We start from the raw sequence: 57671 nt of genomic DNA, 5'->3' as shown, positions 1-57671 counted from the left end.
CACCACCGCTAACCATAACGGTCAGCTCAGTAACCAGGTAGGGATTCATGCTTTTTGGGAAAGCCGCTTGCCCGAACTTTTCTCTACCCGATATAATTTTGTTGTTGGCAAAGCTGTTTACATCGAAAATCCATTAAAAGAAGCCTGGAAAGTGCTTAAGCATACCAATAGTTTGGTGGATACCGTTTTAAGTTTTGAAGCTGAATTAAATATTTCATTTCCTCCAACTCAAAAGTATAGTTTTTCGGAGCGCAACAATGCCGTACTGAAACAATACTCTAAAGAATATTCAAAAGCTTATCATGATAGGATGAATAATATGGTAGAAGAGCAAATGCGTGCAGCCATATTAACGATAGGTTCTTTTTGGTATTCGGCCTGGGTGGATGCCGGACAGCCTGAGCTTAAAAACCTGGTTAAAACAGCCTTATTACCTGATGAGTTAAAGAAAGAAAAAGAGACTGAAAAAAAGTACCAAAATGGTACACTCATCGGCCGTGAAATTTAACTAGGCCTTAGTATCTTCTTTCTCTATAATTTCTTCAATCTTTTTTGGTTGCATGCGGCTTCTGATTGCAGCCCAGATAGCAGGCACAAATGTAACTACTGCAATAAAAATGATTACAAGTTCAAAATTATTTTTAATTACCGGAATCTGGCCCAACAAATAACCACCAATTAACAATGCAAATATCCAGGCTACACCACCAATAATGTTATAATAGGTAAAGCGACCAAAAGGCATTTTAGCGATACCGGCAACAAAAGGCGCTATGGTTCTGAAAATCGGCAAAAAGCGACTTAACATAATGGCTTTACCACCATGTTTTTCGAAAAACTCATGCGATTGGTGATAATATTTAAGTTTCAGGATTTTATTTTTTTCTTTAAATACCCCTGCTCCCAAAACACTACCCAATTTATAGTTTACGGTATTCCCCAAAATTGCAGCAACAATTAAAATAACCAGCATAATCCAGATGTTTAAACCTGTTTCGTGCTCACCTGCAATAAGTGCACCCATGGCAAACAATAACGAATCGCCTGGTAAAAATGGGGTGACCACAAAACCAGTCTCTGCAAAAATAATCAGGAATAAAATGAGGTAAGTCCAGGTACGATATTCGTTAACGATTTCGGCTAAATGAACATCAATGTGTAGAATAAAATCTAAAAGCTGTTGTAGTAATTCCAATTTATCTGATTTTGGGCAAAAGTATGAATAGTAAAGGGATTAAATGCTAGTAAATTGCAATAAATAATTAGTTGGCAGAAACCAGGCGCATTTGAAGTTCTCCTTTTTTAGATCCGTCAATTAAAACTGTATATACCAATCCTTTGGTAATGGCCAATGATTTTTGGGTAGTGGTACTGGTTGCCAATGAATCTAAAGTATTTAAAGGTGGTTGGGTCGATATTGGGGTTTGAAGCGCGAAAGAAATCTTGGTTCCCTTGGTCACTATAACACTATGACTTATTCTATCGCCATATTTCATGGTAAATTGAGGGAACGCGCCTCCATCATCTTTAATAATTACATCCGAAGTTAAAGTATAACCCAGGTTTAAAAAAGTTAATTTAGCCACTGTTAAATCCTGTTTAACATCATCCCTATAAACGGTTAATACCGGTGGATCAGTGGTTGTTTTACGCGTATAGTAAATTGAATAATTCAAGCCTATATCAAACTTCTGGCTTGTACTGGCCACATCAGTCCCTGTATTTATATTTCTGGAGGTAATGGTATAGGTAGAATCTCCTGCAACCACAATATAATTGCTATTGGAACCATAGGTTGTAGAAGCACCAGATTGAATTCCTTTTAAATAAAAGTTTTGTGTAGTATCAGTTACTGCCGTCTGAAAATACCTGATTTTGGCATCACCCTTGATAAAATTATCGTTTTTAATGCAGGAAAAGAGCATTAAAGCTGGTAAAAACATAAAGAGTATTCTGGAAAATCTAAAACTGATATTTTTCATATAAATCGCTGATGCTAATAAAACGTAAAGATAACAGAAACGATATGATTTTGTTAAAATTAATTATCAGTGATGACATGTGCCTCTAATGCCGCTGCAGTTGTGCCACTAAACCAAATGGTGTATATTTTCCCAGCCTCTAAAGCTGCCCCATCAATGGTTTTAATACTTCCTGAGCCTACCACGTTATATCTTAAATTCATTCCGGCATCTATGGTAAAATAATTAGATGCTTCTTTAAAAAGTAAGCCGTTAACAAATTGCGTTCCACCCTGTACCATAACATTTATACCGGTTGCAAAGTTAGGTGTAAGGTTAATCAGTTTAATTTTGGCCTTTGATACTTCTGTATTGCTCAGGTTATCTTCATAATTTACAATTTCCAGTTCGCCCTTTTTATTGGTAACCAGAAAAGTTGTGTAGGTAATGGATGGGGTAAAGTTTAAAGAAGTATCGGTAGTGGTATTATCGGTGCCAGCATAAGAAATGCTTCTGCTACCCGAAGATACTTTTAGATATTCGCTGGTTTCGCCAAAAGCCAACGCAACGGTGGTGAGTTTTTCGTTATCCAGATAAACGTCCTGGTGCACCTCTGCCAATGATGCATTAACCATTTTTACTTTAGACTGCCCTTTAACAATTTGGTCAGGATCGTTCTTTTTACAGGAGCTAAAACCAATTGCAGATAAGGAAATGAGTAAAATCAGTGATTTCGAGAGATTAGTATAGATTTTCATAGGGTGGTTAGTTGGTTGAAAACAAAAATGGCTTGGTCAAAAACCAAGCCATTTCCTATGAAAACTAAAATAATAGTAGATTTTAATAGCTGTTATTTAACATCACCGGCATTACCAACATTAAAACATCTTCGTTTTCATCATTGGTTTGTGGAATTAACAGACCGGCCCTGTTTGGTGTTGAAAGTTCTAAAGTAACTTCATCACCGCTTAAATTACTTAACATTTCGATTAAAAAACGTGCATTAAAGCCTATTTCAAGGTCTTCACCATCATATTGACAGCTTAAACGCTCATGTGCTTCATTTGCGAAATCTAAATCTTCAGAAGAAATATTTAATTCGCTGCCACTAATTTTTAACCTCACCTGGTGTGTCGTTTTATTGGCAAAAATTACAACCCTGCGAAGTGTATTTAAAAACAAACCCCTATCGATAATTAATTTGTTAGGATTGTTTGTTGGAATTACTGCCTCATAATCTGGATAGCGTTCGTCTATTAAACGACACACCAAATTAATATTTTCGAACTTAAAGAAAGCACTTGTTGCATTATAATCTACAGATACGTTGATATCGGTAGAGGGCAAAGCTGCTTTTAAAAGGGTTAAAGCTTTTTTAGGAAGAATAAATGAAGTTGCTTTATCTGCTTTGCTATCCATACGGCGGTACCTCACTAATTTATGGGCATCAGTAGCCACAAATGTGATGTGCTGAGGAGATAACTGACAAAAAACACCCGTCATTGCCGGACGAAGTTCATCGTTACTTACTGCAAAAATGGTTTTGGTAATGGCTTCGGTTAAAACCGATGCAGGTAAGTTTACCGAAGAAGCGTTTTCTACAACAGGAATCTTTGGAAAATCGTCACCATTTTCGCCACTCAATTTATATTTACCGTCTCCCGCACTAATCTCGATGGCAAAAGTGCTGTCATCAATATTAAATGCAATCGGCTGATCTGGTAAGGTTTTAAGCGTATCTAATAAAATTTTTGATGGAACTGCCACTTTACCTTCTTCCTTTGATTCTACAGCCAGTGCAGTTGTCATACTGGTTTGCAGATCGGTAGCCGAGATAGTTAAGTTTCCATCTTTAATTTCGAAAAGAAAATTTTCTAATATAGGTAAAACAGTACTGCTGCTTGAGGCACCATTTACAGTTTGTAAGTGTTTTAATAGAGTTGATGTGGATACAATAAATCTCATGATATCATTTAGTCTTCTTCAAAAATAGAAAAATTATTTAGCGTACTTGTATTTGCGGTAATAATGTTGAAAAATTGCAAAGAATATTAACAATAACAAGGGCGCTACTACATTTACGAACTGCCATTTGGTTTTTTCGAGCTTAATTTTAGCTTTATCCAACAACCTGATCCTGACTTCTTTATTCCGCAGTGCAATCAGGTTATCTTCATCGGTAAAATAATCAACAACATTCAATAATAAGGCTTTATTTCCATAAGTACGTTGCGAATAACGATCAAAACCCAGCGGAAAAGGTGAACCATCTTTTTCAGAAACCTGATTTTTAAAGATATCACCATCTCCAATAATAATCATTTTACCTGGTTTACTGGTAGTTTCTGTGGTAAAAGGAGCTGTAATGCCCGCCGGCAAGGGCCTGCCGGCAAATACAGAAGGAAAATTTCCTTCTAACATCACCCCAACATGCTGCGGAACACTTTGAAATGCCCGTGGATCCAGTTGTTCTGCCACCATAGCCAGGCTAAATGGTTTTGGCGTATTATACACCTTATTAAATGGAGAGGTGCTTAAGATATAAGATTTGCTTACACCTTTTGCTCCAATGGTATCTACTGTACTCGGAAATTCTGATTTGATACCATCTAACTTTTTAACAACACTATGAACGGTATCGGGCAATAAAATCGGGTAATAAATCCAGGGTACCAGCTGCATTTGTCCCTGCCCGCCAACGGCTCCGGTTGAAATGGGAATTTCTGCACTGTTTGCCGGATCGGCAATGATATTGTAATTAATCCTGGCGCCATACATAAAAAGCATGTCATCAAGGTTCAGGTTATTGTTGGTAGCCATTTCACCTCCCCTACCCCTTAAACTATCCAATTCGGCAGTAACCTGGTCAATACTCCAGAGGATGCTTCCACCCTTCATTACAAAATAATTGATTTTGTATTTTTCGGTTTCGGTAAAAGGCTTTTTCGGTTTAGCAATTACCATCATGTTAAGCTTATCTAAGCCCTCTTTGGTAATGGTGTTTAAATCAACCCTGCCAGTAATATAATTATTGGCCAATGTGGTTCTGGCATCATACAACTGTAAATCAGACAATTCTCCATTAGATTCTGTAAAGCCAATTCTTGGATTATAACCATTGATCAGCTTTTTAAGGCTTGAAGTTAACGTATATTCAAGGTTTTCGATAGATCGGTTAATATTTTCTTCATAACCTCCTACAACATTAAAATTCTGGAGTAATTTAACCGGCATCTGTTTGCCATTGCTTTCTATCATCGCCATTGGCACCACCAGTTTCTCGGTTGAACCACTTTCTGTTTTTAAGGTCGTCCTGGTTGCCTCGATTCCATTTTGTGCCAGGTTGTATATTACCGTATCCTGTTCCTGCGTACTTAGGCCAGCTAACGGATCAACAAAAACCAGTTTAAAATCTGCTTTTGAGTAGGCTTTGTAATCAGACAGGATATCACTTACAGCGGCTTGCAGACGTTTAAAAGCTGGTGGCAATTCACCATTTAAAAACACGGTGATAATTACTGGTTGTTCATTTTTTACGAGCAATAATTTTGTTTTTTCATTCAGCGTAAAACGTTTGTCGGCCGTAAAATCGAAACGGTGAAAAACATAAGACCCAGCCACATTTAAAACAATTAATACAGCGATTATAATACCAAAATTAATCCATTTATTTTTCAGTTTCATTATCGTTTCCCTCCTATGATTAATTTGGTTACCAACAGAAACAAAACAGAGAATGTGATAAAATAAATCAGGTCCCTGGTATCTAAAACACCACGACTGATGGACGTATAATGCTGATTGATGCCAAAATTGGATATGGTAGCTTCAATAGGCTGAAAAGCAGTAATCTGACTGGTATAATCGAAACCTAAAAAGGAAAATGCACATAAAGCAGCGCAGATAACGAAGGCAATTACCTGATTTTTAGTCAGCGCTGAAGAAAATATGCCTATAGAAGTAAAGGCTGCTCCCAATAAAAATAAACCGATGTAAGAACCAATAACTGAGCCTGAATCAATATTTCCTTCGGGAAAACCCAGTTTTGAAATGCTGTAATAATAAACCAATGTAGGAATTAAAGCAAACAATACCAGCACCAAACTGGCGAGGTATTTAGCCACAACAATCTGCCAGATCCGGATTGGGCGTGTAACCAGCAACTCATAAGTCCCTTCTCTCCTTTCTTCGGCAAAAGAGCGCATGGTAATGGCTGGAATAAGAAACATGAAAAGATAGGGCACCAAACTAAAGAAACCGCTTAATTCGGCATAACCATAATCAAGTATCGAGGTATCGGGGAAGAACCAAAGTAACAGCCCTGAAACCAATAAAAAAATGCCGATGGTAATATAAGCAACCATCGAACTTAAGAAACTGAATAACTCGCGTTTAAAAACTGCGTACATGTGCTATTAAAACGCCGAAGTTAACCATTTATTCCTGCAAATTAAATACCGGCTTTACAAACGAGGAAAACAGCTTAAATTTTATGAGGTACAGTAGATGGTTAATTAAACAGCGTAGTTTTTGTTTTTTATGACCACCTGAGTTTTCCATGTTACGATAAATTTAGAATTGAATTTTTCAAATACACCTGAGCGTTATAATCTGTCATTCTGAGGGATAATTTATGGTATAAAAATCAATATTAGTGACAGATGGGTAAAAAGGTAAATGGCTTCGTGGTATCGTCATTTCGACCGCAGTAGAGAAATCTTTTAAACTTGATTTGATAACTTGTTACAAAGATTTCTCTCCCGAATGTTCGGGATTACACTCCAGTCTGAATGACGACCACTATTTAGAATCTGTCATTGATAGAGGTTAGCATTTTTCTAATACATTGGAGGTTTAATGACAGTGCGTAGAATCGTCATTGCCAGCTCGACTGGCAATCGTAATGCCTTAGTAGGGATTGCAGGTTGCATTAAGATTCCCACCTGCGCGGGAATGACGACCACTATTTAGAATCTGTCGTTGATAGAGGTTAGCATTTTTCTAATACATTGGAGGTTTAATGACAGTGCGTAGAATCGTCATTGCCAGCTCGACTGGCAATCGTAATGCCTTGGTAGGGGTTGCAGGTTGCATTAAGATTCCCGCCTGCGCCTATCGTATGGACACAATTAATTATAAAGATTCTTTTCCCGCTCTATGCCGCGGCGGCAAGGTAGTTTTTCACAGTTAATGTTGTTTTTAATGGTGTTCAAGAATGCTGCGCATTTTGGGGCGCCAAAGTACCCAAAGCGCTTTGTCAATCTGGCAATCTGGCTTCTTACCATCCCACGCTCATCAAAAAAACAGCGGCAATTGTTTTGCTCGTTTCTGCTCAATGAAAGTTTGAGTGATATTTTCACAAAACCACTGCGTTTCAGGTTTGGTAGTGCAAGTTGTCCTATTGTGCAACTGTTTTTTTTGATCCTTCCGCCACTTGGGATTGACGGGCGTGCTTCGGTAAGGGCTGTGTTATTTCAAAGCAAGCTAGCATAACGCCACAAAAATTTAAAAAAGATGTGTCCACACCATAGGCCTGCGCGGGAATGACGACCACTATTTAGAATCTGTCATTGATAGAGGTTAGATTTTTCAAATACATTGGAGGTTTAATGACAGTGCGTAGAATCCTCATTGCCAGCTCGACTGGCAATCGTAATGCCTTAGTAGCGATTGCAGGTTGCATTAAGATTCCCGCCTGCGCGGGAATGACGACCATTCTTTAGAATCTGTCATTGATAGAGGTTGGCATTTTTCAAATACATCGGAGTGTTGATGACAGTGCGTAGAATCGTCATTGCCAGCTCGACTGGCAATCGAAATGCCTTAGCAGGGATTGCAGGTTGCATTAAGATTAGCTTCGCTGAGCACTTCGTGGTTCCCGCCTGCGCCTATCGTGTGGACACAAATATTAGATTAGTTTTATTTGCTCCTATGCCGCAAGGCATCAAACTTTTGAGGCATCAAAAGTATGCAAAAATGCTTTATCAATCCAGCAAGGGGCCTTTTACACAATCCCCATACATATCAAAAAAACAGTGACACTTTGTTTTGTTTGTTAGGGCTGGGTGAAAAGTTTTTGCAAACATGAAACACAAAACCACTGCGTTTTAGGTTTGATAGTGCCATTTGTACTACTGTACGCCTGTTTTTTTGATTTTCCTGGCCCTGGGGATTGACGGGCGTGCTTCGGTAAGGGCTGTGTTATTTCAAAGCAAGCTAGCATAGTGCCTTATATAGTGCCTAAAAGATGTGTCCACACGATAGGACTGCGCGGGAATGACGATTAATTTTTATAATCTGTTATTGATAGCTTGTTGAAGGACTAAGTGAAGTATTTTAGTATGTTTCGACGACTTTTCCAGATTCTTAGGGAAGCTCAACATGACAAAATCTAAGGAGAAATTGCTTTTTGATACAACCTCTCCTTTGATTTAATAGATTTTAGAAAGAAAAACCTACTCCAACTGATAATACCCGATTGGTTACTTTCGATGCACTTGCATCCGAATAATCAAGATTACTTAAACCTAAACCATAACCTGCATGAATGTTAAAGCCATTATTTAACTGATAACCGGCTAAAAAATTAACACCAAAATCTCCACGTTTCATGCTTCCGTCTTTACCAAATTTAATGTCTTCGTTTGATGAATCACTAACTGAAGTCCCACCGTATGTTAAAGTTGCTGCTGTTTTTGTTTTTCCGCTGATGGCCATGGCATAATAAGGACCAGCACCAATAAAAAACTTTCCGCTGCCGGTGTTAAAATTAACGACTGCATTTACCGGAAGTTCGATGTACATTGTACTCAATTTAGCATTGCCAGTTAATGTGTAGGAGTTTCCTAATTCTGCATGATATTCAGAAAGATCTGCCTTGCCACCTTTACCAATTAGCGATAAGCCAGGCTGAATAGAGAACATATCAGAAACTGCAATATCAACCGTACCTCCTACATAAAAAGAAGTATTTGTTTTCCAGTTGTCGCCTTGATTTTCTGTACCTGAAGTTCCAAAAGTAGGAAAGGTAACCCCTGCTTTTACACCGATTTTGATGTTGTTAGTTTGAGCTGAAGCTGCAAAACCTAAGCCTGCAACTGTTAATAAAGATAATACTAATTTTTTCATCTGATTTTTTTGAGAATTGTTTTTTAGTTTCCGTGTTTTCACCTCTTTGGAAGGAAAACGCTACAATAATAAAAAAACTAATTTAATAGTTAAAGAATAAGCCCTGATTTATTTTATTAACTACGATACCCTGAATAGCTTATAAACAACAAAGCCCCGAAGTAATTCGCGGCTTTGAAAATAAATTGTAGTTTCTTACTATAATCCAAAACCAAAAGCTACGCGTAAACCAACTATACCAGAAGATACACCTTTCTGAGAATAGCCTTCGTAGCGAACGCCAAAATCTAAGTTATTTTTAGGACTCACTGAAAATGAAGCACCTAGGGTTGGCGCATAAATAAATGCAGTACCCGCCCCTTCGTTAGTACCGAAACCAGCACCTAATTCTGCAGCACCGTAGAAATTACCGCCAAAATAATATTTGGCTCCAACCTTAACAGGAATTAAGCCGCCACTAACATCAACATCCTTTTTAGTAGAAAATGATGATAAATATCCTGCTGAACCTGTCAAGTTTAAATCTTTTGCTACGGGATGTTCATATTGTAATGAACCACCAGCTACCAACAAACCTAGGTCACTTGAACCTTTTTCAGTAGGTAAGCCTATTTCTGCGCCTATTGTGATTTTTTTTACTGCGCCTTCTGTTTGAGCTGAAGCTGCAAAGCCTAAGCCTGCAACCATTAATAAAGATAGTAATACTTTTTTCATGGGATTATTATTTATTGTTCGTTAATTATTTCGGTTTTTAGACAAGCATTATGCCAAAAATGTTACAAACAAAATTAAAAACACAAAAAATGGCACTTAATAAGTTGATTTAATGCAAATTAAGCAAATAAAGATTTTATTCCGGAAAGGTGTATCCGACTTTAAAAGGCGATAAAATTGTATGTTTTTAATGAAAATTTCAAAAAATGATACGGTAGAGGTGGTTATATTCCAAGAACATAAGCAAGTCTGACGCCTACAAATCCTTTGGAGTTAGATTTATCTAAGCCTGTTATGTTATTTTTACCCGTCCACGCTTCGTAGCGGATGCCTAAATCGAGCTTATTGCCTCCAGAAAGGTTAAATTGGTTGCCAATGCCAGGCGACCAGGCAAACAAAGTTTGTTGGTTTTTATTTAATGGCAATGCAGCCCCTAACTCACCTTCGGCATAAAAATGCTCACCCAGCTGATATTTCAGTCCGGCTTTTGTTGGGATATAAGTTAAATCCTGAACATGAAATAATTGACTTCTTTTGCCAAAAAAGTTCATAAAACCTGCGTTTAAGGTAACCGCAAAATTGTCAGCAATTGGAAGATCAGCCTTAAAGGATGCTCCAAGTCCTATTCCAGATAAGTTAGAAAAGTTTCCTGATGGCAAACCCAATTCTGCAGCAATACCGATACCTGCCATATTTTGGGCCTTTAATGCGATGGGAACTGAAAATAATAAAACGACAATTAATATGATTTTGTTGTTTGAACCAAACATGGATTAAGCAGTAAGTTTTCTGAAAATATCTTCTAATGATTGTTGTTGGTGAGCTTTTTTCAGGCCTTCGAGCGAATCGTTGGCTACTATTTTACCTTTGCTGATGATGATGATATCATCGCAAATGGCTTCAACCTCCTGCATAATATGTGTAGAGATGACCACCGTTTTAGCAGCACCCAAATTTTTGATCAATAGCCTGATATCAACCAGCTGATTAGGATCGAGACCGGAAGTGGGTTCATCTAAAATTAAAACCTCGGGATTATGGATAATGGCTTGTGCCAAGCCTACCCTCTGGCGGTAACCTTTTGATAACATACCGATTTTTTTATGCTGCTCTGGCGTTAAACCTACCATTTTGATCACTTCATCAATACGGGCGCTTAAGTTTTCGATTTTATATGTCTGCCCAACAAAGCTTAAAAACTCTTTAACATACATATCAGTATAAAGCGGCGTATTTTCGGGGAGGTAGCCTATATGTCTTTTAGCTTCTATGGCCTGCGAGGTAATGTTTTTACCATAAATTTCTGCTGATCCTGCGGTTGGTTCTAAATAACCGGTAAGCATACGCATAGTGGTTGATTTGCCCGCTCCATTCGGCCCCAAAAAGCCTAAAATCCGGCCAGGTTTAGCCTCGAAACTGATGGCATCTACAGCCTTTTGCTTACCGTAATGTTTAGAAAGATTTTTAACTGAAATACTCATTTTATGTTTTTTACCACAGATTTGCACAGATAAACACAGATTTTAAACCTATTTATCCGTGGTTATTCTGTTCAGCTGTGGTTAATTAATATGCGATGAATTTAATTTTTTATTGTACCTGAATTTGTCCAGCTCTTCTGATGCCTGAAGCAGGTTATCTCCCGATAAAATATCAGCACCATTGTTAACGAGGTGGTAATATACCATTTTAGCCGGTGCGGCGATTGCACTTTTATCAATATTGCCCATTGTACCTAAAATAGTTGTTATGCCCTTGCTGTGCAAATATTGGTATAATTCTTTATCTGGAGCAGAAACACCAACAAAAGCTACGATCCGGTTATTGGGAATGCCCATATTGTTTAACCTTTTTAGCTCGGTTTTCTTTTGAACAGAGGCCGAAATCATTAAATCCGGCGCCAGTTGATGTACTTCCTTCGCCTGATCGGCCGTGTAGGTAATGATAATCGAATTACTTTCTACTTGGTATTGTTTTACCTTTTCGATCACTTTGGCATAAGAAACGCCTTTTTTTAAATCGATGGTTAACAAAACCTTGCCTTTGCTCCAACTTAACACGCTATCTAAAGTAGGGATCTTAAATTTGGTTTCGTTGCCTTCGTTATCCTTAAGATTAAAGGCTTTTAATTCCTCGTAAGTGTAATTAGCAACTAGTCCTTTACCAGTGGAAGTTCGATCCAGTTGATCATCATGCATGATTACCATTACGGAATCTTTACTGTAAGCAATATCAAATTCAATAATTACAGGATTGTAGGTGGTGGCATTGTTAAACGTTTCAATACAGTTTTCAGGAAAGCCCGGCATTGGTCCGCCGCGGTGGGCACTGATTAAAGGAAAGCGGCGTTCAGGTGACCACTTTAAGAATTGGTATAATTCTGCAGGAGTATTAAACCTAAGATATTGATGGCTTTTTTCTTCTGGTTTGCACGAGCTAAACACGGCAATAATAACCAAGAATAGTAAGTGATGGAATTTCATGGTTCAAAAGTAGGAAAAAATGGAATGTTAATCGGTTAATTGTTTAAACGCAGAGAGGTTAATTGCATAGTTCCTGATCTTAGATCTCATAAATAGTTAACCAGTTTAAACAATTAGCCCAACTACAATCTACCCAATTAGGCAAATCCATTCTTTATCGCAAAAACAGCCAGGCCAACGCGGGTTTTCAGTTCCAGTTTTTCGCAGAGCTGGTCACGGTAACTTTCAACGGTACGCGGGCTGCAAAACATTTTATCGGCTATTTCTTTGTAATTGAGTTCGGTAACGGTATATTTTAAAAACTCTTTTTCCCGCTCTGAAATTTTGATTTCGTTCTCTTTGTTTTTATTGAGACTGGAGAAGATGATTTTTGATGCCCAGTCGGGATAAAAGAAACCATTGCTATCTAGTTTGGTTAAGGCATTTTCGAGTTCTACCGGATGCGCATTTTTTAACAAATAACCTGTTGCACCATTACTCACCATTTTAATTACACTTTTTTCTTCATCCTGCATGCTTAAAGCCATCACTTTTATATCCGGATAATGCTCCTTTAACCAGCTTACGGTTTCATAACCATCCATAATGGGCATACTGATATCCAAAAGTACAATATCGGGTATTATACAATTGCTTTCGAAATTTCCGATCATGTCTTTCCCGTTTTCGCACACATAAATCACTTCAAACGCTGCAAAGTTATTAATAATACCCTGAAGCGCTTTCGCGATGAGGATATGATCATCAACAACAACTATTGTTTTTTTCATGATTGTTTATCTAGTAAAATGGTAAGTGTGGTACCGAAATCGGGTTTGCTTTGCAGGTTAAAATGTCCGCCAATGATTTCGGCCCTTTTTTTCATGTTTTTTAACCCGATACCATCTGCAGTTAACTTTTCGTAGTCGAAACCTACGCCATCATCCTGTATGCGTAGTGCCAAATAAAACTCGGGAGATGATTTTAATTTGATGGTAATATGATTACAACGTGCATGTTTTAAGCTGTTCTGCAAAAATTCCTGCGTAATCCTCAACAATACGTTCTTTTTTACAAACTCCAGATCGATATGTTCGAAATTATGTTCAAAAGTTACTTTACACCTCTTTAAAGCATTAATATGGTTTACTTCTTCTTGTATTAAAGTTACCATTTCATTTTCAATTACATTATCGTTGGTCAGGTTTTTTGATAAACTTCTTAAATCCTGTAAGGATGCATTGATGATCTGATAAATCTGCTCAATCCTTTCATTTTCCTGCGGTACTTTATTCTCATATACCAGCTGCTGGGTATAAAGGCTTACCAGGGTTAATTTTTGTCCGATATTATCATGTAACTCACGTCCGATTTGCTGCATGGTTGCCTGCTGTATTTCTAACTGTGTTGTTAAAAGCTCTTTTTGATGAATTTCGTTTGTAATTTCGATTTCATTCAGGTATTCTCTTTTGCGCTGCTTATATTTTTTAATGTACACCAAAACGGCCACCACAAACAGCACAAAAAACAGGTTAAATAAAATAATGGTAATTAAGAGTTCTGTTTTCCCCATATAAATGAAATTGAGAATAATACATACATTATAATACCTGAAATGAGGAAATAATCAAAATAAATATCCCATATCCGGAGGTATTTTACCAGTAAGTAATAAAATGTCCAGAATGGTAATGTACCAATATAAAACAGGGTTACTCCTAAATTAATGTAGAACATCCTGTTCTTGTTAAAATTAATAATATCCGAAGAGGTAATCTGCTTATAATATTCCATCAACACTAAAACCATTAAAATAAGGCTCCCGAAAGTGTAATTAAATGAAAAGATGATTTTACTTCCTTTAAAGTAAAATTCGCTTGGAATAAAGGAAATCAAATACAATAAGGAGAAAATGATAAATAAACCCCATTTTTTCAATGATTTTACGGCATATAACCAATAAAAAAACAGAAACTGCAAAGGAATTACCAGATAATTATAAAACTGCGCTTTTGAGAAGGTGATCAGATTCTCTCCGTATTTACCAAAAAGCTCACATACAAAAATAAATACGAGGTAGAAAACGAAATATTGCCAAAAGTTATTGCTTGTATTTTTATAATATGAATAAAGCGCAATTACAGCTGCCACCCCTTCTATCCACAAGAGTGCATTGCTTAAAAAATTTTGGATACCTGTCATTTTTTAAATTTAAAAAGACTCTTGAACAGCCTCAGCTGGCGGAATAAGCTGCCCATGGTTTTGCGCCATTACCTCTCCCGATTGATCATCACTAACCTGGGCATCCATCATCATCATGGCAACCGGATGTTCTTTTTCGCGATCGTTTATCGAATAAGTAGCTTTATCCAAAGGATTAAAGTCGTAATCCTGGTAACTTCCATTGCTGATCTTCTTTTTCAAAGTCGGGATCATCACCAGCGTATGTTTTTGGGCATACACTTTTTTTATCGATTTTTCATTATCAAGGTTCTCCCATTCGCTTTCTTTTGGATATGCAGCATAATAAAAACGTACGCCCAATGCGCCTATTCCTATACCCGGGTTTCTCTTTTTGGTTTGGTATTCGATATCGGTTATAAATTTTTTCAATGTTTTTAAACCAAAAGAAACCGAGTGGGCATCATTAAAACCCAAAGTTTTATTTATAGCTTCCAAATGGTTATCACGATATGCGTTCACCATCTGTTTAATCAATCTGCTGTCCATCGTATTGGGATAACTCCTATCCCCGTCCCTATTAATCAATGCCATTATTTTTTGCAGTATATAAAGTACCAATGCACCGGATAAAAATGCGATGGCATAAATAAGGAAATGTTCCATTTTCATAATTTTTAGGTTTTGATTAAAGTTAATGTTAATTCTCAAAAGTGATAAAACTTTAAGGGATAAGGCATGGGGTTTTCCCCATATTTTACTGTTGTTTTCACTGCAATTTATTTTGTTGCTTTCACTACTGGCTTTTAGTGGTTTAACTAAGGTTTTTGTAGCACCTACTCTCCAATTTTGGGTATTGTTAATTATCAATCAAAACCAATTGGGAAGAAGCCGAAAATCCTAAATAGAGTAGGCAATATTTAAACCTGAAAACCATGTCAAAAACCTTGAAAAAGAAGAAACAAAGAATACACAGTAAAATCTAAAACCTCTTAATAGGATAATCATGCTATTAGTTTATTAAACAAATCACAAAAATTATTATTCGCCATTAAATAAATTGTAAAACCATGGAAAATTTTAAAGAAAGAAAATTAATCTCAGTAAAGGAACTACAGAGAGTCAAATCAATTCCTCTGGAAGTTGCTGAAAACAGTCACATTACAATCGGTCCAAATGAAAAAATGTTTTCAGATGCTTTACATTATGTATCTATTAAATCATTTGAAGACCTACAAGAATTAAGTATAATTCCACAAGGTTTAAGTAAGGAAAGTATCTTAAAAGCAATTTCCGAGGATGATGATGAATCTCTGACAATTGCAAAAAAAGACTATAACTTTTCAAAACAAAGTGATTGTAAATGTCACGATCACGTTGAGCATTCCTTGCAAACCCAGTATAGGAATATAAGAAGGAAGGGCAACTTTCAATTAGCTAAACTACTTACCAATCATTACGGCAAACAGATTTTATGGGATGACTTTGAAGCCATACACGCCTATAAAATGACCATGAATTTATTGAAAAATCCGCGTCTTGGATTAAATGTAGTGTATTTTTCATTAGACGACATCATCATTAACACGAATTCTACGCTAACAGTTAATTCTGGTACAGATCTTATTAAAGGTAGAAACTTAGTGATACATACAAACGGAAAAATGGAAATCAAATCATCCTACCTTTTCTTAAAGTGTAAAACAGCAAAAGCTTATTCGAACAAAGTCGAAGGCCGCTCTACTTCAATTTTAACCAGTAAATAGATAAAAAATTAGTTAATAAAAATCATATTAAAATGCATAATATTATTTTAAACGGTACAGATGGAGCTGTAGGCTTTAGTGGACCAGAAGGATTAAATGGTGGTTTAGGTATTAACGGAAACAAAGCAAATTGCCCATGGTGTTGCGATGATGATTGTGCCGAATTAGGTGCCGCAGGGGGGCCTGGTGGCCCCGGCGGTAATGGTGGAACTGGCGGCCCTGGTGGAGCAGCTGGAAATTTCAGATTAGAAGTAGAAATATACTATGGTGGTTTTAATATTTCCAGTGTGGGGGGTAAAGGAGGAGATGGAGGCACTGGTGGTAAAGGGGGTACCGGAGGCAAAGGTGGTAAAGGTGGCGATGGGGATGACTGTGAATTAGGAAGACACGGCGGAAATGGAGGATCTGGAGGGAGAGGCGGAGATGGCGGTTTTGGCGGCCCGGGCGGTCGAGGCGGCGACGTTTCGATCGTGATGAAACATAATCAATCTGGAAGCACTCAAATTCCGTTACAAACCAATGGTGGTGCAGGTGGCCGGCCAGGCGTAGGCGGCTCGCAAGGTTTAGCTGGACAGCCTGGAGATGATGGTAAAACAACAGGGACATTTTCTAAAAGCAGCGACTGCAAAACAATGGGACCGGTTCCGGGTTGGGGTTCTGAAGGAGGTGTTGGAGTTTCTCCGGTTAATGGGGTTGGTTCAACAGGTACCGAAGGAATTATAAGTATTATTACAACCGGTAGCGATACTCCCCCTACCCCATAATTAATTAGGTTGGCGTTTCTCGTCAAAGATCGGTGTTGCATTTAGCAGCGCCGATTTTTTTACACCATAAAGTTAAACATTTATAATTTCACAATATTGGCTACCTAAACCTGATTGCAGCGAGCACGATCCTGATTTTTCATCTGGAGAGGTAAAGCGGAGCAGGAACACCGGAACCAATAAGCAAACTATTGCTTTTCTAATATTTTGAACAATATAAGAGATTTAAGAACATATAAGCTCGCTCGTCAAGATGTCTTTCGTCTTTTCTGACCACCTTAGCCACCTAAGGCTACCTGAGTTAAATGCCAACATTCTAAAATTTATTAATCCATTTTGGCTTGATCAAAAACCTTTTACCTTTTACCTCTTACCTTTTACCTTATTTATTATCTTTGCTGCATTATGGCTCAAAAGAATAACGACGAACAATTTAAAAATGTAATATCACATGCTAAAGAATACGGTTTTGTATTCCAGAGCAGCGAAATATATGATGGCTTAAGTGCTGTTTACGATTATGGCCAATTAGGTGCCGAATTAAAAAACAACATTAAAACGTACTGGTGGAAAGCTATGGTACAAATGCATGAAAATATTGTAGGGATTGATTCTGCAATTTTTATGCACCCTAAGGTTTGGAAAGCCAGCGGACACGTAGATGGTTTTAACGACCCGATGATTGATAATAAAGATTCGAAAAAACGTTACCGCGCAGATCAGTTATTAGAAAATAAAATTGATGAACTTTATGCTGAGCTAGCCAATTTCAGTGCTGATAATAAAGTTAAGTTTGAAGAGTTTCAGCAGGAAATACTGGGTTTGAGTGACGAAGGTCAGGCAAGCTGGGCACCAACTTTTAAAGATGAGGCCACCATTTTAGACAACACCAAATATCCTTTTGTTGATGAAGCTAGCTGGAGATTTGTAAAAAAAGGTTTAACGCTTGAAGTAGAGATGAATCTGGCACTTAAATCGGAAAATTTAGCACAGCTAAAAGATTTAATTGTTGATTATAAAATCATCTGCCCGATTTCCAAAACATCAAACTGGACAGATGTACGCCAGTTTAACCTGATGTTTAGCACACAGTTTGGTGCAATGGCTGAGGGTAGTGATGAGGTTTATCTTCGTCCGGAAACTGCCCAGGGTATTTTTGTTAACTTTTTAAACGTTCAGAAATCAGGAAGGATGAAAATTCCTTTTGGTATTGCGCAAATTGGTAAGGCTTTCAGAAATGAGGTAATTGCCCGTCAGTTTATTATGCGGATGCGCGAATTTGAACAGATGGAAATGCAGTTTTTCGTTCGTCCGGGTGAAGACACAAAATGGTTTGAATATTGGAAAGAAGCACGTTTAAAATGGCACAAAGCATTAGGAACGGCTCCTGAGAAATACCGTTACCACGACCATGTTAAACTGGCCCACTATGCCAATGCAGCAACAGATATCGAGTTCGAATTCCCATTTGGCTTTAAAGAGGTTGAAGGGATCCACAGTCGTACCGATTTCGATTTAAAGCAGCACCAGGAGTTTTCTGGCAAGAAAATGCAGTATTTTGATAACGATTTAAATGAAGAAGGTAAACCTTATGGCAATTACATTCCTTATGTAATCGAAACTTCGATCGGTTTAGACCGTATGTTTTTGTTAACGATGATTAATGCTTTCGAAGAGCAGGATTTAAGCACTGAAGACAAACAGGATAGCCGTACGTTATTGCGTTTACACCCTGCTTTGGCACCATATAAAGTGGCTATTTTCCCATTGACGAAAAAAGACGGTTTACCGGAAAAAGCACGTGAAATTATGGAAGAGCTGAAATTCGACTTCAATTGTATTTATGAAGAGAAAGATGCCATTGGTAAACGTTACCGCCGTCAGGATGCAGTAGGTACACCTTTCTGTATCACCATTGATCACCAGAGTTTAGAAGATAATACGGTTACGATACGCCACCGCGACAGTATGGAGCAAGAACGTGTAGCCATTGCCGATTTAGGAAATATCATAGGATCGGCTGTGAGCTGGAAAACTTTACTGGCATAAAAGTATAAATTCGTCATCCCGGGCGGAGTGCAACGAAGCCGAGAGATCTGCCTCGAGATAGCTCTCTCTCCCGAATATTCGGGACGCTTCAGTCGAGACGACCGTTTTATCAAGTCGCAGGTTTTATGCCCTGCGACTTTTTTGTATCATAAAAATGGATTTAGCCAATCATTATAATAAACTTTACAAAGATTCGATTGCCAAAATTGCTAATGGTGATTACGAAATCGATCCTTTAATTGATTCAAATACCGATCAGCGTTTCGGGATTACTTTGGTCATCAGGCCCGACGCAGCAACCAACCATCGTATTCAGCATTTTTTAAAAGAAGCGAAAGCTATTGAACCTGATCAGTATTATTATCAAAATGCAGATATCCATATTACTTTAATGTCGATTATTTCCTGTTATGATGGCTTTGATTTGAAGGATATCCATGTGGAGGATTATGTAAAACTTACCCAACAGGTTTTGACCAGGCATAAAAGTTTCAAAATTCAGTTTAAAGGATTAACGGCATCACCTTCCTGTATTTTAATCCAGGGATTTTTAACCGATACTTTAAATGAAATCAGAGATGATTTGCGTGCCACCTTTAAAAAATCTGATTTACAGCAAAGTATCGATAAACGTTATACCATTCAAACGGCACATGCTACGGTCATCCGTTTCAGATCGGAACTAAAAAATAAAGATGCGTTAATTAACCTGATCGAAAAAAACAGGGATGCTGATTTCGGCACTTTTGAAATCAAAGAAATCGAACTGGTGTATAACGACTGGTATCAGAGAGAGAGAGATGTTAAAAAGCTGCACACCTTTTCATTACAGCTAAATTAAATTCTTTATCTTAGCGCAAATTTAATTAACCATAACAAATAACGCTCGTGAAAGTACTTTTTAAATTTTCTTTATTGGCATTGGTATGCCTGCTAATTACTTCATCCTGCAGAAAAGAAATCGATTATCATCCTGAATGGGATAGCTCATCCATGAGTGGAAAAGTTGATGGTGTTTTATTGCAGTGTACAATAGCTACTGCTCAAACTTATGCAATCGGTGGAAAAACAATTGTCCAGATCTCAGGCAATAAAGGAATTACCGGCTTTAGTTTAATGATCAACGATTTTAAAGGGGTTGGCACCTATAGTTTATCGGATAACATGGCGATTTACCTTCTAAGTACATCCGGATTACAAGATGCTTACACGGGAACCTCATCAGGTACCATAAAAATAACCAGTTATTTAGCAGACCAATATATTAAAGGCACTTTTGAATTCAAAGGAGAAAACTATGTTACTTCAGCCACCAAAAGCATTACAGAAGGCCAGTTTAGCATTAGTTTGATACCAACAAAAATTCCTGAATCTAATAACAGCACAAACAATTTAAGTGCAAAGGTTGATGGCACTGTAACCGGTTTTACCGGTGAGGCATCATCTGTAATCTCTCCCTTTGGTAAATTACTAACCATAACAACATTCAATGGCGATAAACGCCTCCTCATTTCGATAATCGACTATAAAGGTGTTGGTACTTACGATATAGCAAATGATGGAACCGGGGTTTATATGAAAGACCAAGGCCAAACCGGGTCATTTTATGCTGATGCCGGTACTTTGATAATCACCAGTGAAGCCGGAAATAAATTGAAAGGAACATTTTTCTTCAGTGGTGGCAATCAGAACACCACCATAAAAACATCAGTAAATATTACGGATGGGACTTTTGATTTACCGTTTACTAAATTATAAAAGTTAATTTTTTTTAAAATATTAAAGCCGCTGATTTAATCGTCAACGGCTTTTGTTTTTTTTCGGATTTACAGCCCAGTAATCCTTCAGTCACAAAAAGCCAAATGCCTCTTACCTGATTTCGTATTCAATTACCTGAATGTTATATTTGTTTAGCGATCAAAATCATTTATATGAAAATTCCACAGAAGTTTTTTGCCCGTCGACATGAAATTGCGGCAGATTATTTAAAAGAATTAGATAAACACCTTGATGACATTGTATCTGGACGGGTGACAGAGATGTTTGAGGTAAGAGATTTTGCCGATTTAATCCATGTACATCCAACACATCTCAGCAATACAATTAAAACGGCTACCGGCCATTCGCCATGTTTCTTTTTTGAGGAGCGTTTAATGGAAATTTCTAAATCAATGTTACAGAATGTGAGCATGCCCATTGCAGAAATTGCCAGGATATTAACGTATGATCCATCCAACTTTACCAAATTCTTTAAACACTTTGCTGGCCAAACACCAAAACAGTATAGGGAAGCCTATTTCGAGTCGTTGGCTACAAAAAAGGAAATTATCACCATATAAAACTTAAACTGTCACCATTTTTACTTAAGCTATCACCATTTTTACAGGCAAATTCCATCTAATTTTGTTTAACAAATTAAAAGAAAATGGAAACACAAAATAAAATTGCCCTGGTAACTGGCGGCAGCCGCGGGTTAGGAAAAAATGCGGCACTAAAAATCGCCTCAAAAGGACTTGATGTTATCATCACCTATCAATCTAAAAGAGAAGAAGCTGAAGAAACCGTAAACGAGATTAAAAAACTTGGCGTACAGGCTGCTTTCTTACAGTTAAACGTAGCCGACTCTAAAACTTTTGATGCTTTTTTTACTGAAGTTAAAGCGGTATTAAAATCTGTTTTTAACGCAGAAAAATTCGACTTTTTAATTAACAACGCCGGTATTGGAATACATGCATCCTTTGCCGAAACCACCGAAGAACAATTCGATACCCTGGTAAACATCCATTATAAAGGTGCTTTCTTTTTAACCCAAAAAGCTTTGCCTTTATTAAACGATGGTAGCGGCATTATTAATGTTTCTACCGGTTTGGCGCGTTTTGCCACCCCTGGTTATGCAGCTTATGCATCAATGAAAGGTGCGATGGAAACGTTAACAAAATACCAGGCCAAAGAATTGGGTGCAAGAGGAATCAGATCGAACATTATTGCTCCAGGCGCTATAGAAACCGACTTTGGTGGAGGCGTGGTACGCGATAATGATCAACTTAATGCCGGTATTGCTGCTAATACTGCATTAGGCCGTGTAGGTTTACCTGATGATATTGGTGGTGTGGTGGCATTTTTATGCACCGAAGATGCGAGGTGGGTTAATGCACAACGCATTGAAGCATCAGGTGGTATGTTTTTATAAATTTCCCGCGTAGTTTTAACCACGAAGACATCAAGACACGAAGGCTTATTTCTTTGTGGTTATTTTTTTTAGAAATATAAACCACTCGCTATGTTTAACCACCCAGGCACCAATACATGAAGGCTTATTTCTTTGTGGCTTCGTGCCTTAGTGGTTATTTTTTTTAGAAATATAAACCACCCGCTATGTTTAACCACCCAGGCACCAATACATGAAGGCTTATTTCTTTGTGGCTTCGTGCCTTAGTGGTTATTTTTTTTAGCAATATAAACCACCCGCTACGTTTAACCACCCAGGCACCAAGACACGAAGGCTTATTTTTCTTTGTGACTTCGTGCCTGGGTGGTTATTTTTTATTTTAGAAAGTCAATGCAAATCGCTTAACACTAAACAAAATACCAAATCAGAAAATAAACCGCATCAAATGGCGTTATCCATCAAAGCCATCCTATGCGTAAAATACTTCTACCTATACTTTTACTTTTTGCGAATGTTGCACTTGCCCAAAAATGGACGGATGCCGAATTTCGTAGGGCCAATACCGCAGTAAATGCCTCTTATTTAACTAACGAAGAGAAAAATATTGTAATGTACATGAATCTGATTCGTATTGATGGCGAAAAATTTTATTATACCTTTTTAGAAGATTACATTAATAACTATAATGCTAAGGTTAAACAATATAGAAACTATAACGAACTGCGAATTACCCGAAACAACTCTTATTATACTTCTTTATTGAAACATTTGCGCGGAATAAAAAACCTGCAAGTGTTTTATCCTGATGATAAACTTACTGCTTTAAGCCGGAGCCATGCCCAGGATTTAAACCGGAACAACCTCGATACACACGAAAGCAGTAATGGCGATAAATTTTCGAAACGGTTGTCTAAATATTTCCCCAATAAAGCCATGAGTGAAAATATCGACTTCGGTTATTCGAATAGTCTCGATATTGTTTGCCATTTATTGTTAGATTGTGGCGTACCATCGCTTGGCCACCGTTTTAACTTACTGGATCAGAAAAACAAACTGAATACCGTTGGTGTAAGCATACAGCCCCATCCATCGTATAGCTGGTGTGCCGTGATCGATTTTGTGGCACAACCCACATCTTATAACAATGAGTAAAAACCTAAATGATCTTATTATTACAGCAATAAAAATTTAATTGTAAATTGCGCCCAAAAATAACAGAACAGTTTTAAATAATGCGTAACGCCATTTTAACCGTAATAGATTTTTTTCACCCCCCTTTTAAAAAATTTATTTCCTTACATAATTTCAGGTATCTGGCAACCGGAGGCGGCACTTTATTATTGGGGATTTTAAGTTACTATTTTGCCTACTTTTTTATTTTTAAAACCGAAGAAGTAAATTTTGGGGTTATTGTGTTGCAAAGAGAAACAGCTTCGTTACTAATAGATTATGTAGTTGCCATTCCTACCAGTTTTCTGCTTAACAAATACGTTATATTTACCCATAGCGAATTAAAAGGCCGGGTACAGCTTTTTAGGTTTTTGAACCTGCAGTTTATCAATATTCTGGCCAATTACGTGTTACTGAAGTTTCTACTAGAGCTTTTGCGCGATTACCCAACCTTATCAATGCTTTCGCGGATCCTGGTTTCAGTTTTGATGGCACTTTTCAGTTATTTATACCAGCACTACTTTACTTTCAGCGTGAAGAAAATTGGGGATAAAAAAGGAAAGAAGGATTAATATTTTTAGCCACAGATGCACTCATTAACACGAAATAACTGAGGCGGAGCAACTTCCCCATCATTTTCCGCAGATGATCATATTGTTTTTTGGAAAGCAATTACAGTGCTTATCGGTTTCTGCAGTCCCGCCTTCGCTATAAGTCCGCACCTCGTTCCTCAGTTTACGGGCTTTACGCTCCAGTCGGGTTTAGGTGGCCTCAAAATGCTTCTATTTTCGTTTTTATAATAAATTGCAAAGAAAACAAGGTTCTTCGGCACAAAACGTTGTAAATAAACGGGATGGAAGCGGCATCCCCCTCCCGGGGATATAGCGGACAGCCCGACCGGAACTTCCCGATGAAATGTTACAGCACCTTTCAAAATCATCTTACTGATATAATCACATTATTTTTTTGGAAAGCAATTACAATGCTAATCGGTTTCTGCAGTCCCGCCTTCGCTACAAGTCCGCACCTCGTTCCTCAGTTTACGGGCTTTACGCTCCAGTCCGGTTTAGGTGGCCATAGCAGTAATACCATTTATGTTTTTATGCAAATTGCAAAGAAAACAAGGTTCATCAGCACAAAACGTTGTAAATAAACGGGATGGAAGCGGCATCCCCTCCCGGGGATACAGCGGACAGCCCGACCGGAACTTCCCGATGAAATGTTACAGCACCTTTCAAAATCATCTTACTGATATAATCACATTATTTTTTTGGAAAGCAATTACAATGCTAATCGGTTTCTGCAGTCCCGCCTTCGCTATAAGTCCTCACTCGTACCTCGTTCCGGGCTTTATGCTCCAGTCGGGTTTAGGTGGCCATAGCAGTACTACCATTTATGTTTTTATGCAAATTGCAAAGAAAACAAGGTTCATCAGCACAAAACGTTGTAAATAAACGGGATGGAAGCGGCATCCCACTCCCGGGGATACAGCGGACAGCCCGACCAAAGCCTCCCGATGAAATGTTACAGCACCTTTACCAATCATTAATTTATCTTTTTACCTTCTTCAAACCTTTATTACCTTAACCTGTTAATTTATGCAGTCGCTTTCTTGTTAAGATAAAAACAACATCCTAACTTAGCTGCCGACCAACTTATTTTCATAAACAACGATGAGCCATTTTAATGATTTTAATAATGCGCAGGTAGCTAAATTGCCCAATCACTTAAAGCAGTTTATAGTTGCCCAGAATTACGAAAAATATACCCCTATCGATCAGGCCGTGTGGCGTTATGTAATGCGCCAGAATTACAGTTACCTTAAAAATGTTGCTTATTATCCATATATAAAAGGTTTACAGCGTGCGGGATTGAGCATAGAATACATTCCGGATTTGCAGACAATGAACGATAACCTGGGCAAAATTGGCTGGGGAGCCGTTACTGTTGATGGTTTTATCCCGCCGGCAGCTTTTATGGAATACCAGGCTTACCGCGTTTTGGTAATTGCTGCGGATATCCGCCAGATTAACCACATTGAATATACGCCAGCACCCGATATTATACACGAAAGTGCTGGTCATGCACCGATTATTGCGGATACCGATTACAATAATTACCTCAGCTATTTTGGCTCTATTGGGGCAAAAGCGATGTTTTCGGCAAAAGATTTTGAATTATACGAAGCCATCAGAAAACTTTCCATTTTGAAAGAGGCTGTAGATGCAGATGAATTTCAGATTGCCAGGGCTGAAAAAGAATTACGCTACATCAGCGAGAATATGGGCGAACCTTCTGAAATGGCCCTGCTTGGTCGCCTGCACTGGTGGACAGTTGAATACGGCCTGATTGGCACCCTGGAGAACCCCAAAATTTATGGTGCCGGATTACTTTCTTCAATAGGTGAAAGTGCCAGTTGCATGCAGGATGAGGTAGCCAAACTTTGGTACAATGTCGATACCATTAATTACGCTTATGATATTACGAAAACACAGCCACAACTTTTTGTAACCGAAACTTTCCAGAACCTAATTGATGTACTGGAAGAATTTGCCGATACCATGGCATTTAGAAAAGGTGGCGCAGAAAGTATTATGAAAGCCATTGCCTGTAAAAATGTAGCCACTGCGGTTTACAGTTCGGGCTTACAGGTAAGTGGCGTATTTACCGATATGGGCATTAACCCTAAAGATGAAGTCACTTTTATTAAAACCACAGGTCCATCGGCTTTGGCATTTAATGGTAAACAACTGGCAGGCCACGGAAAAGATTACCACGCTGATGGATTTTCATCGCCTGTTGGCCGCTTAAAAGATGCAGAAAAAGCATTGGAAGATTATACGCAAGCAGAATTACAATCTTTAAGCATTATTTTAAACGACAAGGCTGAACTTTTATTTGAAAGCGGAATTAAAGTTGCAGGTATCGTTAAAGATATTTTGACCAAAGAAGATAAGGTAATTTTAATTGCCTTTAACGATTGTACCGTTATGGAAAGCAATGGAAACATCTTGTTTAAACCAGAATGGGGTACTTACGACATGGCTGTGGGTGAAAAAATAGTTTCTGTTTTTAACGGAGCTGCGGATAAAGATGCCTATGAGGAGATTACCTTGATTAGTGGAGAGAAAACACATCAGATTACTTTTGATGACAAAACTTTAAAACTGCACAGTTTATATAAAACGATAAGAGAGATCAGGCAAAGTGGAGAAAACCTGGAACAACTGGCTGATATTTTTACGCAATTAAAAACTTACCACAGGCAGGATTGGCTTTGTGCATTGGAAATCCTAGAAATTATTTACCACAAAAAAATCTACCACCAATTGGAAAAAGAGATACAGGTATATCTTGAAATTAAAGCAGGTAAAGAAACAGATCATACCAAATTGATTAATGATGGCTTGCATGTAATTAAAAATCCGGTAAGTCAGCTGCTTGTGGAAGATTGATTTATCGTCCTCGTTTGTAACGGGGATGGAGGAGAATCACATTTGTAATGTGATTACTACTATTCAAAAAGCATCTTCAGGAGTTGCTAAAAAAGTTTACGCAAACATTTCGGTAAATTACAACGAAAATTAGATAGTGCATGCTACCAAAAAATTTTATGGAATGATTTTGTTTAGTTTGTTATATTCTTCGTTTACAAAATAAGATACAATAATTGGTGATAAAATCACCATTCCCGATAATCCTCGTTACAAACGAGGATTATAACTAAGAACCTTTTAACTTTGCAACAATTTAACATTTTTTAATGAACATTATAATTACAGGTGCCAGTAGCGGAATCGGTTTCGAAACTGCTTTAGAATTTAGTTTACATAAAGAAAATAAGATAGTTGCCATTGCCCGTTCGGCTGATAAACTGCGTAAACTGCTGGAAATTGCAAGAGGCATTAATCCCGATTGTACACTTTTACCCGTAGAGTTTGATATTGTAAATGACGATTACGCAGCACTGATCCCTTTTTTAAAGGAACGCGTGGGCACCATCGATATTCTGATTAACAACGCAGGTGCATTAATTAACAAACCTTTTTTAGAAACCACAGCGGCTGATTTGGGCGAAATGCTGCAGAGTAACGTGATTTCGCATTTCAGGATGATTCAAAACCTGTTACCTCTAATGCAAAGCGGAAGTCATGTTGTAAACATTGGCAGCATGGGCGGTTTTCAGGGAAGCGTTAAATTCCCTGGATTATCGGCTTACTCGGCAAGTAAAGCAGCATTACACACTTTAACCGAATGTTTGGCCTTTGAATTAGCCGAAACAGGAATCAAAATCAATTGCCTGGCATTGGGATCAGCTCAGACTGAAATGCTCGAAACGGCTTTTCCTGGCTACCAAAGTCCGGTAATGGCTTTCGAAATGGGAAAATATGTGGCTGATTTTGCAAAAACCGGACATAAGTTTTTTAACGGCAAGATTTTACCGGTAGCAGTTACTACACCATAATAGGATAATTTTTAGTAATTTACAGCTGTAATCTAAAAAACTAAAAAAATCTATGGAAACAAATTCTCCTTTTGAAACAAATTCTCAATTTAAAACCACCGACAATGGAAAAAACGCAGCTATAGTAAGCTACTTTTGGTTTATTGGATGGGTAATTGCCTATTTTGCCATGTACAAAGATAACAAGACAGAATTAAGCCGTTATCATTTAAAACAAACGCTTCTGTTCCATTTGGTATCTACGGTATTGAGTTGGGGCTTAAGCTTATTTTTAATCCCGATAATTTTTGCAACAGGTTTTGGAGGCAGCTATTATATTCTACGCGTTATCCAGGTTGTACTTTTTGTATTTTGGATTATCGGATTAATTGCCGCAATTCAAGGAGAAAAAAAACCTATCCCGTTAATCGGAGATAAAGCACAAACGATGTTCCCAAGTATTTAATGGAAGCCAAATATTTTAACTTAAGTCCGGGTAAATTAACCCGGACTTTTTTGTTTCAACTCATTTTCAACATTTTAATCGACTTTAGATATTTTTTCTATCTTTGGTTCCAACATATGAAGAAAATAATAGCTGCCATTTCGTTTCTCATTTTGTCTGCCACGGCAGGAAAAGCCCAAACCATCTTACCCGCCCAGTATCAGGAACTGGTAAAGCAATTGGTTGCCAACCTACCCAAAAAAGTAACAGGTAGTGAAAATACCAATCAAACAAATTCTACTTCACTAATTGATTTTGCGAAAAGCATGTTGGGGATCCCCTACCGTTATGCCACCAGCAACCCAAAAGTTGGCTTCGATTGCTCTGGTTTTGTCAGTTATGTATTCAGTAATTTTGGCTTTAAAGTTCCACGCTCTTCACGCGAGTTTAGCTATGCGGGTAAAGAAACCAGCTTAGAAAATGCCAAAGTAGGTGATGTATTAATTTTTACCGGTAGTAATTCGAGAGTAAGAAGAATTGGCCATGTTGGAATTGTGTATTCTATTGATGAAAACGGCATTAAATTTATCCATGCTTCTTCGGGCAAAGCGCACCAGGTAACCATTACCGATTTAGATGGGCACTACAAAGCCCGTTTCATGAAAATTGTGAGTATTCTTTAATTACTTTTGATATTTCCACATTCTGGTTTTACCTTCTGCCAGCCATTCGAGCGTGGTTTCCAGTCTTCTTAACCGCGTTGCTTCCGTTTTAGCCTCTTCAAGCCACAAAATATAGTCTTTTTTATTGGATGGGCTAAAATTCTGGAAAACAGCTAAAGCCGCAGGATGTTCGCTTAAAGCTTCCATAAAATATCCCGGAATAATAAGTTCTTTCTTTTCGGTAGATTTTGGCTTTAGCGGCAACTTTACATTATCCTCGTTTAATTGAATGGCCTGCTGAATGTAGGCAATCAGGATTTCATCGGAAGGCAGATCGTTAAAGGATGTAATTTTGCCCAATAAACCCATGGCTTGCGAACGCTCTTTAAAAATACCGTATTCATCATTCATTAACGATCCTTTCCAAAAACCAAATGCACAATGGTTTTTAAAGGAAGCCATGTGACAAACCGTGCCTTTATAATCGAAAAAGGGCATGCCCCATTTAATTTTTTCTTCAATACGGGCATCCGCCTTATGCACCAGATTTCTTAAATGATCCAAAATCGGAATGGCAAATTCTGCCGAATTGATAATGTATTGGTCTACCTGGACAATTGTATGCATAACCGAAAAATCACCAAATTATGTTTTCTGCACTCTTTAATTTAACAAGATCAATCTTTACCTCTTTATTTAAAATATTAATTACTTTTTTAAAGACCCCCATCCTAAAATTGACCTTATACTCATTTTGCCTATTCCGATCACTTTCTGACAACATTATCAGATCATAACATCTTCTTAAAAAGCCAAAATAGCCTAATCTTCTATCATCAAATGGATCATAAAACCCCCTAGCATAGTCAAAACTTCTAACAGTAATTAGATTTACACTAAAATTTTCATTCCAGGGAAAAAAATAATATACTTTCATTTCGAAAAAGTTGTTTATTACAACCCTAGCAGCATACCGTGAGAAAAATATATAAAATATAATAAGGAAAATTGGCAAATAGATTATTAATGCAAAAAAATTAGCACCATAAAAAAATGTAAGCAAAGCGATTACAATAGGCAGAATAATAAGCAAATAAACACTAATAGGATAATTAGATTTATAAATTATATGTTGTATGGACGGCTCTTTTGACATAATTTAGAAATTTCATCTGTTGTAGACTGAATTATTTTATCAGAATCGATTATAGAAGGAGATCCTGCACTTAAGATATCATAATAAATAAAAGCTGTTCCTAAAAAATCTAAAACTATGCCTGATTTTTTCATAACATTTCCTGAAAATTTAGCAAATTTTGATATTGCTGTTCCTTTACGGATATAGCTTACGGTTCTTACTAATTTATCAGGTCTGTTGTTTAATCTGTTGAGGTATTTTGCCCATTCCATTTTTACACCGATCTCTGCACCAACGGAAAAACCAATAGAGCCAAAACTCTTTAAAATAAAAGGTTTAAATTCGTCAACTGTATAGTTTATACCAGATTTAACCATTCTTAGTAATATCCCTGGTTCATTTTTTTTAGGATTTATCAGATAAGTTACAACTTCTGCTCCTCTTCGCTCAGTGTGTATATATTTACTTATTACAGAAAAAATCAGCCTTACTTCTCCATCAGGCCTTCTTTCAGGTGACCATGATGCAATTTCATTTGTACTGGGAATTTGTCGGCATATTTTTTTGTATATAATAGAAATATACTTTTCATTCAACGAAAAATTATCCATATAACCACAGGTTTATTACTAATATAGCAAATAGTTATCTATTAGTAAATTTAAAGCAAAACGATCTTTAAAGCAAGTTCTACCGCTCCGCTATTCAGGAATTTCTTAGCCAGCTCATGCAGTTCCCTTTCGCGGTTGGTGCTGTCGCCAATGGTGGCATCGAGTACTTCTTTAACTTCGGGATTCGTGCTGATCAGATCAATTTCTTCATCAGTAGGTATGTGTTCAACATTACCGAGCATGCCCAAATCGTTTCCGGTTAATACTTTCGAAAGGCGGACTGATTGTGGTAAACGGTCTACTCCAATACCCAGTTTGGCCAAAGGTTTTGCCACTTTAAACAAATTATCGTTGGTAACCCTGCAATACCAATCGCCACCCAAACGTGCAACCAGATCGATTTTATGCTGATCAATCCTGCCATTTTCATCTAAAATATCCTCGTTGATATGGATTACTTTTATTTCGGCCAGAATCAGGTTGCCTGCGCCATGGTTATCACCTAATGAAATCACCTCATTTACTACACATTCGAATTGTACAGGAGCTTCTGCCACTCGTGGTGGTTTAACCAAATCCGATTTCAGCATGGTAAAACCTGCTTTTTCGAACTCGTTTACGCCTTTTGCATATTCAGTACTGGCCAGGCTCATTTGCTGCACCATATCGTAATTTACGATATTGATAACGCACTCTTTAACCTGATGAACATTCTCTAAAGTATGTTTGGTGGTATTATCGCGAACCCTCCGCGAAGGGGAAAAAACACAAATCGGCGGATTGGTACTGAACATATTAAAGAAACTGAAAGGACTTAAATTGATATTCCCTTCGGCATCAATGGTGGATGCAAAACAGATCGGCCGGGGAGCAATGGCATATTGCAGGTAGTTTTGAAGTTCTACGGCAGTTAAATCGGAGGTATTTAAGGTAAGCACGAGTAGTTAGTTTACTGTTTGGAAGGATTAAATGGAGGTTAAAACTCTAAAAAGATCGTCATCCCGACTGAAGCGCAGCGTAATGGAGAGATCTATAATAGATTTCTCGACTTCGTTGCACTCCGCTCGAAATAACGAATTTTCTAGAAGATTTAATCAAAAAAAATTAAAGAATTCAATTACTTCTTTAAGGCCAAAATCGAAAAATCTGTATCTGCTTTTGTAATTGTATTTGTTAAAGCACCCAAACCGGTTATTTCCATTTCAACTACATCTCCTGGTTGCAACCACTGTACTTTATAATTAGGATCGTTAAGCAAACCGGTACCATTTAATTCTAAGAAACAACCCGTACCAACGGTGCCAGAACCGATTACATCACCCGGAAGAATATCAACACCGTAAGCACAACGTTCGATAATTTCGGCAAAAGTCCAGTCCATGTCAGCAGCGTTTCCTTTAGAAACTTCGATACCGTTAACGCGACAGGTCATTTTCAGGTCGTAGGCGTTGCCCACATGTCCTTCTTTAGGGGCTACTTTGTACTGGATCAATTCATCCGGTGTAACCAACCACGGACCGATTACGGTAGAAAAATCTTTTCCTTTGGCAGGGCCTAAATTCAACAGCATTTCTTCCATCTGCAGGGTGCGGGCACTCATATCGTTCATTACCATATAACCGGCAATGTATTCATCAGCCTCTGCAGCTTTTATATTTCTTCCTTTTTTACCAATAACAACCGCCAATTCCAATTCAAAATCAAGTTTATCAAAATGATCTGGCATACACTCAATTTCGCCAGTACCCTGGATGGCATTGTGATTAGTGAAATAAAAGATTGGATATTCATCAAACTGAGGAATCATATCAACCTTTCTGTTCCTCCGTGCTGCTGCAACATGCTGTCTGAAAGCGTATCCATCTCGACAACTGGTTGGGTGCGGAACAGGGGCTAAAATTTCGTAAAAAATTTCCTCTTTGGCTTCCAGGCTTGCTTCTTTAATCTGGTCATCAATGCGTTTTGCTCTTTCCATCAATACCTCTCCCCCTTGCAAAAACTCATTCATATTATCAGGAATAAGCTTATCGCAGCTATTTAAGTTATAGATATGCCCATTTACAAACACACCAAGATGCTCTCTGTCTTCGGTTTTATAGGATACTAATTTCATATGTCATTTGGTTAAATACGCGGTAAAGCTAAGCAATTAGGTTATTCAAAATAAAACTTATCAGGTATTATTTTAGTACAGTGTATTGTTGAAGGGTTGGTTTTATTACCGGGAAATCTTTTGCCTGAAGTCCTTTGTAACGTTTTTTATTGGAAAGTAAACCTCCGATCAACAATCCGCCCGATACGCCTGCAGGTACACCGGCGGCAATAAGCACAATAGATTCTGCCAGCTTATCACTTTTGGCTGCCAGTACAAAAAAGGTTAATCCGCCGGCAATGGCCAGTGGCGCTACAATCCCTTTCCGGTGAATATACAGTGCACTGATGCTATCGGCACTAAGCTTTAAAGTATCTCTTCGGTTTCTGATGATGGTTAAGCCATTATCAGCGGCCTCATAAAAAGTACCCCTTACCGCGTGTCCTTTCCGATCGACAACCCTGATGTTATATTTACCCCTTTGCTGTGCAAAACCAGTATAACTTAACGTAAAAAAAATTAAGAATGTAAAAATAAATTTCATTGAGATAGTGCTATAAGTAAGTAATTAAAGGTAATTAAAATTTCAATTTTTAAATAAAATACTTACCTTGGCTGCATTAAAACCATGATCTTAAAAGCATTACATATTAATCTAGTAAACGATGCCATTGCTGCCCGTCGTTATAAGATGCTTTCCAAGCTGATCATGGCGCAATATTCTCTGTAATTTATCTACTCTTTCTTATTAATTGAAACGCATTCGCGTTTGGATTGTTTATTCATTAAGATTTTTTCTTTCTAACCATAACATATTTAATTATGCCTATTTATCACAAATTAGGGCAAATTCCAGCTAAACGCCACACGGTTTTCCGTAAACCTGATGGAAATCTTTATGCCGAAGAATTGGTATCAACCGAAGGTTTTTCCAGTTTATATTCGCTGGTTTATCATTGCCATCCGCCAACTATAGTTAAACATTTAGGTGAACCCTACAGCGTAGAACCAAAAATTGCCCGCGAAAAACACCTAAAACATACCAGTTTAATAGGTTTTAAAATTAAACCCGAAGATGATTTTTTAAAAAGCCGTAAACCGGTTCTGGTAAACAGCGATCTGCATATCGTGCTGGCTGCACCAAGAAAATCGATGACGGATTATTTCTACAAAAACAGCCAGGCTGATGAAATGATTTTTGTGCACGAAGGATCGGGAAAATTAAAAACAGGTTTTGGAGAAATTAAATTTGCTTATGGCGATTATCTGATTATCCCGAGGGGAACCATTTACCAGATGGAATTTGATAATGAGCAGAACAGGTTATTCATTGTAGAAAGTTTTAGTCCGCTAAGACCACCAAAAAGATATTTAAACCAGTTTGGCCAGTTAATGGAACATTCGCCTTACTGTGAGCGCGATTTAAGGTTACCCGAAAACCTGCAAACACATGATGAATATGGCGATTTTAAGGTCCTGATTAAAAAGCAGGGTTTAATTTATCCTTATACTTATGGTACCCATCCTTTTGATTATGTGGGCTGGGATGGTTATCACTACCCTTATGCTTTCTCGATCCACGATTTCGAGCCTATAACCGGCCGACTGCACCAGCCACCTCCGGTACACCAAACTTTTGAAGGGCACAATTTTGTGGTCTGCTCTTTCGTACCGCGTAAATACGATTACCATCCAGATTCGATTCCGGCACCTTATAATCACAGCAATGTAGATAGTGATGAAGTGCTTTATTATGTTGATGGCGATTTTATGAGCCGCAAAAGTGTAGTTAAAGGACAGATTACCTTACATCCAGGTGGTATTCCACATGGGCCACACCCTGGGACAGTAGAAAAATCAATCGGAAAAGAAAAAACAGATGAACTGGCCGTAATGATTGACCCTTTTAAACCTTTAATGCTTACACAAGATGCATTGGATATAGAGGACGAGAATTACCATAAGAGCTGGCAGGAGGGGTAGTTTTGAGTTGGGAGTTTGGAGTTGGAAGACCGGGGTCCAAAGATAAAGAGCAGATGAAATGGGTATTGGGGAATCATTCAACATTAAAACTTTCTAACGTCCGGCTTTTGAACCTTCAAACCTGACAACATTAAAACTTTCCAACCTCTCAACATTACAACAAATTAAAACAATAATACATCCGATTTCGGTCTTTCGACCTCGGATTTAAATAACAACAAACAAAATGGAAACACAAACATTCGCAGAAAAAATAGCTAAAGCACCAGATTTTCTGCCTATTAACGGAACAGATTATATCGAATTTTATGTGGGTAATGCCAAGCAGGCAGCTCACTATTATAAAACGGCATTTGGGTTTCAAAGTTTGGCTTATGCCGGGCCAGAAACCGGTGTGCGCGACCGATCGTCGTATGTACTCCAGCAGGGAAAAATCAGGCTGATTCTAACTACTGCATTAAAATCTGATCACCCTATTGCAGAGCATGTAAAAAAACATGGTGATGGGGTAAAAGTATTGGCCCTTTGGGTTGATGATGCTTACAGTGCCTTTGAAGAAACCACAAAACGTGGCGCTAAACCATACATGGAACCTAAAACTTTAACCGATGAAAATGGTGAGGTTAAAATGAGCGGTATTTATACTTATGGTGAAACCGTACACATGTTTGTTGAGCGTAAAAACTATACAGGAACTTTTATGCCTGGCTATCGTGTATGGGAAAGCGAATATCAACCAGCAGATGCCGGACTTTTATACATTGATCACTGTGTGGGCAATGTGGGTTGGAACCGTATGAATGAAGCGGTACAATGGTATGAAGACGTAATGGGCTTTGTAAACATTTTATCGTTTGATGATAAGCAGATCAATACCGAATATTCGGCTTTAATGAGTAAGGTGATGAGTAATGGGAATGGTTTTTCTAAATTCCCGATTAATGAACCTGCTGAAGGTAAAAAGAAATCGCAGATTGAAGAATACCTCGAATATTATGAAGGTGAAGGCGTACAGCATATTGCCGTAGCCACTAAAGATATTGTGAAAACGGTAAAAGAATTAAAATCGCGTGGGGTAGAATTTTTAAGTGCACCTCCGGAAGCATATTACGATATGATGCCACAACGCGTAGGCAAAATTGATGAAGAAATATCATTACTAGAAAGCCTGGGCATTTTGGTTGACTGTGATGAAGAAGGCTACCTTTTACAAATTTTCACCAAACCGGTTGAAGACCGCCCTACCCTTTTCTTCGAAATTATTCAACGTAAAGGCGCACAGAGTTTTGGTGCCGGTAATTTTAAAGCACTTTTCGAATCCTTAGAGCGCGAACAGGAATTGAGAGGTAATTTATAACAGAGGAGTACTATATATAAAAAGTCCGTCATTGCGAGAAGGCTTTTTCAGCCGACGAAGCAATCTTTCTAGCAAGGATCGCTAGTAGGAAAGATTGCTTCGTCGTTCCTCCTCGCAATGACGAAACTTCTCTAAACTACAACACCTCTCCCAAATGTTTATAATTTGATTTTATCGTATCCAGCACCTCACTCATTTTGCCGCCAAGCATTAATTTGGCCATCGATTCTGTCATTCCTTTTATCTGCGCCCATTCAATTTTTGGTGGCATGGCCAGTGCGTTCGGATTGGTCATAATGTTTAATAAAACCGGCCCATCTTCAATTAGCGCATGACTAATGGCTGTTTCCACCTCTTCAGGTTTAGAAACCGTTATTCCTTTAAAGCCCATGGCCTGGGCAACCAATGCAAAATCAGGATTAATCATATCCGTTTCGTTATCGGGCAAACCATCAACTTCCATTTCCAATTTCACCATCCCTAATGCCCTGTTGTTAAAAACAATCAGTTTAATAGGGAGATTGTATTGTTTTATCGTAGCCAGATCGCCTAAAAGCATGGATAAACCACCATCGCCACAGAGCGCGATTACCTGCTGATGCGGATGAGCCAATGCGGCACCAATAGCCATAGGCATGGCATTCGCCATAGAGCCATGGTTAAAAGAACCCAGCATTTTACGTTTGCCCGTTCCATCGATAAAACGCGCACCCCAAACGCAGCACATTCCGGTATCAACCGTAAAAATAGCATTGCTGGCTGCCAATCGGTTAATGGTTTCGGCTACAAATTCGGGCTGGATTTTATTTTCTTCTCCCTGATCTTTAACATAAACCTGCTGACTTTCTTTCACTTTTTGATAGAATTCCAGTTGAGATTTCAGGAAACTTTCATCTTCTTTCTCTTTGATGAGTGGCAACAATGCTTTTATTGAATCGCTGATGTTTCCACATAAACCCATCGTCAGTTTTGCCCTTCTGCCCAAACGTTCAGGTTTTTCGTCAATCTGCACGATCTTATTTTTTGTTGGCATGAAGTTTACATATGGAAAATCCGATCCTAATAAAAGCACCACATCGGCTTCGTGCATGGCGTGATATCCCGATGGCTGACCTAAAAGACCTGTCATGCCCACTTCGTAAGGATTATCATATTGAATACCCATTTTTCCCCTGAACGAAAATCCCACCGGCGCTTTTAGCTTAGCGGCAAGTGCAACCACTTCATCATGTGCTTCGGCAGCGCCAATACCACAATAAAGCATAATTTTCTTTTCACTGTTGAGTAGATCAGAAAGCTCATGTATTTCCAGATCTGAAGGACGGATTACAGGTTTATTGTTGAACAGCTGCATAGAAGTTACACTTTCTACCGCATCTAATTGTGCTACATCGCCGGGCAAGCCAAAAACAGCAACACCCTTTTTATGGATGGCATGCTGGATAGCCGTTTGAAACATCCTTGGTACCTGCCCGGCAGTGGTGGCCACCTGGTTATAGTAGCTGCAATCGTCGAATAATTTAATGGTATTGGTTTCCTGAAAAAAGTCCATTCCAAATTCGTTTGTCGGGATGGTTGAGGCAATGGCAATTACCGGAACATGTGATCGGTGTGCATCATAAAGACCATTAATTAAATGAACATGGCCCGGACCACAACTACCTGCGCAACAAGCTATTCCATCAAGTTCAGCTTCTGCCGCTGCTGCAAAAGCGCCAACCTCTTCGTTACGTACATGGATCCACTTTATTTTGCCGTTTCTTCTTACAGCATCGTTAAAATAATTCAAACTGTCTCCGGTAACGGCATAAACTCTTTTTACACCTACTTCAACCAGCATTTCAACCAGTTGTTCTGCAACGTTTTTACTCATGAGGATATCTTTAATATCAGGAATTTTATATACTTAATAAATACCGGAAGCTGGTATATTGTTTTAAATCGAATGTAGAAAAGGATCAATCTGACCTGGCAAAGACTTTAGACTATTAATTGTAACATAAGTAAAGCGATATCTGTAAGGTGAAGTTTTCTTCACTAAAACTTCATAAATGAAGTGCACCTTTGAAATAACAAAACACGAAGCGATTTCAATTTTGTTAAATTCTAAAAACTCATAATTAGTTTTTTAGTTTTCCGGTTACCCTTATCTGATACCTCATGTATTGCAAAATACATGAGGTTTTTTGTTAACTTTAAATAGCACCTACCTATAAGTTATGAAAAACAAATTGAACACCCTACTAATTTTAACGTTATGCTTATTTAATTTCAGTTTAACTAAAGCAAGTTCAACTGTTCCATCCTATTTTTCGGAAAAAGAATTTAACAGCTTCTTTCCGCAACGGAATAAATTTTATAGTTACGTTTCATTCAGCAAGGCCATCTCGGCCATATCTTTTATTAAAATCAAGATCGAAAAACGTGGCGAATGGATTTATAAAATCACCAGAACCGATAAAAGGAATAACAAAGAAACCGTGATCAGGCAGGATAAAGACTGGAATGAAACCTGGGCGAAAGCAAAACCCTACAGCATGTCAACTATCGATTACGCTGGTTTTTGTGCTTCAAAAGATATTAACACTAATAAAAAAGAGCTTGCGGCTTTGTTTGCACATGTTGCCCACGAAACCCGAAACGGAATCAATAACAAATATAACGATGGTTTAATGCTTAGCCACGAATTGGACACCAATGCGAATTACACAATCGCCAATGTAACCTATCCTGCTGTTGCCGGCAAAAAATATTATGGCCGTGGCCCTATCCAATTGAGTTATAATAGTAATTATGGTTTTGCATCCGATTGTATTTTCGGTGATAAGAATATTTTACTTAAAAATCCCAGCCTGGTAAGCACCAATGCTGTAACGGCTTTTGAAACGGCTATTTATTTCTGGATGACGCCTCAGGGTGCAAAACCATCACCACATGATGTAATTACCGCAAAGTGGAAACCAACTGCTGCTGAAACACAAAAAGGCTACAAAGCAGGTTTCGGCATGACGATTAATATTGTTAACGGGGCATTAGAATGTAATAAAGGGCCCGAAATGCCCGCTATGAAAGACCGGATTGGTTTTTATCAGTATTTTTTAAAGAGGCTGAATGTAACGGATGTTAACTGTTATTGCGACTGCGCGAAAATGCAACCGTTTCCGGGTTAATGAACTATTTTTTTTTATAGAGTCATCATTGCGATGAGGCTTTTTCAGCCGAGGAAGCAATCCTACAACTATGGGTTATAGCGATCGTTTTAAGATTGCTTCGTTCCTTGTAATGATGAACCTTTTAATTTATCAGTCGGTATCACACTAACCGAAATTTTAATAAATGCGATATTTTTTCCCCTACCACACAGCCTTGCCCCGGCTACCGATGAAAAATCGGTACATGTCCGCCGCCGCCGAAGGGGCTCTTTCTTTTTGGCATCAAAAAGAAACAAAAAATGCCGACTGAAAATTTATTCATTTTTTGTTATAGTTTTTTTAAGGCATTCATGAGGGCTTCGCCGTTTTCTTTGGAAGCAAATAGGTGGGCATAGTCAGTGGAGCCCGATCCCGATGCCTTGATCGGGAGTTAGCCCGGATTTAAGTAGAACGGAGGTACCATGCTTTGGCCCAGCAGGGCGAAAATACATAGTTCCACAAATCTTTCATTAATAAACAATTAGAGGCTAATATCAATTTAACAGATCGCAACGCAGTCGAGATGACGAATATTTTACTCCGTACTTTCTTTAAGCATTTGGTACAAATCTGTAGCGCCACCGTCAAATTTGGTTCCGTTTACGTAAAACGATGGGGTTCCGTTTACACCGCTGCGCATACCGCTATCAAAATTATCCTCTATTTTGGTTTTAATTTCTTCCGAAGCGCTGTCTTGCTGAAACTGTTCTAAATCCAAGCCTATGGTTTCGGCCAGTTCGTCAAATAAATCAGCATTTAAACGGTACTGGTTTTCATAAAGCGCATCGTGCATATCCCAAAATTTGCCCTGTAAAGCTGCTGCTTCAGCCGCAATTGCTGCCGGAAAAGCATATTCGTGCGCATTGGCCAAAGGAAAATGACGGAAAATAAATTTAATCTGGTGTCCAAATGTTTCCTCAATTTCTTTCATGATGGGATAAGCATCGCCACAGAACGGGCATTGATAATCGCCAAATTCTACAATGGTAATACTTGCCGAATCATCACCTTGGATATGATCCTGATCGTTTATTTCGGGTTTTAATGTACTCATCTTTTATTGCTTATTTAATTCTTCCAATGCCTCTAAAATACCATCCGCACCAGGGTTAACGGCTATAGGCGATAAATAACTCCAGGCAATTTTACCTTCCTTATCAATCACAAAAAGGGCTCTTTTACTTTCTCCAACTTCTTCATCGTACACCCCGTAAGCTTTAGAAACTGCCCCTTTTGGCTCAAAATCGGCCAGTAAAGGGAAATGTAGTTTTCTGTTCTCTTCAAATGCAATGTGGCACCAAACGCTGTCAACTGAAACACCAAAAATCTGCGCATCGTATTTGCTAAAATATTTAAGCATTTCGTTGTAAAGGGCCATTTGATCGCTGCAAACCGGACTCCAGTCTGCCGGATAAAATGCCAGGATTACATTTTTACCTTTAAAATCTTTAAGTTTTATTTTTTGATCGGGAGTAGCATTCAATTCGAAATCTGGTGCTGTAGCGCCTTTTTCTAACATATTAGGGAGTTTAAATTTAAATCGCGTTTATTAATTAACAGTCTAGCATTACTGTTGTTTGGAGTTTGGGATAAAAGCCTAGCCTAATTTTTGCCTTTTAATTAAGTAAGACTGGAGGATGGGATAAAAACCTTCGTTCATGTCGGCATCAATCAAATCGATTTTATATTGGGCACATTTTAAGGCAATCTGCTGTCGGTAACCAGACACCGCGGCGGTATAGTTATCCTTTACCTGGTTGGTATGTACCTTAATCGTTTCGCCGGTTTCCATATCGATAAACTGGTATGGACGGTTTTCAAAATTAAAATCAACTTCTTTTGATCGGTCAACCACATTAAAAACCACTACCTCATGTTTATTAAATTTTAAGTGTTGTAAGGCATCAAAAAACTCATCTGTTTTATCGGCACTCATTTGCGTGTTAAAAAGGTCGCTAAAAATAATTACCAGCGAGCGTTTATGAATAAGCTCTGCCACCTGATGCAAAGCTTCACTCAAATTCGTTTGTGCATTTGCCTTAGGTTTTTGCAGCAACTCCTCCAGCTGTGTAAATAAATATTTCTGGTGTACCGTGGTCGATTTTGCCGGTGAGTTTAATAATATTTCATCTGTAAATAAGCTTAAACCAAAAGCATCACGTTGTTTTTTCAACAAGTACATTAAAGATGCCGCAGCCTGTATCGAGAAAGTCAGCTTATTATTTTTCGGTTCGGGGAAATACATCGATGAGGAAACATCAATCACAAACTGGCAGCGCAGGTTGGTTTCTTCCTCAAAACGCTTGCTATAAAGTTTATCCGTTTTGGCGTATAATTTCCAGTCGATATTTTTAACATTATCACCAATATTGTACTGGCGATGCTCTGCAAACTCTACAGAAAAACCATGGAACGGACTTTTATGCAAACCCGTAATAAATCCTTCTACCACTTGCTGGGCAAGCAATTCTAAATTACCATAGCTTGTTTCGTTCTCGTAGTTTACAGCCTGCATATGGTAAAGCTAATAAAAGATTTATTAAAAAAACTAAAAATCAGCCAATACTTCCGAGGTATCAAAAGTAAAAGCAGCAGCGATTACAAACTGAAAATTGCAAACTGTTAATTGATTTGTGCGTTCCCCAAGGGGCCGGGCTTTTCAGGGCTGCGCTGCGCTCCGGTACCGATGAAGGATCGGTACTGAACCCTTATAATCCCTAACGCAAAACCTACCGCTTTAGAATAATAAAAAAGACCTCGCAGGTTTTAAAAACCTGCGAGGTCTGGATACCCCGATTATTTTACTACTCGTTGTAAATAAACCCGATCGGAAGCGGTATCCAGATTTTTCATCTGGATTTAGCAAAGAGCGGGACTGAAAATCCCTATGAAAAACAGAACCTTCGTTTCCAAAAACAAAATGAAATCATCTGCAAAAAAAATCCCGAACTCGATAAAGAATTCGGGATTAATACTTTTTAAACCTTATCGGTCTGAAAAATTATTTCTTCGCTATCCGATACAAATGTCCGTTATCCGTTACCGAATAAAGCGCACCGTCTTTACCTTCTGCCATATCGCGGAAACGTTCGCCTTTACCTTCGAGTAACCTTTCTTCACCAACTATTTTATCATCTTTAATTACCAAACGGATAATGTGCGAACCGCCTAAACCGCCAACAAATAAATTCCCTTTCCATTCGGCGATACTGTTGCTGTTGTAAAAGGCAATACAGCCCGGCGAAATACTTGGATTCCAGTAATAAACCGGCTGCTCCATACCCTCTTTCTGCTGAATGCCATCGCCAACCAGTTTGCCGCTATACTCTGTTCCGTAGGTAATAATCGGCCAGCCATAATTTTTGCCTGGTTTAATAATGTTTACCTCATCGCCTCCTTTAGGACCAAATTCTGCTTCCCACAAATCGCCTGTTGATGGATTAATGGCCAAACCATCCGGATTACGGAGTCCGTAAGCGTAAATTTCAGGTCGGGCATCGGCCTTACCTGCAAACGGACCATTGGCAACTGCTTTCCCATCAGTAGTAAGGTGTAAAATTTTTCCTAACGAAGAATTTAAGTATTGCGCCTGTATCCTGATGTCGTTTCCTGAACGTTCACCTGTACTCACAAATAAGTTACCGTTTTTATCAAAAACAATTCTCGATCCGTATTGAAGTTTACCCGTATAAGCAGGTGTAGCACGGTAAATAATGGACTGGTTTTCGATCGAAGTTTCGTTTGCAGCCAGTTTACCTTTAGCAATGGCCAATAAAACACCTTTATCCTGCGGCTCAGAATAAGCCCAATAAATCATCCTGTTTTTTGCAAAGTTGGGATCTAAAGTAACATCCAATAAGCCACCCTGACCAGATGGATCTACCTTGGGCAAACCGGTAATTTTTTTACTCAGTTTTCCATCCGGTGTAAGGATCACCATGGTACCCTGTTTTTGTGTAATCAGGAAACCTCCGTTAGGCAGTACCGAGATGGCCCAAGGATTTTCTAACTTTTCGTTAATAACAGAAATATTTAAAGGGGTTTTAGTTTTGATTCCGGCAATCCTGGTTTGCCCGGCAAAAGCTGGCTTAAAATCAGCAGATGGTGCGTTGGTTTCAACTGGGTTTTGTGCCGACACACAGGCAATATTTGCACAGTTTAGGGCTAAACCCGCCACTAAAATCCCTAAAGTTTTATTACTAAATAAGTTAATAGACATGATTGTTAGTTTTTTATTAAAGAAACAAAATTATGTTTGCAATAAAAAACCCAAATTCATCAAATGAACCTGGGTTTTAAATATGTTACAAGCCTATAGGCTTCGATCTTTTTGCTTTAAGCTTTAAATTAAGCCAATTGCTTGTTTAATTTTTCTGCTAAAATTGATTTTGGAACAGCACCAACTTGTTTGTCTACTACCTGTCCATCTTTAAAGTATAATAAAGCAGGAATGTTACGGATACCAAACTGCATTGAAATTTGAGGGTTGTTATCAACGTTTACTTTTCCAACTACCGCTTTACCATCGTATTCTTTAGCGATTTCTTCTACAACTGGACCAACCATGCGACAAGGGCCACACCATTCTGCCCAAAAATCTACTAATACGGGTTTATCTGATTTTAATACAAGCTCCTCGAAGTTTGCATCTGTGATTTCTAATGCCATAATTATTTTTTTTATGTTCAAATATATGTATTCAATTGTAATGCCATAACATCTGTAATGTCAATTTGACATTATTTTGAGGTAGAGGGCATAAAGATAGAGGGTGCATGGTTTTAGGCGCTTTAAACTTCAACCTTTAAACCTTCTGCCTTCAACCTTAGTTCAGCTTGTAGTTTACAACATTCATTCCCATCAATTGTTCTAAGAACTTGTTATTGGGGTTAATTTTTAAATTTTTTGAAGGTAAATCGAGCATAATCTGTTTTTCGCTATCAAAAACGGCGAAGTTAAGTTGGCAGTTTTGCTGCTCGGAGTTTGCCTTATTGTCTGCTAATATTGCTTCAATTTCTCTCATTAGCTGATCGTTAACCCGTTCAATAGGTACCTGGATGGTTAAACTTTTTGCCAGTTTATCCCGCAACTCAGACATCAGGTTGATGGCCGTAATCTTAAACTCCCAATCGCCGGCTTTTCCGAAACGTTCGCCTACCCTTCCTCTGATCTGCAAGAAATAGCCTTCGGTTAAAAATGATTTAAATTTCAAAAAATCTTCACCAAAAAGGGCCATTTCGCTGGCGTCATCATAATCTTCGAAAACAAAAGTTCCGAAAGGTTTACCGGTTTTGGTAATGCGTTGCGATGCCGTGACCACCAAACCACCCACACAGAGTTCGCGGTTTTTCAGTTTTTCAAATTCGGCCAGCACCTCCTCATTGTTATCGCCCATACGCACCTTATTGATGATACTGAGCTGCCTAACCCCATGGGTACAGAATTTATCGAGTTCGAGTTTATAGTTATCCAAAGGGTGACCGGAAAGAAAAATCCCGATGGCATCTTTCTCATACTTTAACCTATCCATTAATGCCCATTCTGGCGAAACGGGTAAACTTGGCTCTAAAATAAGATCGGCCTTTGATCCACCAAATAAGGAAGCCTGCGATGTACTTTCGTTGTTCTGGAAATCGTTGGCATATTTGATAATTTTCTCGATGCCATTCATTTTATCGTTCGGCCCAATATAAAAGTATTGCGCCCTGTGCCCACCAAAAGCATCAAAAGCACCGCTGTACACGAAACTCTCGTAAGCTTTTTTGTTTACGATACGGGTGTTGGAACGTTTTGCAAAATCGTAAACACTGGCGTATGGTCCGTTGCCTGTGCGTTCTTCGATAATGCTTTCTACTGCTTTTTCTCCTACTCCCTTTACGGCCGACATTCCAAAACGGACCTCTCCTTTGGCATTCACCGAGAATTTCAGGTCCGATTCGTTCACATCAGGTCCTAATACGGTAACACTCATCTGGCGGCATTCTTCCATAAAGAAAGCCACCTGTTTAATATCACTCATGTTGTTAGAAAGTACTGCAGCCATGTATTCTGCAGGGTAATGTGCCTTTAAATAAGCAGTTTGATAAGCAATCCATGCATAACAGGTAGAGTGCGATTTATTAAAGGCGTAGGATGCAAATGCTTCCCAATCTTTCCATATTTTTTCTAAAGTTGCCGCATCATGGCCTTTTTCTGCAGCCTGCTTTACAAATTTAGGCTTCATTTTATCCAGAACTTCTTTCTGTTTCTTACCCATTGCCTTACGCAGTACATCGGCCTCACCTTTGGTAAATCCGGCCAGTTTCTGCGATAAAAGCATTACCTGCTCCTGGTAAACGGTAATACCATAGGTTTCTTTCAGGTATTCTTCGCAGGCATCTAAATCGTATTTAATTTCTTCCTCACCATTTTTACGACGTACGAAACTTGGAATATACTCCATCGGACCGGGACGGTATAATGCGTTCATGGCAATTAAATCGTCGAAAACCGTTGGTTTAAGCTCCTTCATGTACTTCTGCATGCCTGGACTCTCGTACTGAAAAATCCCGATGGTTTCGCCACGCTGGAAAAGCTCATAAGTCATCACATCATCAATCGGGAAATTATCCGGATTGAGGTCGATACCATGCCGTTTCTTCACCAGTTTTACGGTATCTTTTATCAGCGTTAGGGTTTTTAACCCCAGGAAGTCCATTTTTAATAAACCGGCACTTTCTACAACGGAGTTATCAAACTGGGTAACATATAAATCAGAATCTTTAGCAACTGATACGGGAACGAAATTGGTAATATCGCTTGGTGTGATGATTACACCACAGGCATGAATACCGGTATTTCTTAACGATCCCTCTAAAATCTGCGCCTGCTGAATGGTTTCGGCACTTAAATCTTTTAATGCACCAAGGTTTTTCAACTCCACCACCCGCTCATACTCATCGGGGCGTAAAGCATCTTTTAAACTCTTTTCATCGAGCGTAAAAATTTTAGCCAGCTTCATGTTAGGAATCAGCTTCGCAATTTTATCCGCTTCGAACAAAGGCAGATCCAATACACGGGCCGTATCACGGATAGAAGATTTGGCGGCCATGGTTCCGTAGGTAATAATTTGTGCCACCTGACTGGAACCGTATTTATTGATTACGTATTCCATTACCCGGCCACGGCCCTCGTCATCAAAATCGATATCAATATCGGGCATGGATACACGATCGGGATTTAAGAAACGCTCAAAAAGGAGATCGTACTTAATCGGATCAATATTCGTAATCCACAAACAGTAAGCCACTACCGAACCGGCAGCAGAACCACGACCAGGACCTACAGAAACATCTCTCCGGCGGGCTTCGGCAATAAAATCCTGCACAATCAGGAAATAACCGGGATAACCGGTTTTCTCAATGGTTTGTAATTCAAAGTCTAAACGTTCGGTAACCTCAGGCGTTAGTGTGCCATAACGTTTTTTGGCGCCCTCATAAGTAAGGTGACGTAAAAATTTATTCTCTCCACGTTTTCCGCCATCAGTTTCATCTTCGGCAACCAAAAACTCTTCAGGAATATCGAATTTCGGTAAGAGTACCTCGCGGGCGAGTTTGTAAATTTCAATTTTATCAAGAATCTCCTGAATATTAGTGATTGCTTCGGGCAAATCGGCAAAAAGGGCTTTCATTTCATCGCCCGATTTGAAATAATATTCCTGGTTTGGCAGGCCATAACGGTAACCACGGCCACGACCAATTGGAGTAGCCTGTTTTTCGCCGTCTTTTACACACAGTAAAATATCATGCGCATTGGCATCTTTTTTATTGATGTAATAGGTATTATTGGTGGCCACCAGCTTAACCTCGTGTTTATTGGCCAGGGCAATTAAGGTTTCGTTTACACGGTCTTCATCTTCCTGGCTGTGGCGCATTACCTCAATGTAAAAATCATCGCCAAACTTCGCTTTCCACCAAAGTAAAGCTTCTTCGGCCTGGTTTTCACCCAGGTTTAATATTTTATTCGAAATCTCTCCGGAAAGGTTTCCGGAAAGCACAATAATATCTTCTTTATATTGTTCAATTACCTGCCTATCGATCCGCGGCACGTAATAAAAGCCTTTGGTATAGGCAATCGACGACATTTTGGCCAGGTTATGGTAACCCTTTTTATTTTTTGCCAGCAATACCATCTGGTAACCGTTATCTTTTACGGTACGATCTAAGTGGTTATTACAAACAAAAAACTCTACCCCAACAATTGGCGTCATTACCACCTCTGTAGGGCGCTCGCCGGCTTCAATTGCGGCAGCATTTTTAGCTTCGGCAGCTTTGTTATGGTTTAAAACGTTGTTAACAAAGTGGAAAGCGCCCATCATATTGGCATGATCCGTCATGGCTACTGCAGGCATTTTTTGTGCGGCTGCGGCTTTTACCAAATCGGGGATGCTGATGGTACTTTGAAGCACCGAAAACTGGGTGTGGTTATGTAAATGTACAAAGGTGGCCGCAGCAAGCTCTTGTTTATTACCAGCAAGCGCTTGTTTAGAAATCCCGCTGCCTTCTGTTTTTTGCTGGCGCTTGCGGATTTCATCAGACGCAGCTTTTAAGTTAACGTGTTTTAAACCAACACCTTCAATCGTGGTTGGGTTAACCTCCCTAAAACGAGGAAAATATTCAACATCAACCAGTAATTCTTCTTTTTTAAAAATTTCTCTTTTTACCAGCTCTAAGAAACAGCGCGTGGTAGCCTCCACATCGGCGGTAGCATTGTGGGCTTCGTTAAATGGCACACCAAATAAATAGGAGTGCAACTCCGTTAAGGTTGGCAGCTTAAACCTGCCGCCCCTACCTCCTGGCAATTGTAAAAGCTGGGCGGTAACTTCGGTACAGGTATCTAAAACAGGCATTTCTGCCAGGCGGTTAGCCACACCAAAACGGTGGAATTCGCAGCCCATAATGTTCACATCGAAGCCAACATTTTGCCCTACGATAAATTTAGCCTTGTTTAAAACTTCATTAAACTTAGCCAGCATTTCGTCAAAACCGATGCCCTGCTCAGCAGCAAGTTCAGTAGAAATACCGTGGATCCGTTCGGCATCGTAGGGAATATTAAACCCCTCTGGTTTAACCAGATAATCCTGATGCTCAACCAATCTCCCCATCTCATCGTGCAATTGCCATGCAATTTGTATACAACGCGGCCAGTTATCGGTATCGGTAATTGGTGCGTTAAAATTGCGGGGCAAACCAGTGGTTTCGGTATCAAAAATTAAGTACATATTGTGCGGCAAAGAATTAACCGTTGTAGAATAATAACGGTTCTTCAAAAATAAGGAATTTGAGGATTGAAGTTGTCAGGATTTTATCAACAAAATAAGGTGGTTAAACCTCACGGATTTTAAAAACCTATGAGGTTTAACCACCAAAAGATCCATTAACCTGATTTCTTCTTTTTTGAAAATGTACGGTTCGGCTTTTCATCGGAGGGGGCGGTCCTGCTATCCCTTCAAGTCCTCACTCATGCTTCGCCCCGGGCTTTTCGTTCTATCAGGTTTATTGAACAGGGCTGGTGGTACTAAAAAAACCTCGCAGGTTTTAAAAAATGCGAGGTTTAAAATTTATCTTTTTAACGTTTCCAACAAAACTTTTGCAGCCTCCTCTGATGAGCCTGGGTTTTGTCCGGTAATGAGCAAACCGTCCTTTTTCACATAAGAACTCCAGTCTGCGCCTTTACTATAATGCCCACCGAGTTTTTTAAATTCATCTTCCAGTAAAAAAGGAACTACATCTGTTAATTTAACCGCTTCTTCTTCCGAATTCGAAAATCCGGTTACGGCTTTACCTTTTACCAAAGGATCACCATTTTGATCTTTAACTTTAATCAACACACCTGGTGCATGACAGACGAAAGCCACTGGTTTTTCAGCTTTATAAAATGCTTCAATAAGTGCAATAGATTTTTCATCATTGGCCAAATCCCATAACGGTCCATGCCCTCCCGGATAAAACACGGCATCATAATCCTTTTCGTTCACCGTATTCAGCTGAACGGTATTTGCAAGAATTTTCTGCAAACCTTCATCAGCTTTAAATCTTTTTGTTGCTTCAGTCTGTGCATCAGGCGCATCACTTTTAGGGTCGATAGGTGGTTGCCCTCCTTTTGGCGAAGCCAATGTAATCGCTACGCCTGCATCTGCCATTAAGTAATATGGCGCAGCAAATTCTTCAATCCAAAAACCTGTTTTTTCACCAGTATTTCCCAACTCGCTGTGGGATGTTAAAACCATTAATATTTTCATGATGATATTTTTTTATTATTAATTACTAATCTAATAGAACCATTAGATTCTTCACTGTGTTTAGAATGACAAGAACTATCAACTGAGCACCACCAGCTGAAAACTGTTTAAAAGTGCTCCTGGCTCACCAAATCACTTACTTCATATCCTTTCTGCCTGCACCTTTCTATAATATGCACCAGTAAATCGGCTTCCATTTTAGGTTCGCGGGCCATAATAAAGAGGTATTTTTCGTCAGGATGCCCAACCACCACATAACTATAATCATCCGCAAGTTCTATAATCCAGTAACCGATTTTAAAAGGCCACAAAAACTGAGCTTTCATATCACCATCGGCTTTTTCATCATCAAAAAACAGTTTTGAGGTGATTGATTTTTCTTCAGGTTTACCTTCTTTATGATAAGTAGTGTACACATCAAAATGATCATCGTCCGCCAAAGTATAAGTCTCGGTAGTTTGCTTCCAATGTTTATCCATTAAGGTTGGGATAGAATATAAAGAATACCATTTGCCCGCAAAGGCTTTATAATCGATATTCGAAATGGGCTTGTTTTCCATAATTTTTTAGAACAAAAAAAACGCTGTTTAATACTTACTAAGTAAACCCTGATTAAATTATAAAGTTTTGAAAAGCATTTTTAAACCTTATATTTATTTCTACCTTCGATGGATATTTAACGAAACGCAAACCATTAAAAATATAAATATATGAAAGTAACGGTTGTTGGAGCAGGCGCAGTTGGTGCCACTTGTGCAGATAATATTGCCCGCAAAGAATTGGCGAACGAGCTTGTTTTATTAGATATTAAAGAGGGTTTTGCCGAAGGGAAAGCAATCGACATGATGCAAACCGCTACCCTTTTGGGCTTCGATACCAAAATTACAGGGGTAACCGGTGATTATAGCAAAACCGCTGGTTCTGATGTAGTAGTCATTACTTCAGGCTTACCACGTAAACCGGGAATGACCCGCGAAGAGCTGATCGGCATTAATGCTGGCATTGTGAAAGGCGTTGCCGAAAACATTTTAAAATTCTCTCCGGAGGCGATTTTTATCGTGATCAGCAACCCAATGGATACCATGACCTATCTGGCTTTAAAATCGTTAGGTCTACCTAAAAACCGCATCATTGGTATGGGTGGCACATTGGATAGCTCACGTTTCAAATTTTATTTATCGCAGGCTTTAAATTGCAACCCTAACGATTTACAGGGTTTTGTAATCGGCGGTCATGGCGATACTACCATGATTCCCTTAACCCGTTTGGCTACTTATCAAAGTTTACCGGTAAGCAATTTACTTGATAAAGCTACACTCGATAAGGTTGCAGCAGATACAATGGTGGGTGGTGCTACGTTAACCGGCTTAATCGGCACTTCTGCATGGTATGCACCAGGCGCAGCCGGAGCAGCTTTGGTTGAAGCCATTTTACGCGACGAGAAAAAACTGTTTACCTGCTGTGTTTCGCTCGAAGGCGAATACGGTCAGCAAGATATTTGTTTAGGTGTTCCCGTAATTATTGGCCGCAGCGGCTGGGAAAAAATCATCGATTTTAAATTAACTGAAGATGAGCAGGCCGCATTTAATAAAAGTGCCGATGCAGTAAGAAACATGAACAGTGTACTGGCAGATATGAAATTGGTTTAACATCATTCTGAAAATTAGTTTTTAGCGAAAGTATTAAATTATAATAATAGCCTTCCTCAATTCGTCATTCTCAACTCGATTGGGAATGACGACTGTCCTTTTACATTCATCTATTTATGAGGATCTATAAGCAGCTTCGTACCTAAGCATACAAAAAATAATGAGATCAATTTCCATCCCGCTTAAACTGATAAATTTACAAGACGACGGCTTCCACCTTTTGCTGGAAGTTGTTGTTTTTAAAGAAAAACATTTGCTTGTTTTGGATACCGGAGCGTCGCGCAGTGTGTTCGATAAATCATTAATTGAAAAGCACCTGTCGGAAACATTACAGGTATCCAACGAGATTAATGCAGCTACCCTTTTTACCACCACCACAACTATTCAGGCTACTATTCCCCTGATAAAAATCGGCACTTTAAAAATAAAGGATTACGATACGGTAGCTTTTGATTTGCAATCGGTTAGCGATACCTACCAGCAATTTGGTCACCCACCCATTATGGGTATTATTGGCGGAGATATCCTGATGCAGTACAAAGCCATAATCGATTATAACAAACTTCAATTGCGGCTTTACAAACAAAATTAACCTCTATTGTGACTTTTATCATTCTTTCGAATGTAGTTTTAACTGATATTTGCATTCAATGAAAAAATTAACTGCAATTTTCTGTCTTATTTTTTGGGCCGGACTCCTTGCGGGAATTAGTTTTTTGGAAGCTCCGTTAAAATTTCAGGCCCCAGGTATTACAATTCCCCTTGGCCTGGGTATCGGTCAGCTGGTTTTTCAGGCGTTAAATAAAATAGAAATCATATTACTGATAATCATTTTAGCCTGTTCGCTCCCTGCTCCATTAAATAATATCAGGAGCATTTTACTTTTTACCGTTACCATCCTTTTACTGGTGGATAGCTTTTGGTTATTACCCCTGCTCAATGCCAGGGCTAAATTTGTTTTGGCCGGTAATGCCCCAACCAAAAGCTTTCATCATATTTTATACATCATTATCGACGCCGTCAAATTTTTATCATTGATTGTTCTAGGTTTTTTAAATTTAAAAACATTGCGCCATGAAAAATGACATCCACAGCCGGACAGACATCATACTTTTGGTAGATACTTTTTACAGAAAAGTACAGGAGAATAATAAAATCGGGCCAATATTTACCGATGTTGCCAAGGTAGACTGGGCGCATCATTTACCAAAAATGTACGATTTCTGGGAAAGCATTCTTTTTGGTAAGGCCATTTACAAAGGCAATCCAATGCTTGTCCATTTTGCATTAAACGAAAAAACCTCACTTCACACTGAAGAATTTGAAACCTGGAAAACAATCTTCTTTAATACCGTTGATCATCTTTTTGAAGGCGAAAATGCCACTCTTATTAAACAAAAAGCGCAATCCATTGCCGATTTAATGCACTTTAAAATCAATTCTCCCCAAACGAAAATAAAAATCGTATAAGCAGATTCTGTTTTGATTTAAACTGGTTTCTTTATAAATTTAATTAACCAAACTTAAATCAAATTATGAAATTCCTTAGAATCTTAATTGGCATTATTGTCGTATTGGCAATAATCATTGTTGTAGGCGGCTTTTTTCTGCCAAAAACGTATACCGTAAGCAGGTCTACCGTAATTAATGCCCCTGATACAGTAATTTATAAAAACATTGCCGACTTTAAAGAATTTTACAAATGGAACCCCTGGGCAAAAATGGAACCTACAGCCAAAACTACATTTGGTGGCGTCGCCGGAGAACCAGGCCATTTATACGAATGGAAGGGTAAAGAAACCGGTAGTGGTTATATGAAAATTAAAAGTGTACAACCCAACAAACAGGTTGATATAGAACTAAAATTTATCGAGCCTTTTGAAAGTTTGGCAGATACCAAATTCGACATTCAGCCAGAAGGGGCCAGCAACAAAGTAACCTGGACTATGAGCGGAAACAATAACCTGATTAGTAAATGGATGTGTGTTTTTGTTAGCATGGATAAAATGATCGGAAAAGATTTTGAAGATGGATTGAAATATTTAAAAGAAAAATCGGAGAAAGGGGTTTAGAGTTTTAGCCGCTGTAATATAGTATTGTCAGTCTGAGCGGAGTCGAAGACACATGAGTCAAATACTTTTATTTTTCAGCCACGGATACACGGAAAACACGGAGTATTTTTGAAGAAATATTTGTCATGCTGAGTGAGGCCCAAGTAAATCTCTGGTCAGAAAGACTATTGTCCGAAGTCAGGGGTTAAAGTGTAGAAAAATATTATGTATCTCCTATGCGGGCGCCATTTCGATCCCACAGATTCGGGACTCCGCTTCAGTCGGGATAACCTCTGCTTTATAAAAACTTCGCGGCCTCTGTGCCATCCCTCTGTTGCCTCTGTGGTTAAAAAGATAACGAGCCTCTTAATTTTAGGAGGCTTTTTTTTACGCTAACTCTTAAACCAAACAATTGTGTCGGCTTTGCGTTAAAAACGAAACTATTATTAAATAAGATTTTGTAATTCCCTATTTTTTAGATTACTTGCTAACAAATGAATTTATTACTTGTAGAAGATGAGCCTAATGTGGTTTCTGTAATTTCGAGGGGTTTGAGCGACGAGGGTTTTACCGTGAGTATTGCCCCTGATGGCTTGATTGGAAAACAGATGGCCCTGGAAAATCAGTTCGACCTGATTATGCTCGATATTATGCTACCCGGAATAAATGGACTGGAACTCTGCAAAATCATTAAAGAACAGAAACCCAACACCCCCATCATCATGCTTACGGCATTGGGTACAACCGAAAATGTAGTTAACGGTTTAGATAATGGTGCAGATGATTACCTGATTAAGCCTTTTAAGTTTGCAGAACTTTTTGCACGGATCAGAATGTTATTGAGACGGTATCATGGTGTGGTTTCACAAGATCAGATTATTACCGTAGCCGATTTACAGGTTAATTTAAGCGCTAAAACGGTAAAACGAAACCAACAGGAAATAATCCTGACTGCAACAGAATACCGTTTGCTCGAATATATGGCTAAAAACCGCTCAAAGATTTTATCGCGGATTGATATTCTCGAAAATGTTTGGGATATCGACTTTAACCTCGGCACCAACGTGGTTGATGTGTATGTGAATTATTTACGTAAAAAAATAGACAAAAACACCGATCAGAAACTCATTCACACTGCGGTAGGTTTGGGTTATATATTGAAGGAAAAATAGATGGAGATTGCCAAAAAAATCACTTTACTTTTCGCCATTTTATCGGCTGTTATCATCTCCTTGTTAAGTGGTTTTGTATGGTATTTCTCTAATGAATTTGCTTTTGAAGACTTCTACAAACGTTTAGAAGCGCGTGTTAATATCGCTGCGCAGATTAAACTGTACGAAGATGGCAACAATAGCGCCTATGCCAAAATGCGCAACCGGTACCTGGAGCGCTTACCTTCTGAAAAGGAATACATTATGCCCGCAGGTGAAGCGATCATTAAGGTTGACCGGGAATTACCTGCCAGCTTTTATAACCGCATAAAGGGTGGTTACATGGCCCGTTACCGCATCGAAAATCATTTTTACGCCGGAAAATTCTTTAAAAGTGCTGATACCGGCTACATCGTTGTGGTTTCTGCCAATGATCCGTTTGGCTTTCGGGAGCTAAAAGATCTGCAAAGAATCCTGATCATCGGCTTTTTCCTTTCCGTCTTCCTGTCGTTTGTAGTGGGCTGGAAATTTTCTAATTACATGTTAATGCCCTTAAGGAATATCATTAAAAGTGTAAAAAAGATTAAAGCAGAAAACCTTCACTTGCGATTGGATGTAAAAAAAGGGAACGATGAGATGTCGCAGCTGGCTCAAACCTTTAACAACATGCTTAACCGTTTAGAAACCGCTTTCGAAACGCAGAATAATTTTATCAGCAATGCTTCTCATGAATTAAGAACCCCACTTACCATTATTAGTGGAGAAGTAGAACTGGCGATGAAAACCATCGAGGATAAGCAGAAACAGGAGAAAGCTTTATCCAAAATTAAAGATGAAGCAGAAAGGCTTGAACATATTTTAACCAGTTTACTGGGCTTAGCGCAATCGGGCTTTAACGGAAAAAACCAACCCTGGGAAGAAGTGCGCATGGATGAACTCCTCTGGGATATTAAAGATTCGGTTAACCAGGTGCACCCCAACAGTAAAATTGAGATCGATTTTAGCAAACTTCCGGATGATGAAGCGCTACTCGCTCTTCGGGTAAATAAAAACCTGATTAAACTGGCCATCAGTAATATTGTGAATAATGCCTGCAAATACTCTAACGAAAACCTGGTTAGCATCAGCATTGAAAGTAACGCCAATATGCTCTCTATTGCCGTAACCGACCGGGGCATCGGCATTCCTCAAACCGATATTCAGCACATTTTCGAACCTTTTTACCGGGCATCAAACACCAACGATTTTAAAGGATACGGTGTTGGGTTACCCCTCTCTTTAAATATCATCCGCCTACACCGCGGAAGTATCGCCATTAAATCGCAGGAAGGTATTGGTACCGAAATTAAAGTTTTGTTACCAACGATGGGTTAATTGGTTCATTAGTCATTAGTTATTGGGATATCGTGCAAAGTGTTAATCGGTTAAATATTTAAACTGGTTAACTGTAGATCAATCCAAGCAATATAACAATTCATCAATCAAGCAATCGAAACTATGCTTTCAACTTCCGCACAAATGAACTAATGGCTAATTAACCAATGAACTACCCAACTATTCTAAAAAGGAGTACACTCTAATCTCATTCTAATCTCGCTCTTATTTCGCTATAATAACATCACGCTAAACTTGTATAAATAATATTTCAATTCATTTAAACAAGATATAGCCATGAAAACAGTATTAATACCAACCGATTTCAAATTAGAAAGCATTAAAATCATCGATGCACTTGTTCAGCACCAAACAAATGAGAAGTTGAATATCATTTTTGTACATGCATTTAAACTATCAGATTCTATTACCGATATGTTAATGCTTAGTCGCCGCAGCCGCGATTACGAAAATGTTAGCGATGAGTTTTATCAGCAACTCAATAAAACTAAGTCGAAATACCCTGATCAGGTCAATACTATCGGCATCGAATATTTTTATGGAAGTACAGTAGCTGCTTTCAAAAACTTTATTGAGGCATTTGATGTATCGCGCATTGCTTACCTAAAAGGTTATGCCTTTACACCGATCAATAAATATAGCATCGACCCTAAAATATTAACAGCGCGCGCAGGTTGCGAGGTGGTTCAGTTGAATACCTTAACCGTTCATACTAAAGAAAATTTAATCGACACAAAAATACAAGAGGCAAAATTGCAGGAAGCAAACGCCTAATTATTATACTTTTAAAAATTATATCATGCTGTTACGAAATAATATTCCGCTCACTTATATATTCGGAAAGATCAAAAAAGAACTCCTGTTTGTGATAGGCTACTCTATAGGTATTGTGGTATTATATGAAAATTTTCATGTTACCCGCATATCAATCCCAGTAGCTGTACCTGCACTATTAGGAACCATTATTTCACTTTTACTGGCCTTTCGATCTAACCAGGCATACGATAGATGGTGGGAGGCGAGGATCCTTTGGGGCGCCATAGTTAACGATTCAAGATCCATCTCCCGCCAGATATTGTCTTTTGTCGAAAACCCTTACGGATTGGATGAAATTGAGGAATTTAAAGCCCGTTTTATTAAACGACAAATTGCCTGGTGTTATGCCCTAAGCCAGTCGTTAAGAGGTTTTAACGCCCGTAAAGGACTGGAAGAATATATGGCTAGCGAAGAAATTGCCTTTATTAAAAAGCGTAAAAATGTAACCACTTCGATATTGGAGTTGCATGCCATGGATCTGAAAAAAGCATTACAGGAGGGCTGGATTAATAAATACCAGCAGATAGAGATTGATAAAACCATTACCGGTTTATGTAACCACATGGGTGGTTCGGAAAGAATTAAAAATACCGTCTTCCCGGTTACCTACAGCAAGTACATCAATATGTCTATCCATTTGTTTATTGTATTGTTGCCTTTTGGCCTGATTGAATACTTTGGTTATATGGAAGTTCCTTTAGTGGTAGCCATTGCAGCATTCTTTTTATTGGTAGAAAAAATGGCAGTTCATCTTCAGGATCCCTTCGAAAACAAACCTACAGATACGCCAACAACAACAATCTGCAGAACCATTGAGCGCGACCTTTGCCAAATGCTCGACGATAATAAAATTTATGAAGATAAGCCGCAAACAGAACTGGCACCCGTTGGATCGTATTACATTTTGTAATCGCTAATGGTTAAGATAAATCTCATTAGTTTGAGGTGGTTAGTTAATGCCATTAGCTTTTTCTTTGGATAAAGAAAATCTATGGTTTATAGTGTATAAATAAAACAAAAGCCATTCACATATGTGAATGGCT

57 protein-coding genes (1 of these 57 running past the window's edge) are annotated in these 57671 nt (G+C 38.5%); 28 read left to right on the top strand and 29 right to left on the bottom strand.

Features of this window, described 5'->3' with window-relative positions; translation table 11 throughout:
• A protein-coding gene (locus R2R28_RS21060) for a zinc dependent phospholipase C family protein (RefSeq protein ID WP_316827632.1) crosses the window boundary here: on the top strand, positions 1-508 show its 3' portion. The gene continues 449 nt to the left of window position 1, outside the view; 508 of the gene's 957 nt are visible here — the last part of the coding sequence; the start codon falls outside the window, past its left edge; it ends in the stop codon at positions 506-508.
• Here R2R28_RS21060 and R2R28_RS21055 read toward each other — a convergent pair whose 3' ends face one another.
• The 15 genes from R2R28_RS21055 to R2R28_RS20985 all read right to left on the bottom strand — a co-directional run bounded on the left by R2R28_RS21055 (position 509) and on the right by R2R28_RS20985 (position 15112).
• Positions 509-1195, bottom strand: a complete 687-nt coding sequence (locus R2R28_RS21055) for a DedA family protein (protein WP_316827631.1) — start codon at positions 1193-1195, stop codon at positions 509-511.
• A gap of 67 nt (positions 1196-1262) precedes the next feature.
• Positions 1263-1982, bottom strand: a complete 720-nt coding sequence (locus R2R28_RS21050; protein WP_316827630.1) for a hypothetical protein — start codon at positions 1980-1982, stop codon at positions 1263-1265.
• 59 nt (positions 1983-2041) lie between these two features.
• Positions 2042-2719: a DUF4397 domain-containing protein gene (locus R2R28_RS21045; protein WP_316827629.1), complete on the bottom strand. Its 678-nt coding sequence runs from the start codon at positions 2717-2719 to the stop codon at positions 2042-2044.
• Between the two features lie 82 nt (positions 2720-2801).
• The gene (dnaN, locus tag R2R28_RS21040; protein WP_025143176.1) at positions 2802-3926 is read right to left on the bottom strand and encodes a DNA polymerase III subunit beta; all 1125 of its coding nucleotides are present in this window, start codon (positions 3924-3926) and stop codon (positions 2802-2804) included.
• A gap of 33 nt (positions 3927-3959) precedes the next feature.
• On the bottom strand, positions 3960-5645 hold the full coding sequence (gene gldG / locus R2R28_RS21035) for a gliding motility-associated ABC transporter substrate-binding protein GldG (RefSeq protein ID WP_316827628.1): 1686 nt from the start codon (positions 5643-5645) through the stop codon (positions 3960-3962).
• Positions 5645-6370: a gliding motility-associated ABC transporter permease subunit GldF gene (gene gldF / locus R2R28_RS21030; RefSeq protein WP_316827627.1), complete on the bottom strand. Its 726-nt coding sequence runs from the start codon at positions 6368-6370 to the stop codon at positions 5645-5647. Before gldF ends, gldG begins: the two co-directional genes overlap by 1 nt.
• A 2032-nt stretch (positions 6371-8402) precedes the next feature.
• Positions 8403-9089, bottom strand: coding sequence for a porin family protein (locus R2R28_RS21025; RefSeq protein ID WP_316827626.1), 687 nt, complete (start codon positions 9087-9089; stop codon positions 8403-8405).
• 198 nt (positions 9090-9287) lie between these two features.
• The gene (locus R2R28_RS21020) at positions 9288-9803 is read right to left on the bottom strand and encodes a hypothetical protein (RefSeq protein WP_316827625.1); all 516 of its coding nucleotides are present in this window, start codon (positions 9801-9803) and stop codon (positions 9288-9290) included.
• A gap of 224 nt (positions 9804-10027) precedes the next feature.
• Positions 10028-10495: a hypothetical protein gene (locus tag R2R28_RS21015; RefSeq protein WP_316827624.1), complete on the bottom strand. Its 468-nt coding sequence runs from the start codon at positions 10493-10495 to the stop codon at positions 10028-10030.
• An 81-nt stretch (positions 10496-10576) separates the two neighbouring features.
• Positions 10577-11284: an ATP-binding cassette domain-containing protein gene (locus R2R28_RS21010; RefSeq protein ID WP_316827623.1), complete on the bottom strand. Its 708-nt coding sequence runs from the start codon at positions 11282-11284 to the stop codon at positions 10577-10579.
• Between the two features lie 81 nt (positions 11285-11365).
• Positions 11366-12286, bottom strand: coding sequence for a glycerophosphodiester phosphodiesterase family protein (locus R2R28_RS21005; protein ID WP_316827622.1), 921 nt, complete (start codon positions 12284-12286; stop codon positions 11366-11368).
• 137 nt (positions 12287-12423) lie between these two features.
• Positions 12424-13056, bottom strand: coding sequence for a response regulator transcription factor (locus R2R28_RS21000; protein WP_316827621.1), 633 nt, complete (start codon positions 13054-13056; stop codon positions 12424-12426).
• Positions 13053-13838, bottom strand: a complete 786-nt coding sequence (locus tag R2R28_RS20995) for a sensor histidine kinase (protein WP_316827620.1) — start codon at positions 13836-13838, stop codon at positions 13053-13055. The genes R2R28_RS21000 and R2R28_RS20995 overlap by 4 nt, the downstream gene beginning before the upstream one ends.
• Complete coding sequence (locus tag R2R28_RS20990; RefSeq protein WP_316827619.1) at positions 13817-14467, bottom strand: hypothetical protein; 651 nt, start codon at positions 14465-14467, stop codon at positions 13817-13819. Before R2R28_RS20990 ends, R2R28_RS20995 begins: the two co-directional genes overlap by 22 nt.
• A 9-nt stretch (positions 14468-14476) precedes the next feature.
• Positions 14477-15112 carry a hypothetical protein gene (locus R2R28_RS20985; protein WP_316827618.1) on the bottom strand — a complete coding sequence of 212 codons (636 nt, stop codon included), beginning with the start codon at positions 15110-15112 and terminating at the stop codon, positions 14477-14479.
• 404 nt (positions 15113-15516) lie between these two features.
• Between R2R28_RS20985 and R2R28_RS20980 the strand changes: the two genes are divergently transcribed.
• The 14 genes from R2R28_RS20980 to R2R28_RS20915 all read left to right on the top strand — a co-directional run bounded on the left by R2R28_RS20980 (position 15517) and on the right by R2R28_RS20915 (position 28936).
• Positions 15517-16212 carry a hypothetical protein gene (locus R2R28_RS20980; RefSeq protein ID WP_316827617.1) on the top strand — a complete coding sequence of 232 codons (696 nt, stop codon included), beginning with the start codon at positions 15517-15519 and terminating at the stop codon, positions 16210-16212.
• A 32-nt stretch (positions 16213-16244) separates the two neighbouring features.
• Positions 16245-16976: a hypothetical protein gene (locus tag R2R28_RS20975; RefSeq protein WP_316827616.1), complete on the top strand. Its 732-nt coding sequence runs from the start codon at positions 16245-16247 to the stop codon at positions 16974-16976.
• 405 nt (positions 16977-17381) lie between these two features.
• Positions 17382-19025: a glycine--tRNA ligase gene (locus tag R2R28_RS20970; protein ID WP_316827615.1), complete on the top strand. Its 1644-nt coding sequence runs from the start codon at positions 17382-17384 to the stop codon at positions 19023-19025.
• Positions 19026-19179: 154 nt separating this feature from the next.
• Complete coding sequence (locus R2R28_RS20965; RefSeq protein ID WP_316827614.1) at positions 19180-19866, top strand: 2'-5' RNA ligase family protein; 687 nt, start codon at positions 19180-19182, stop codon at positions 19864-19866.
• 47 nt (positions 19867-19913) lie between these two features.
• Positions 19914-20783 carry a DUF6252 family protein gene (locus R2R28_RS20960; RefSeq protein WP_316827613.1) on the top strand — a complete coding sequence of 290 codons (870 nt, stop codon included), beginning with the start codon at positions 19914-19916 and terminating at the stop codon, positions 20781-20783.
• A gap of 173 nt (positions 20784-20956) precedes the next feature.
• Positions 20957-21364 (top strand): AraC family transcriptional regulator, encoded by a 408-nt coding sequence (locus tag R2R28_RS20955; protein ID WP_316827612.1) that lies wholly within the window; start codon positions 20957-20959, stop codon positions 21362-21364.
• An 86-nt stretch (positions 21365-21450) separates the two neighbouring features.
• Entirely contained in the window at positions 21451-22215 is a 765-nt protein-coding gene (locus R2R28_RS20950) for an SDR family NAD(P)-dependent oxidoreductase (RefSeq protein ID WP_316827611.1), read from the top strand.
• A gap of 450 nt (positions 22216-22665) precedes the next feature.
• A complete protein-coding gene (locus R2R28_RS20945) occupies positions 22666-23346 on the top strand; it encodes a CAP domain-containing protein (RefSeq protein ID WP_316827610.1) in 681 nt (226 codons plus the stop codon).
• Positions 23347-23426: 80 nt separating this feature from the next.
• Positions 23427-23936, top strand: a complete 510-nt coding sequence (locus R2R28_RS20940; protein WP_316827609.1) for a GtrA family protein — start codon at positions 23427-23429, stop codon at positions 23934-23936.
• Positions 23937-24217: 281 nt separating this feature from the next.
• Positions 24218-24517, top strand: coding sequence for a hypothetical protein (locus R2R28_RS20935; RefSeq protein ID WP_316827608.1), 300 nt, complete (start codon positions 24218-24220; stop codon positions 24515-24517).
• A gap of 520 nt (positions 24518-25037) precedes the next feature.
• Entirely contained in the window at positions 25038-26819 is a 1782-nt protein-coding gene (locus R2R28_RS20930) for an aromatic amino acid hydroxylase (RefSeq protein ID WP_316827607.1), read from the top strand.
• A gap of 308 nt (positions 26820-27127) precedes the next feature.
• Positions 27128-27829, top strand: coding sequence for an SDR family oxidoreductase (locus R2R28_RS20925; RefSeq protein WP_316827606.1), 702 nt, complete (start codon positions 27128-27130; stop codon positions 27827-27829).
• A 52-nt stretch (positions 27830-27881) separates the two neighbouring features.
• Positions 27882-28274, top strand: a complete 393-nt coding sequence (locus R2R28_RS20920; protein ID WP_316827605.1) for a hypothetical protein — start codon at positions 27882-27884, stop codon at positions 28272-28274.
• 116 nt (positions 28275-28390) lie between these two features.
• A complete protein-coding gene (locus tag R2R28_RS20915; protein WP_316827604.1) occupies positions 28391-28936 on the top strand; it encodes a C40 family peptidase in 546 nt (181 codons plus the stop codon).
• Here the strand turns inward: R2R28_RS20915 and R2R28_RS20910 are convergent, their stop codons facing one another.
• The 5 genes from R2R28_RS20910 to R2R28_RS20890 form a co-directional block, all read right to left on the bottom strand.
• Positions 28937-29542, bottom strand: a complete 606-nt coding sequence (locus R2R28_RS20910) for a YdeI/OmpD-associated family protein (protein WP_316827603.1) — start codon at positions 29540-29542, stop codon at positions 28937-28939.
• A gap of 10 nt (positions 29543-29552) precedes the next feature.
• Entirely contained in the window at positions 29553-29852 is a 300-nt protein-coding gene (locus R2R28_RS20905; protein WP_316827602.1) for a hypothetical protein, read from the bottom strand.
• Between the two features lie 188 nt (positions 29853-30040).
• Complete coding sequence (locus R2R28_RS20900; RefSeq protein ID WP_316827601.1) at positions 30041-30664, bottom strand: hypothetical protein; 624 nt, start codon at positions 30662-30664, stop codon at positions 30041-30043.
• Positions 30665-30714: 50 nt separating this feature from the next.
• Positions 30715-31602, bottom strand: a complete 888-nt coding sequence (locus tag R2R28_RS20895) for a flavin reductase family protein (RefSeq protein ID WP_316827600.1) — start codon at positions 31600-31602, stop codon at positions 30715-30717.
• Between the two features lie 179 nt (positions 31603-31781).
• Positions 31782-32777, bottom strand: a complete 996-nt coding sequence (locus tag R2R28_RS20890) for a fumarylacetoacetate hydrolase family protein (protein WP_316827599.1) — start codon at positions 32775-32777, stop codon at positions 31782-31784.
• A 149-nt stretch (positions 32778-32926) separates the two neighbouring features.
• On the opposite strand from R2R28_RS20890, the gene R2R28_RS29220 reads away from it, so the two are divergent.
• The 3 genes from R2R28_RS29220 to hppD all read left to right on the top strand — a co-directional run bounded on the left by R2R28_RS29220 (position 32927) and on the right by hppD (position 36096).
• Positions 32927-33088 carry an NPQTN class sortase B protein-sorting domain-containing protein gene (locus tag R2R28_RS29220; RefSeq protein WP_410479190.1) on the top strand — a complete coding sequence of 54 codons (162 nt, stop codon included), beginning with the start codon at positions 32927-32929 and terminating at the stop codon, positions 33086-33088.
• 490 nt (positions 33089-33578) lie between these two features.
• Entirely contained in the window at positions 33579-34739 is a 1161-nt protein-coding gene (locus R2R28_RS20880; RefSeq protein ID WP_316827597.1) for a homogentisate 1,2-dioxygenase, read from the top strand.
• A gap of 226 nt (positions 34740-34965) precedes the next feature.
• Positions 34966-36096: a 4-hydroxyphenylpyruvate dioxygenase gene (gene hppD, locus R2R28_RS20875; protein WP_316827596.1), complete on the top strand. Its 1131-nt coding sequence runs from the start codon at positions 34966-34968 to the stop codon at positions 36094-36096.
• A gap of 136 nt (positions 36097-36232) precedes the next feature.
• On the opposite strand, the gene R2R28_RS20870 is transcribed toward hppD, so the two are convergent.
• The gene (locus R2R28_RS20870; protein WP_316827595.1) at positions 36233-37969 is read right to left on the bottom strand and encodes a thiamine pyrophosphate-dependent enzyme; all 1737 of its coding nucleotides are present in this window, start codon (positions 37967-37969) and stop codon (positions 36233-36235) included.
• Between the two features lie 346 nt (positions 37970-38315).
• Here R2R28_RS20870 and R2R28_RS20865 point away from each other — a divergent pair, with 346 nt between their 5' ends.
• Positions 38316-39266: a chitinase gene (locus R2R28_RS20865; RefSeq protein ID WP_316827594.1), complete on the top strand. Its 951-nt coding sequence runs from the start codon at positions 38316-38318 to the stop codon at positions 39264-39266.
• A 556-nt stretch (positions 39267-39822) separates the two neighbouring features.
• Here the strand turns inward: R2R28_RS20865 and R2R28_RS20860 are convergent.
• The 8 genes from R2R28_RS20860 to R2R28_RS20825 form a co-directional block, all read right to left on the bottom strand.
• The gene (locus R2R28_RS20860; protein WP_316827593.1) at positions 39823-40341 is read right to left on the bottom strand and encodes a DsbA family protein; all 519 of its coding nucleotides are present in this window, start codon (positions 40339-40341) and stop codon (positions 39823-39825) included.
• 3 nt (positions 40342-40344) lie between these two features.
• Positions 40345-40806, bottom strand: coding sequence for a redoxin domain-containing protein (locus R2R28_RS20855; RefSeq protein WP_316827592.1), 462 nt, complete (start codon positions 40804-40806; stop codon positions 40345-40347).
• A 78-nt stretch (positions 40807-40884) separates the two neighbouring features.
• A complete protein-coding gene (locus tag R2R28_RS20850; RefSeq protein ID WP_316827591.1) occupies positions 40885-41802 on the bottom strand; it encodes a DUF58 domain-containing protein in 918 nt (305 codons plus the stop codon).
• A gap of 486 nt (positions 41803-42288) precedes the next feature.
• The gene (locus tag R2R28_RS20845) at positions 42289-43506 is read right to left on the bottom strand and encodes a PQQ-dependent sugar dehydrogenase (RefSeq protein WP_316827590.1); all 1218 of its coding nucleotides are present in this window, start codon (positions 43504-43506) and stop codon (positions 42289-42291) included.
• A gap of 128 nt (positions 43507-43634) precedes the next feature.
• Positions 43635-43955, bottom strand: coding sequence for a thioredoxin (gene trxA / locus R2R28_RS20840; RefSeq protein ID WP_316827589.1), 321 nt, complete (start codon positions 43953-43955; stop codon positions 43635-43637).
• Positions 43956-44112: 157 nt separating this feature from the next.
• On the bottom strand, positions 44113-48546 hold the full coding sequence (gene dnaE, locus R2R28_RS20835) for a DNA polymerase III subunit alpha (protein WP_316827588.1): 4434 nt from the start codon (positions 48544-48546) through the stop codon (positions 44113-44115).
• Between the two features lie 339 nt (positions 48547-48885).
• Positions 48886-49566 carry a type 1 glutamine amidotransferase domain-containing protein gene (locus R2R28_RS20830; RefSeq protein ID WP_316827587.1) on the bottom strand — a complete coding sequence of 227 codons (681 nt, stop codon included), beginning with the start codon at positions 49564-49566 and terminating at the stop codon, positions 48886-48888.
• A gap of 107 nt (positions 49567-49673) precedes the next feature.
• Positions 49674-50126 carry a lipocalin family protein gene (locus tag R2R28_RS20825; protein ID WP_316827586.1) on the bottom strand — a complete coding sequence of 151 codons (453 nt, stop codon included), beginning with the start codon at positions 50124-50126 and terminating at the stop codon, positions 49674-49676.
• A 150-nt stretch (positions 50127-50276) separates the two neighbouring features.
• Between R2R28_RS20825 and mdh the strand changes: the two genes are divergently transcribed.
• The 9 genes from mdh to R2R28_RS20780 all read left to right on the top strand — a co-directional run bounded on the left by mdh (position 50277) and on the right by R2R28_RS20780 (position 57538).
• Complete coding sequence (mdh, locus tag R2R28_RS20820) at positions 50277-51215, top strand: malate dehydrogenase (RefSeq protein ID WP_316827585.1); 939 nt, start codon at positions 50277-50279, stop codon at positions 51213-51215.
• A 160-nt stretch (positions 51216-51375) separates the two neighbouring features.
• A complete protein-coding gene (locus tag R2R28_RS20815) occupies positions 51376-51807 on the top strand; it encodes an aspartyl protease family protein (protein WP_316827584.1) in 432 nt (143 codons plus the stop codon).
• A 58-nt stretch (positions 51808-51865) separates the two neighbouring features.
• Entirely contained in the window at positions 51866-52300 is a 435-nt protein-coding gene (locus R2R28_RS20810; RefSeq protein ID WP_316827583.1) for a hypothetical protein, read from the top strand.
• Positions 52290-52685, top strand: a complete 396-nt coding sequence (locus R2R28_RS20805; protein ID WP_316827582.1) for a group III truncated hemoglobin — start codon at positions 52290-52292, stop codon at positions 52683-52685. Before R2R28_RS20810 ends, R2R28_RS20805 begins: the two co-directional genes overlap by 11 nt.
• 65 nt (positions 52686-52750) lie before the next feature.
• Positions 52751-53287 carry an SRPBCC family protein gene (locus tag R2R28_RS20800; protein WP_316827581.1) on the top strand — a complete coding sequence of 179 codons (537 nt, stop codon included), beginning with the start codon at positions 52751-52753 and terminating at the stop codon, positions 53285-53287.
• Positions 53288-53760: 473 nt separating this feature from the next.
• Complete coding sequence (locus tag R2R28_RS20795) at positions 53761-54438, top strand: response regulator transcription factor (RefSeq protein WP_316827580.1); 678 nt, start codon at positions 53761-53763, stop codon at positions 54436-54438.
• Positions 54439-55791, top strand: a complete 1353-nt coding sequence (locus tag R2R28_RS20790; RefSeq protein ID WP_316827579.1) for a HAMP domain-containing sensor histidine kinase — start codon at positions 54439-54441, stop codon at positions 55789-55791.
• 297 nt (positions 55792-56088) lie between these two features.
• Positions 56089-56586 (top strand): hypothetical protein, encoded by a 498-nt coding sequence (locus R2R28_RS20785; RefSeq protein ID WP_316827578.1) that lies wholly within the window; start codon positions 56089-56091, stop codon positions 56584-56586.
• A 25-nt stretch (positions 56587-56611) separates the two neighbouring features.
• Positions 56612-57538: a bestrophin family protein gene (locus R2R28_RS20780; protein ID WP_316827577.1), complete on the top strand. Its 927-nt coding sequence runs from the start codon at positions 56612-56614 to the stop codon at positions 57536-57538.
• Positions 57539-57671: the final 133 nt, after the last annotated feature.

This window comes from Pedobacter miscanthi (genome assembly GCF_032678605.1).
GTDB lineage: Bacteria > Bacteroidota > Bacteroidia > Sphingobacteriales > Sphingobacteriaceae > Pedobacter > Pedobacter miscanthi_A.
This window is presented reverse-complemented; position numbering and strand designations above follow the sequence as displayed.

Bases quoted from the DNA above. Each gene is read 5' to 3' on its own strand.
- R2R28_RS20890 (WP_316827599.1), bottom strand. From the start codon at position 32,777: ATGAAATTAGTATCCTATAAAACCGAAGACAGAGAGCATCTTGGTGTG.
- R2R28_RS21025 (WP_316827626.1), bottom strand. From the start codon at position 9,089: ATGAAAAAATTAGTATTATCTTTATTAACAGTTGCAGGCTTAGGTTTT.
- R2R28_RS20785 (WP_316827578.1), top strand. From the start codon at position 56,089: ATGAAAACAGTATTAATACCAACCGATTTCAAATTAGAAAGCATTAAA.
- R2R28_RS20870 (WP_316827595.1), bottom strand. From the start codon at position 37,969: ATGAGTAAAAACGTTGCAGAACAACTGGTTGAAATGCTGGTTGAAGTA.
- R2R28_RS20945 (WP_316827610.1), top strand. From the start codon at position 22,666: ATGCGTAAAATACTTCTACCTATACTTTTACTTTTTGCGAATGTTGCA.
- R2R28_RS21050 (WP_316827630.1), bottom strand. From the start codon at position 1,982: ATGAAAAATATCAGTTTTAGATTTTCCAGAATACTCTTTATGTTTTTA.
- R2R28_RS20985 (WP_316827618.1), bottom strand. From the start codon at position 15,112: ATGGAACATTTCCTTATTTATGCCATCGCATTTTTATCCGGTGCATTG.
- R2R28_RS21005 (WP_316827622.1), bottom strand. From the start codon at position 12,286: ATGAAATTCCATCACTTACTATTCTTGGTTATTATTGCCGTGTTTAGC.
- R2R28_RS20855 (WP_316827592.1), bottom strand. From the start codon at position 40,806: ATGTTAGAAAAAGGCGCTACAGCACCAGATTTCGAATTGAATGCTACT.
- R2R28_RS20955 (WP_316827612.1), top strand. From the start codon at position 20,957: ATGAAAATTCCACAGAAGTTTTTTGCCCGTCGACATGAAATTGCGGCA.
- trxA (WP_316827589.1), bottom strand. From the start codon at position 43,955: ATGGCATTAGAAATCACAGATGCAAACTTCGAGGAGCTTGTATTAAAA.
- R2R28_RS20995 (WP_316827620.1), bottom strand. From the start codon at position 13,838: ATGGGGAAAACAGAACTCTTAATTACCATTATTTTATTTAACCTGTTT.
- R2R28_RS20940 (WP_316827609.1), top strand. From the start codon at position 23,427: ATGCGTAACGCCATTTTAACCGTAATAGATTTTTTTCACCCCCCTTTT.
- R2R28_RS20865 (WP_316827594.1), top strand. From the start codon at position 38,316: ATGAAAAACAAATTGAACACCCTACTAATTTTAACGTTATGCTTATTT.
- R2R28_RS21015 (WP_316827624.1), bottom strand. From the start codon at position 10,495: ATGGCAGGTATCGGTATTGCTGCAGAATTGGGTTTGCCATCAGGAAAC.
- R2R28_RS20980 (WP_316827617.1), top strand. From the start codon at position 15,517: ATGGAAAATTTTAAAGAAAGAAAATTAATCTCAGTAAAGGAACTACAG.
- R2R28_RS20975 (WP_316827616.1), top strand. From the start codon at position 16,245: ATGCATAATATTATTTTAAACGGTACAGATGGAGCTGTAGGCTTTAGT.
- R2R28_RS20950 (WP_316827611.1), top strand. From the start codon at position 21,451: ATGGAAACACAAAATAAAATTGCCCTGGTAACTGGCGGCAGCCGCGGG.
- R2R28_RS20825 (WP_316827586.1), bottom strand. From the start codon at position 50,126: ATGGAAAACAAGCCCATTTCGAATATCGATTATAAAGCCTTTGCGGGC.
- R2R28_RS21000 (WP_316827621.1), bottom strand. From the start codon at position 13,056: ATGAAAAAAACAATAGTTGTTGTTGATGATCATATCCTCATCGCGAAA.
- R2R28_RS20790 (WP_316827579.1), top strand. From the start codon at position 54,439: ATGGAGATTGCCAAAAAAATCACTTTACTTTTCGCCATTTTATCGGCT.
- R2R28_RS21020 (WP_316827625.1), bottom strand. From the start codon at position 9,803: ATGAAAAAAGTATTACTATCTTTATTAATGGTTGCAGGCTTAGGCTTT.
- R2R28_RS20845 (WP_316827590.1), bottom strand. From the start codon at position 43,506: ATGTCTATTAACTTATTTAGTAATAAAACTTTAGGGATTTTAGTGGCG.
- R2R28_RS20795 (WP_316827580.1), top strand. From the start codon at position 53,761: ATGAATTTATTACTTGTAGAAGATGAGCCTAATGTGGTTTCTGTAATT.
- R2R28_RS20925 (WP_316827606.1), top strand. From the start codon at position 27,128: ATGAACATTATAATTACAGGTGCCAGTAGCGGAATCGGTTTCGAAACT.
- R2R28_RS20970 (WP_316827615.1), top strand. From the start codon at position 17,382: ATGGCTCAAAAGAATAACGACGAACAATTTAAAAATGTAATATCACAT.
- R2R28_RS20860 (WP_316827593.1), bottom strand. From the start codon at position 40,341: ATGAGTACATTAAAACCCGAAATAAACGATCAGGATCATATCCAAGGT.
- R2R28_RS20915 (WP_316827604.1), top strand. From the start codon at position 28,391: ATGAAGAAAATAATAGCTGCCATTTCGTTTCTCATTTTGTCTGCCACG.
- R2R28_RS20920 (WP_316827605.1), top strand. From the start codon at position 27,882: ATGGAAACAAATTCTCCTTTTGAAACAAATTCTCAATTTAAAACCACC.
- R2R28_RS20900 (WP_316827601.1), bottom strand. From the start codon at position 30,664: ATGGATAATTTTTCGTTGAATGAAAAGTATATTTCTATTATATACAAA.
- hppD (WP_316827596.1), top strand. From the start codon at position 34,966: ATGGAAACACAAACATTCGCAGAAAAAATAGCTAAAGCACCAGATTTT.
- dnaE (WP_316827588.1), bottom strand. From the start codon at position 48,546: ATGTACTTAATTTTTGATACCGAAACCACTGGTTTGCCCCGCAATTTT.
- gldF (WP_316827627.1), bottom strand. From the start codon at position 6,370: ATGTACGCAGTTTTTAAACGCGAGTTATTCAGTTTCTTAAGTTCGATG.
- R2R28_RS21045 (WP_316827629.1), bottom strand. From the start codon at position 2,719: ATGAAAATCTATACTAATCTCTCGAAATCACTGATTTTACTCATTTCC.
- R2R28_RS20905 (WP_316827602.1), bottom strand. From the start codon at position 29,852: ATGAAAGTATATTATTTTTTTCCCTGGAATGAAAATTTTAGTGTAAAT.
- R2R28_RS20935 (WP_316827608.1), top strand. From the start codon at position 24,218: ATGGAAGCGGCATCCCCCTCCCGGGGATATAGCGGACAGCCCGACCGG.
- R2R28_RS20880 (WP_316827597.1), top strand. From the start codon at position 33,579: ATGCCTATTTATCACAAATTAGGGCAAATTCCAGCTAAACGCCACACG.
- gldG (WP_316827628.1), bottom strand. From the start codon at position 5,645: ATGAAACTGAAAAATAAATGGATTAATTTTGGTATTATAATCGCTGTA.
- R2R28_RS20965 (WP_316827614.1), top strand. From the start codon at position 19,180: ATGGATTTAGCCAATCATTATAATAAACTTTACAAAGATTCGATTGCC.
- R2R28_RS21010 (WP_316827623.1), bottom strand. From the start codon at position 11,284: ATGAGTATTTCAGTTAAAAATCTTTCTAAACATTACGGTAAGCAAAAG.
- mdh (WP_316827585.1), top strand. From the start codon at position 50,277: ATGAAAGTAACGGTTGTTGGAGCAGGCGCAGTTGGTGCCACTTGTGCA.
- R2R28_RS20910 (WP_316827603.1), bottom strand. From the start codon at position 29,542: ATGCATACAATTGTCCAGGTAGACCAATACATTATCAATTCGGCAGAA.
- R2R28_RS20930 (WP_316827607.1), top strand. From the start codon at position 25,038: ATGAGCCATTTTAATGATTTTAATAATGCGCAGGTAGCTAAATTGCCC.
- R2R28_RS20810 (WP_316827583.1), top strand. From the start codon at position 51,866: ATGAAAAAATTAACTGCAATTTTCTGTCTTATTTTTTGGGCCGGACTC.
- R2R28_RS20990 (WP_316827619.1), bottom strand. From the start codon at position 14,467: ATGACAGGTATCCAAAATTTTTTAAGCAATGCACTCTTGTGGATAGAA.
- R2R28_RS20805 (WP_316827582.1), top strand. From the start codon at position 52,290: ATGAAAAATGACATCCACAGCCGGACAGACATCATACTTTTGGTAGAT.
- R2R28_RS20830 (WP_316827587.1), bottom strand. From the start codon at position 49,566: ATGAAAATATTAATGGTTTTAACATCCCACAGCGAGTTGGGAAATACT.
- R2R28_RS20815 (WP_316827584.1), top strand. From the start codon at position 51,376: ATGAGATCAATTTCCATCCCGCTTAAACTGATAAATTTACAAGACGAC.
- dnaN (WP_025143176.1), bottom strand. From the start codon at position 3,926: ATGAGATTTATTGTATCCACATCAACTCTATTAAAACACTTACAAACT.
- R2R28_RS20850 (WP_316827591.1), bottom strand. From the start codon at position 41,802: ATGCAGGCTGTAAACTACGAGAACGAAACAAGCTATGGTAATTTAGAA.
- R2R28_RS20800 (WP_316827581.1), top strand. From the start codon at position 52,751: ATGAAATTCCTTAGAATCTTAATTGGCATTATTGTCGTATTGGCAATA.
- R2R28_RS20780 (WP_316827577.1), top strand. From the start codon at position 56,612: ATGCTGTTACGAAATAATATTCCGCTCACTTATATATTCGGAAAGATC.